This window comes from Kitasatospora sp. NPDC048545 (assembly GCF_040651155.1).
Classification (GTDB): Bacteria; Actinomycetota; Actinomycetes; order Streptomycetales; family Streptomycetaceae; genus Kitasatospora.
This window is the reverse complement of record NZ_JBEZIQ010000013.1, coordinates 112,950-170,620: the sequence shown is the minus strand read 5'-3', so window position 1 is coordinate 170,620 and position 57,671 is coordinate 112,950. Positions and strand designations below refer to the sequence as shown.

Sequence of the window (57,671 nt, the reverse complement as noted above, 5' to 3'; positions counted from 1 at the left end):
CGCGAGTGGCCGCTTACCACGACAGTGACGGAGCCGAGCATGTGCCGGCGCAGGACGCGCCACCACCGCCCGCCGAACTGGTGACATTGGCGCAGGCGTACGGGGTGGATGCCCGGTATCCGGGGCCCGGTGGGCAGGGGGTGGGGGCGCGGACGCTGGTGGCGGTGCTGGCCGCGCTGGGGGTGGCGGCCGGTACGCCGGGGGAGGCCCGTGAGGCGTTGGAGCGTCACCGGGCGGAGCAGCGGGCCCGGTTGCTGCCGCCGTGCGTGGTGGTGCGGCAGGGGCGGCGTACGGCGCTGGACGTGCCGGCGGACGCCCGGTTGTGGGTGGAGCTGGAGGGCGGCGGGAGTTGGGAGCTGCCGCGTGGGCACTCGCACTGGCTGCCCGCGGATCTGCCGCTCGGGCGGCACACCCTCAGGGCGGAGACCGGCGACGGAAGGGCCCAGGCGCCGCTGATCGTGGCCCCCGAGCGGTTGCCCCAACTCCCGGGCCGTAGCTGGGGGTTCCTCGCCCAGCTGTACTCGGTCCTGTCGGACCGTTCCTGGGGCATGGGTGATCTCGGGGATCTCGCGGAGCTGGCCCAGTGGGCGGGTTCGGACCTGGGCGCGGGCTTCGTGCAGATCAATCCGCTGCACCAGGGCCTGCCCGGCGCCCCCTCCGACCCGTCCCCTTACCGCCCGTCCTCCCGCCGGTTCGCGGACCCGGTGCACCTGCGGGTCGAGGCGGTTCCCGAGTACGCCTACCTGACCGCGGAGCAACGACGCAGGGCCGACGACCTGACCGTCCGGGCCGCCCGCCTCCGTGGCGAGGTCCTGGGCCATGACGGTCTGATCGACCGGGACGCCGTCTGGGCGCTGAAGCGCGAGGCCTTGGAGCTGCTGCACGAGGTGCCGCGCGGGCCGGGCCGGCAGGCCGCGTACGAGGGGTTCCTGCGCCGAGACGGCGAGTGGCTGGGCCGGCACGCGTTGTGGAGCGCCCTGGCCGAGGTGCACGGCGCCGACTGGCACCACTGGCCGAAGGGACTGCGTCACCCGGACGGCCCACAGGTCGAGCAGGCCGCCAAGGAACTGCAGGAACGCGTCGAGTTCCACCGCTGGCTGGCCTGGCAGGTCGACCAGCAGCTCGCCGACGCCCAGCGCGCCGCCCGCGAGGCCGGGATGGCGGTCGGCCTGATCCACGACCTCGCGGTCGGTGTCCACCCGGACGGCGCCGACGCCTGGGCGCTGCAGGACGTGCTGGCGGGGGGCATCTCGGTGGGTGCCCCGCCGGACGCCTTCAACGCGCACGGCCAGGACTGGGGCCTGCCGCCCTGGCGCCCGGACGCGCTCGCCGAGGCCGGTTACGCCCCGTTCGCGGAGCTGCTGCGTGCGACGACGCGGCACGCGGGCGCCCTGCGCATCGACCACGTGATGGGCCTGTTCCGCCTCTGGTGGGTGCCGCAGGGCCATTCACCGACCGAGGGCGCGTACGTCCGCTACGACGCGGAGGCGATGCTGGGCGTGCTGGCCCTGGAGGCGCACCGGGCCGGGACGGCGGTGATCGGCGAGGACCTGGGCACGGTGGAGCCGGGCGTGCGGGAGGAGCTGGCGGCACGCGGCGTGCTCGGCACCTCCGTCCTCTGGTTCGAGCGGGACTGGCCGGCCGGCGGGGGCATCCTGGCCCCGGACCGCTGGCGCCCGGGCTGTCTGGCCACCCTCACCACCCACGACCTGCCGAGTACGGCGGCCCGCCTCTCCGGCGAGCACGTCGAGCTGCGTCACCGGCTGGGCCTGCTGGCCCGGCCGCTGGGGGAGGAGCAGGAGGAGGCGGTCGAGGAGCTGGCGGACTGGCGGGCGGAGCTGGCCGCGCGGGGGCTGCTCACGCCGGGTGAGCCGCTGTCGATGCCGGTGCTGTACCGCTTCCTGCGGGCGACGCCGGCGGAGCTGGTCGGCGTCTGGCTGCCGGACCTGGTCGGGGATCCGCGCCCGCAGAACCTGCCGGGCACCTGGGACCAGTACCCGAACTGGCGCCTCCCGGTCGCCGACGGCGCGGGCGACCCGGTCACTCTCGACCGCCTCGCCACCGCCCCCACGGCCCGTCTGCTCGCGCACCTCCTGGCCCCGCCGTCCGGGCCCGGCACCGCGTCCCGCTGAACCGGGGGAGGCGCTCCCGATCCTCGGGGAGGCCCTCCCGCCCCACCAGGCGGACCCCGACGAGCGCCCTCCCATAAGCGGCGGGTAAGTTGGAAACGTGGACAAGAGGAACGCTTTGCGAGCCGGCGCGGTCTCCGCAACGGTCACGCTGATGATGCTGCTGTCGTCGCCCGCCATGGCCTACACCAGGGACGACGGCGATGACCCCGGTACCGGCCTGAGCATCGGCCAGACCCTCGGCCTGTACGTGTTTCTCCCGCTCGTCCTCTTCCTGGTGATCGCCGGCCTGGCCGGTATGCCGTGGGGCAAGGGTAAGAAGAAGAACTGACCATCGCGCGCCCGGTCCGCCCGGACGCGTACGGGGTCCGTCAGGACCCGATCCCGCACGAACCCCGAAGGGGCGCCGGACGATCCCGTCCGGCGCCCCTTCGCGGTTTCAGCGCCTCGTCAGCGGCTGCCCGTCAGTGCCCGCCCGCCGCGCGGTCGACGGCCTGGGCCTTGAGCGCGCGCTCGATGCCGGCCCGCGACTCGATGACCTGCCGCCGCAGTGCCGGCGCCGGGTCGGCGGAGGCCAGCCAGGCGTCCGTCGCGTCGAGCGTCTCCTGCGTCACCTGCAGCCCGGGGTACAGCCCGATGATGATCTGCTGCGAGATCTCGTGGCTGCGGGTCTCCCAGATGCCCTTGACCGCCGCGAAGTACTTCTCGGCGTACGGCGCGAGCAGGTCGCGCTGGTCGGACTGCTGGAAGCCGGCGATGACGGCTTCCTGGACGTAGTTGGTGAGCTGGTCGGACTCCACGACCGACGCCCAGGCCGCGGCCTTGGCCTCGGCGGTGGGCCGGGCGGCGCGGCAGGTGGCCGCGTGCTCCTGGCCGGCCGCGGTGTTGTCGCGCTCCAGCTCGGCGGCGATCCGGGCCTCGTCCGCGCGGCCGGTGGCGGCGAGGCGGGTGAGCAGCGTCCAGCGCAGCTCGGTGTCCACGGCAAGGCCCTTGACCTCGACGGAGCCGTCCAGCAGTCCGGCGAGCAGCGCGAGCTGACCGTCGGTGCGGGCGACCGAGGCGAGGGTGCGGGCCCAGGCGAGCTGGTGGTCGCTGCCGGGTTCGGCGGTGCGCAGGTGTTCCTCGGCGGCGGCGGCCCAGCGGCCGAGGCCTTCCTCGCGCCGGTCCGGGTCGGCGTACGCGTCGAGGGCGAGCTTGACCTGGCGCTGCACGGACTGCACCACGCCGATGTCGGACTCGCGGCCGATGCCGGACAGCGCGAGCGACAGGTAGTCGCGGGCGGCGAGTTCGCCGTCGCGGGTCATGTCCCAGGCGGAGGCCCAGCAGAGCGCGCGGGGGAGCGAGTCGGTGAAGCCGCCGAGGTTCTCGGTGACGACGGCCAGCGAGTCCTCGTCGAGCCGGATCTTGGCGTACGAGAGGTCGTCGTCGTTGAGCAGGACGACGGCCGGGCGGTGACGCCCGACCAGCTCGGGCACCTCGGTGCGCGGGCCGTCGACGTCCAGCTCGATACGGTCGGTGCGCACCAGGGTGTCGCCGGCGAGCTCGTACAGGCCGATCGCGATGCGGTGCGGCCGCAGCACGGCCTCGCCCTTGGCGCCGACGGGCAGCGCCGGGGCCTCCTGCAGGACGGCGAAGGACTCGATCTCGCCGTCGGTGTTCAGCACCAGCGAGGGCCGCAGCACGTTGATGCCGGCGGTCTCCAGCCAGGACTTGGACCAGGCCTTGAGGTCGCGGCCGCTGGCCTCCTCCAGGGCGCCGAGCAGGTCGCTGAGCCGGGTGTTGCCCCAGGCGTGGCGCTTGAAGTAGGCCTGCACGCCCTGGAAGAAGGCGTCCTGGCCGACGTAGGCCACCAGCTGCTTGAGCACCGAGGCGCCCTTGGCGTAGGTGATGCCGTCGAAGTTGACCTGGACGTCTTCCAGGTCGTTGATGTCGGCCATGATCGGGTGGGTGGACGGCAGCTGGTCCTGCCGGTAGGCCCAGGTCTTCATCTGGTTGGCGAAGGTGGTCCAGGAGTGGGGCCACTTGGAGCCGGGGGCCTCGGCCTGGCAGACGGCCTCGGCGAAGGTGGCGAAGGACTCGTTCAGCCAGAGGTCGTTCCACCACTCCATGGTGACGAGGTCGCCGAACCACATGTGGGCGAGCTCGTGGAGGATCGTCGCGGCGCGGGCCTCGTAGGCGGCGTCGGTGACCTTGGAGCGGAAGACGTACTGGTCGCGCAGGGTGACGGCGCCCGCGTTCTCCATCGCGCCGGCGTTGAACTCCGGGACGAACAGCTGGTCGTACTTCGCGAACGGGTACGGGAAGTCGAACTTCTCCTGGAAGTAGTCGAAGCCCTGCTTGGTGACCGCGAAGATGGCCTCCGGGTCCAGGAACTCGCGCAGCGAGGGCCGGCAGTAGACGCCGAGCGGCACCGTCTGCTCGCCGTTCTCGTAGCTGTCGAAGACGCCGACGTACGGGCCGGCGATCAGCGCGGTGATGTAGCTGGAGATCCGGCCGGTGGGCTCGAACTTCCAGACCTGGGTGGAGCCGTCGCCGGCGGGGGCCGGCTCCGGGGTCGGCGAGTTGGAGACCACGACCCAGCCCGTGGGGGCGGTCACGGTGAACGTGAACGCGGCCTTCAGGTCGGGCTGTTCGAAGGTGGCGAAGACGCGGCGGGCGTCCGGCACCTCGAACTGGGTGTACAGGTAGGTCTCGCCGTCGACCGGGTCGACGAACCGGTGCAGGCCCTCACCGGTGTTGGTGTACGCGCAGTCGGCGACGATCCGCAGCTCGTTCTCGGCGGCCAGGCCCGGCAGCGGGATGCGGCTGTCGGAGAAGCTCGCCGGGTCGAGCGACGCGCCGTTGAGGGTGATCTCCTCGACGCTCGGCGCGACGAGGTCGATGAAGGTGTCCGCGCCGGGCGTGGTGGCGGTGAACCGGACGACGGTGGTGGACCGGAAGGTGCCGCCCTCACGGGCCGAGCCGAGGTCGAGCTCGATGTCGTACGCGTCCACACGGAGAAGATCGGCCCGGGTGCGGGCCTCCTCGCGGGTCAGGTTTGTGCCGGGCACTCGCTGCACTCCTTTGTCAGGCTGGTGGTCCGAATCCTCGCACGTCCGGTGAACGGACCCGCCGGAAATTCACGGGCGGGGCGGGAACCGGCTGTTCGCCCGTTCCCGCCCCGCCCGTGTGTGCCGTCGTGACCTGTTCGTGTGCTGTCGTGGCTCCGCCCGTGTGCCGTCGTGGCCCGGTCGGCCGCGACGAGGGGTCACGCCCCCGGCATCACCTCGACGTCACTCCCGACGTCACCCCCGTCATCGCTCCTGTCGTCACTTCTTCCACTTGGTCAGCGGACCGTCGGTGGAGCTGTAGCGGCGGAACGCGTACACCGCGAGGCCGTCGTCCGAGATGACGTACTCGGAGGTGCTGCTGCCGATGTCCAGGCCGTTCGACATCGCGATGGTGCCGATGTCGGCCATCGAGCCGTCGGTCGGCGAGAGCGTCACCAGGCGGGCCGGCTTGTCGTAGCCCTGCTCGACGACGGCGCGGACCTTTCCGTCCTTGTCGGTGCCGGAGACCAGGCGCATGTCGTTGGTGGCCGAGGAGGTGGTGGCCGCCCACAGGCGCTTGCCGGTGTTCAGGTCGTAGGCGTTGATGCCCGGCTTGGTGCCGCTGACCTGGACGTACAGCGTGGAGCCGCTGACCACGTTGCGGCTGAGGGCCTCGTCCTGGCCGGACAGGCGCAGGCTGTCCGAACCGGCTTCCTTGACGGACATCTGGTTGCCCGGCTTGTTGTCCTTGTCGAACGGCAGGATGTAGTCGCCCTGCGGGCCGCTGGACATCAGCAGGACGAGCGGCTTGTCCTGGACGACCTGGTCGACCTGCTCGATGCTGCCGGTCAGGGTGATCGGCGTGCTGGTCGCCTTGCCCGTCTCGGCGTTGACGATGACCAGCTGGGACTTCGGGCCGCTTCCGCCGTAGCAGCGGTCGCTGACGGCGATCTGGGCGCCGGCGGCGCGGCCGCGCACGCTGCAGTCCTTGTCGCGCGGCTGGTACTGCCAGGCGGGCTGTCCGGTGGTGACGTTGAGGGCACCGACCATGTTGCCGCCGATGGCGACGACGTTGTCGGTGACGCTCAGGGTCGGCGAGGACATCCGGTCGGCCGAGACCTTGACGCTCCAGAGCAGCTTGCCCTGGGTCAGGTCGACGGCGCCGACGGTGGAGCAGTCACTGTCACCGGTGTTGAAGGAGACGGCGGCGATGCTCTTGGAGTTGGCCGCGTACGAGGCGGTGCACAGCTCCTTGCTGCCGGCCGGGACGGGGATCGTCCAGGCCTCCTTGCCGTCCGTCAGGTTGTAGGCCTTGATGCCGGTGCTGTCGGCACGGACGGCGAGCTTGTCGGTGCCCCAGACGCCGAGCATCTGGTTCGCGCCGTCCGTGTTGGCGCCCTTGGGGGCGGTCCAGGCGACGTTGAAGGTGGCGCCCTTGGCGGCGGGGCCGGGGGCGGGGTCGTTCGTCGGGCCGTCGCTGGTGCCGTCGGTGCTGACGGGGCCCGGGCCCGGGTTCGGCGCGGGGGAGGGGTCCTTGAGCAGGACGACCAGGGCGATCACGATCGCGATCGCCAGCACGCCGCCGATGATGCCGCCCCACAGCATGACGGGGTTGCGCTTGGGCGGGGTGGGGGCGCCGGGGTAGCTGTACCCGGGCTGCTGCGGGAAGTTGTAGCCGCCGGTGTTGTAGCCCTGCCCGCCGTCCGTGGCGTACGGGGCGCCGGGCGCCGGGTCGTACGGGCCGACGGGTGCGGCGCCGGGGGGCGGCGGGGCCTGGGTGGGGAAGCCGGTCGCGGTCGGCGCGTACGCGGCGTAGTCGGCGCCGGCGGGGGGCTGCGCGGGCGGTGCCGGCGGCTGTGCGGGCGGCGGCCCGGCGGGGGCGGCCGGTCCCGGGACGGCCGATCCGTCGAGCTGCGTCATCTGGTCCGCGACCGCGGCCGGATCCACACCGCCCGCTGGCGGACGTCCGAACGAGACGCCCCGGTTGTCCTGCGGACCGTTGCCGGGCGCTTCGCCTGCCCCCGGCGTAGGGTGATCCCCTGCCATCTGATTCCCCGTCATGTCTGGAAGCGCCCCCTGCCGGTACCGTCCTCGGTTCCGGTGGGACGAGTGAGAATTGGGCACCATGCTAGTGGTGCGCGCATTTCGGCCGCCGCCAGGACCGCCGAACCCCGTCCCCGCAGGTCCAGGCCGTGCAACACCTTCACTGCCCGATCACCCGGCCCCCACCGCCGACACCGCCGCGTGACCGGGGCGCGGCCCGGGTGGCCAGGCCTCCGTCTCCCGGGCGGGCATCACCCGTCCGGAGCAACCCCCGGGGCCCGTCCCGCACCCGCCCCGGGGCCTGTCCCGCACCTGTCCCGCATCCACCCCGAGCGCCGGTGCGCCCGCCCCGAGCGCCGGTGCCCCCGCACCCGGCAGCCCCCGGCCGGCGCCCCGCCCCCGCCTCCGCCGCGCCGGCGGGCCGCCCGCACCGCCCGGCTCCTCCCGCACCCGACCGTCCCCGTCGACACCCCCGCCCGGGGCCCCGGGCCGTACCCTTCAGGAATTGAAGGGGACGCCCGGCGGAGGGTTCCCCGCCCTGGGAGGGTGGATCATGTCGACGGACACACCGGGCTCGCAGTCGTCCCTGCACCGGGCGAACCTGGAGCGGGTGCTGCGCGCGGTGCGGATGGCCGGCTCGTTGACCCAGGCCGAGATCGCCCGCGGCACCGGTCTCTCCGCGGCCACCGTGTCCAACATCGTGCGGGAGCTGAAGGAGAGCGGCACCGTCGTGGTCGCCGACACCTCCTCCGGCGGCCGCCGCGCCCGCAGCGTCTCGCTCAGCGGTGACGCGGGCATCGTCGTCGGCATCGACTTCGGCCACACCCACCTGCGTGTCGCGGTCGGCAACCTGGCGCACCGGGTGCTGGCCGAGGAGAGTGCCCCGATCGACGTGGACGTCTCCGCCCAGCAGGGCTTCGACCGCGCCGAGGCGATGGTCGAGAGGTTGTTGACGCAGGCCGGTTTCCGGCCGGACAAGGTGATCGGCGTCGGCCTCGGCGTGCCCGGCCCGATCGACGTGGAGACCGGCGCGCTCGGGTCCACCGCGATCCTGCCCGGCTGGACGGGCATCGCCCCTGGCCGGGAGCTGGGGGAGCGGCTCGGCATGCCGGTGCACGTGGACAACGACGCCAACCTGGGCGCGCTCGGCGAGCTGGTCTGGGGCGCCGGCCGCGGACTGAGCGACCTCGCGTACATCAAGATCGCCAGCGGTGTGGGCGCCGGCCTGGTGATCAACGGCCAGATCTACCGCGGCCCGGGCGGTACGGCGGGTGAGATAGGGCACATCACGCTGGACGAGGCCGGGCCGGTCTGCCGCTGCGGCAACCGAGGCTGCCTGGAGACCTTCGTCGGCTCCCGCTACCTGCTCTCCCTGCTCAGCTCCACCCTCGGCCCGGACCTCACGCTGCCCCGGGTGGTCGAGTTGGCCCACCAGGGCGACCTCGGCTGCCGCCGGGTGATCGCCGACGCCGGCCGGCAGATCGGCACCGGCGTCGCGACCCTGTGCAACCTGCTCAACCCGCGCCGGGTGATCCTCGGCGGGGACCTCGCCGAGGCCGGTGAGCTGGTGCTCGCCCCGATCCGCGACTCGGTGGCCCGCTACGCGATCCCCAGTGCCGCCCGGCAGCTCTCGGTGGTCCCCGGCACCCTCGGTGGCCGGGCCGAGGTGCTCGGCGCCCTGGCGCTGGTGATGAGCGAGATGGGTGAGTCCGGGGCATTGGGCCGCGCCTGACGCCGCCGGGGGCGGGGCCGGCGCCGCGGTCGCCGGGATAAAGGCGATCGAACGCACGTGCGTCAACCCGGCGTGACCCGTCCACCCCGGCCGACCTCCCGGAATGGCCGCAACCGAACGGTGGCACCGGGCGCGCCGCTCGGTGTCCGGCAAGCGGACATTAGACTCGACCGGTCGGTACCGGCCGCGACCGCCGGCCTGCCGCCGGACCGGGCAGCGACGCCCGTCGGACCGCCCGCGGTCCGCGAACACTGAACGAGGAGGAACGGGTGGCCCTGCTGACCCGCATTCGGGGACCGCGCGATCTCGACCGGCTCACGCCCGGACAGCTGGCCGCACTGGCCCAGGAGATCCGGACCTTCCTGGTGACCGAGGTCTCCAAGACGGGCGGCCACCTCGGCCCCAACCTCGGCGTGGTCGAGCTCACCATGGCGCTGCACCGGGTCTTCGACTCGCCGCGTGACCGCATCCTCTTCGACACCGGTCACCAGAGCTACGTCCACAAGCTGCTCACCGGGCGCCAGGACTTCTCGCAGCTGCGGATGAAGGGCGGCCTGTCCGGCTACCCGTCCCGCGCCGAGTCCGAGCACGACGTGATCGAGAACTCGCACGCCTCCACCGTGCTCTCGTACGCGGACGGCCTGGCCAAGGCCAACCAGCTCAAGGGCAAGAACGACCCGGTGGTCGCCGTCATCGGCGACGGCGCGCTCACCGGCGGCATGGCCTGGGAGGCGCTCAACAACATCGCCGACGCGAAGGACCGCCCGGTCGTCATCGTCGTCAACGACAACGAGCGCTCGTACTCGCCGACCATCGGCGGCCTGGCCAACCACCTCGCCACGCTGCGCACCACCCAGGGCTACGAGCGCTTCCTGTCCTGGGGCAAGGACGCGCTGCAGCGCACCCCGGTGGTCGGCCAGCAGCTGTTCGAGACGCTGCACGGCGCCAAGAAGGGCCTCAAGGACTTCATCGCCCCGCAGGGCATGTTCGAGGACCTCGGCCTCAAGTACATCGGCCCGATCGACGGCCACGACATGACCGCCCTGGAGTCCGCGCTGACCAAGGCGCGCGGCTTCGGCGGCCCGGTGATCGTGCACTGCCTCACCGAGAAGGGTCGCGGCTACCACGCCGCCGAGAACAACGACGAGGACCGCTTCCACGCGGTCGGCAAGATCCACCCGGAGACGGGCCTGCCGATCCAGAGCGGTGGCGGGCGGAGCTGGACCTCGGTCTTCGCGGAGGAGATGGTGGCGCTCGGCCACGAGCGCGAGGACATCGTCGGCATCACCGCCGCGATGCTGCACCCGGTCGGCCTGGCCCCGTTCGCCGAGGCCTTCCCGAAGCGCATCTTCGACGTCGGCATCGCCGAGCAGCACGCCGTCACCAGCGCGGCCGGCCTGGCCACCAACGGTCTGCACCCGGTGTTCGCGGTCTACGCGACCTTCCTGAACCGGGCCTTCGACCAGGTCCTGATGGACGTCGCCCTGCACAAGCTGGGCGTCACCTTCGTGCTGGACCGGGCCGGTGTCACCGGTGACGACGGCGCCTCGCACAACGGCATGTGGGACATGTCGATGCTGCAGATCATCCCGACCCTGCGGCTGGCCGCCCCGCGCGACGCCGACCAGCTGCGCGCCCAGCTTCGCGAGGCCGTCGAGGTCGAGGACGCCCCGACCGTCGTCCGCTACTCCAAGGGCACGGTCGGCCCGGCCGTTCCCGCGGTCGGCCGGGTCGGCGGCATGGACGTGCTGCGCGCCGCCGAGGAGCCCTCCGGCGCCCACCGCGCCGACGTGCTGATCGTCTCGGTCGGCGCGATGGCCCCCACCAGCCTGGAGGTCGCCGACCTGCTGGCCGCCCAGGGCATCACCGCCACCGTGGTGGACCCGCGCTGGGTCAAGCCGGTGGACCGGGCCCTGCCGGGCCTGGCCGCCGAGCACCGGGTGGTCGTCACCATCGAGGACAACGGCCGGGTGGGCGGTGTCGGCGCCGCCGTGGCGCAGGCGCTGCGGGACGCGGACGTGGATCTGCCGGTGCGCGACTTCGGCATCCCGCAGGAGTTCCTGGATCACGCCAGCCGGGCCGAGATCCTGGCCGAGATCGGCCTGAACGCCCCGGACATCGCCCGGAAGGTGACCGCGCTGGTCGCCAAGCTGGACGCGGCGCCGGTCAAGGCCTGACCGGAGGCCGTCGGCGGGGCCGGTCCCCTGTTCCGGCGACGACCATTTGTCGTAACTCCGTAACAGTTCGTCACGGAACAAGCTGATGATCCTACGGAAAGGCGGGACCGGCGCCACCCGCGCCGATCCCGCCCGGTAGGTTGTCAACCGTGCCGACCCCCACCCGCCTCCGCCCCGCCGGACTGGCCGAGCGCCTGCCCGAGAGCGTCCTGACCCGAGTCCGCGTCGGGTACTGGACCAGGCTGGTGCCGGTGCTGGCGCTGGTCGCGCTGATCACCCACATCCCCTCCTTCGCCCGGCCCGTCTGGAGCCCGGACGAAGGCTTCCTGGCCACCCAGGCCCGGATGCTGGCCGACGGCGGAGTGCTGTACGACACCGTGGTGGACCGCAAGCCGCCGCTGCTGCCCTGGCTCTACCAGGCCTGCTTCGCGGTGTTCGGCTCCGCCTCGCTCTGGCCGCTGCGCACCCTGGCGGTCGTGGCCCACCTGGTCACCGCGATCCTGCTGGCCTCGATCGCCCGCGGCCGGTGGGGCAACCGGGCCGGCGCCGGCGCCGGACTGCTCTATCTGCTGGTCTCCATCGGGCTCTCCCCGGAGGACACCCAGGCGGCGACCTTCGAGGTCTTCATGCTGCCCGCGATGGTGGCGGCCTTCCGCTACGCCGAACGCCGCCGCTGGCTGGCCGCCGGGATCGCCGTGGCGCTCTGCTCGCTGACCAAGCAGACCGGCGGCGCCGTGCTGCTGCCGGTGCTCTGGATGCTGTTCCAGGACACCCGCCGGCGCGGGGTGCGCTGGCCGCCCGCGCTCTTCAAGATCGCCTTCGGCTTCACCCTGCCGATAGCGCTGGTCGCGGTGATCCTCACCAAGCCCAAGGGCTTCCTCTTCTGGGTGGTCACCGGCAGCGGCGACTACGCCTCCTTCGGCGGCGCCTGGCTGCAGATGGTCGGCCGCGCGCTCGGCAACTCCGCCATCCTGGCCGCGGCCGGCCTGGGCTTCCTGCTCCCGGTCGGACGCCGGCTCTGGCTCAAGCACCGCCACCGCCCGCTGCCGGTGGCCGGCGAGGAGCACGGCTCGACCACCGACCTGTGGGTCTGGCTGCTCTCCTCGGTCGTCGCGGTCAGCGTCGGCTTCCACTTCTTCGGCCACTACTACCTGCAGCTGATCCCGCCGCTGGTGCTGCTGGGCACCGGCGCGGTCGCCACCTCGGCGGTCCACTGGAAGCCGGTCCTGGTGTACACCACGGTCGCCGCCACGGTGTTCTGGGGCCTGGCACTGGCCTGGCCCGGGGAGAGGCTCAACCGCACCACCGAGGTCGCCACCGCCGTCGCCGCCCAGACCACCCCCAAGGACACCGTGCTGGTCTGGGGCATGCACCCGGAGCTGTACTGGCTGGCCGACCGCAAGCCCGCCTCCCGCTACCTGACCGCCGGCTTCCTCACCAACTACAGCGGCGGCAAGGACGGCAGCGCCAACGTCGGCGAGCAGTTCAGCGTCTCCAACGCCTGGCAGACCTTCGACAAGGAGCTGGCCAACGGCCTGCCCGAGGTCGTGGTCGACGACTCCGGCATCGCTCCGTACCAGCCGGTCATGGTCCCGCGGATCGAGAACCTGCTCGACACCCACTACGAGATGGTCGGCGTCTTCGCCGACACCGTGGTCTACCGCCTCAAGCACTGAGCGGCCCGCACCCACGGCCCGCGCGGGCCGCCGCACCCACGGCCCGCGCAGGAGCCCCGGAACACGCGGGACCCCCGGAACACGCAGGAGCCCCGGAACACGGAGGAGCCCCGGTGACCAGCAGGTCACCGGGGCTCCTCCGTACCGCTACGCCTTAGGCGGGCACCGAGGCCACGCCCGGGGCCAGGAACGGCTTGCCGTTCACGCGCTCCGAGACGCCCTCACGGTCCAGGTACGGGGTGATCCCGCCCAGGTGGAAGGGCCAGCCGGCGCCGGTGATCATGCAGAGGTCGATGTCCTGCGCCTCGGCGACGACACCCTCCTCCAGCATCAGGCCGATCTCCTGCGCCACGGCCTCCAGGGAGCGGGCGCGGACCTGCTCCGCGGTGAGCACCGTGTCGCCGAAGGTCAGCAGCTCCAGCACCTCGGGGTCGAGGACCTGCTGGCCGTCCACCCAGGTGTAGAAGCCGCGCTTGCCGGCCTTGACCACCTCGGCGAGGTTCTCGGAGACGGTGAACCGCTCCGGGAACGCTCCGCGCAGGGTCTCCGAGACGTGCAGGGCGATGGCCGGGCCGACCAGCTCCAGCAGCACGATCGGGGACATCGGCAGGCCGAGCGGCTCGACGGCCTTCTCGACGTCGGCGATCGGGGTGCCCTCGTCGATGATGCCCTGGATCTCGCCCATGAAGCGGGTCAGGATCCGGTTCACCACGAATGCTGGGGCGTCCTTGCACAGGACCGAGGTCTTCTTCAGCTTCTTCGACACGGCGAAGGCGGTGGCCAGCGACGCGTCGTCGGTCTTGTCGCCGCGGACGATCTCCAGCAGCGGCAGGATCGCGACCGGGTTGAAGAAGTGGAAGCCGACGACCCGCTCGGGGTGCTTCAGCTTCGAGGCCATCTCGGTGACCGACAGCGAGGAGGTGTTGGTCGCCAGCACGCAGGTCGGCGAGACCACGTTCTCCAGGTCGGCGAAGACGGTCTGCTTGACGCCCATCTCCTCGAACACGGCCTCGATGACGAAGTCCGCGTCGCCGAAGGCGGCGGCCTTGTCGAGCGAGCCGGAGACCAGGCCCTTGAGGCGGTTGGCCTTGTCCTTGCCGATGCGGCCCTTGGAGAGCAGCTTGTCGATCTCGGCGTGGACGTAGCCGACGCCCTTGTCGACGCGCGCCTGGTCGATGTCGGTGAGGACCACCGGCACCTCCAGACGGCGCGCGAACAGCAGCGCGAGCTGCGAGGCCATCAGGCCGGCGCCGACGACGCCGACCTTGGAGACCGGGCGGGCCAGCGACTTGTCCGGCGCGCCGACCGGGCGCTTGGCCCGGCGCTGCACCAGGTTGAAGGCGTAGATGCCGCTGCGCAGCTCGCCGCTCATGATGAGGTCGGCCAGGGCCGCGTCCTCGGCGTCGAAGCCGGCCTGCAGGTCGGCGTCCTTGACCCGGGCGATGATGTCCAGCGCCTTGTAGGCGGCCGGGGCGGCGCCGTGGACCTTGGCGTCGGCGACCAGGCGGCCCCAGGCGACGGCGTCGTCCCAGGCCTTGCCGCGGTCGATCTCCTCGCGCTCGACGACGACGTCGCCCTTGAGGACCTTGGCGGCCCACAGCAGCGACTGCTCCAGGAAGTCGGCCGGCTCGAAGATCGCGTCGGCGATCCCCAGCTCGAACACGTCCTTGCCCTTGAGCTGCTTGTTCTGGTTCATCGAGTTCTCGATGATGACCTTGATCGCCTTCGAGGGGCCGATCAGGTTCGGCAGGATGCTGCAGCCGCCCCAGCCCGGGACGAGGCCCAGGAAGACCTCCGGCAGCGAGAACGCCGGGACGCCCGAGCTGACCGTGCGGTAGGTGGCGTGCAGACCGACCTCGACGCCGCCGCCCATGGCTGCGCCGTTGTAGAAGGCGAAGGTCGGGACGGGCAGCGCGGCGATCCGCTTGAAGACCTCGTGGCCGCCCTTGCCGATGGCCAGCGCGTCCGCGTGCTCCTTGAGGAGCTCGACGCCCTTGAGGTCGGCGCCGACCGCGAAGATGAACGGCTTGCCGGTGATCGCGGCACCGACGATCCTGCCCTCGGCGGCCTCGGCCTCGACCTGGTCCAGCGCGGCGGACAGCTTGAGCAGCGAGCCCGGGCCGAAGGTGGTCGGCTTGGTGTGGTCGAAGCCGTTGTCCAGGGTGATCAGGGCCAGCTTGCCGGCCTGCAGCGGCAGGTCCAGGTGGCGCACGTGGGCGGTCGTGACGACCTCGCCCGGGAACAGCTCGGCGCCGTGCTGGAGCAGCTCAGTCGTGGTGCTCATGGTCACTTACCACCCTCGAAGTGCGGGTTCTCCCAGATGATGGTGCCGCCCATGCCGAAGCCGATGCACATCGTGGTGAGGCCGTAGCGGACGTCCGGGCGCTGCTCGAAGCGGCGGGCCAGCTGGTTCATCAGGCGCACGCCGGAGGAGGCCAGCGGGTGGCCGAAGGCGATCGCGCCGCCGAACGGGTTGACCCGCTCGTCGTCGTCCGCGATGCCGTAGTGGTCGAGGAACGCCAGCACCTGGACGGCGAAGGCCTCGTTGACCTCGAACGCGTCGATGTCGTCGATGGTCAGACCGGCCTTGGCCAGCGCCTTCTCGGTGGCCGGGACCGGGCCGATGCCCATGACCTCGGGCTCGACGCCGGCGAAGGCGTAGGAGACCAGGCGCATCTTGACCGGGAGACCGAGCTCCTCGGCGACGTCCTCGGCGGCCAGCAGCGAGGCGGTGGCACCGTCGTTCAGACCGGCCGAGTTGCCCGCGGTGATGTTGCCGTGCGGGCGGAACGGGGTCTTGAGGCCGGCCAGCGACTCCATCGTGGTGCCCGGGCGCAGCGGCTCGTCCACGGTGGCCAGGCCCCAGCCGGTCTCGCCGACCTCGGGGTTGGTGTTGCGGATCGAGATCGGCACCAGGTCGGGCTGGATGTCGCCGTTGGCGTACGCCTTGGCGGCCTTCTCCTGGGAGCGCACGGCGTAGGCGTCGCAGCGCTCCTTGGTGATGTGCGGGAAGCGGTCGTGCAGGTTCTCCGCGGTCATGCCCATGAACAGGGCGGACTCGTCGACCAGCTTCTCGGAGACGAAGCGCGGGTTCGGGTCGACGCCCTCGCCCATCGGGTGGCGGCCCATGTGCTCGACGCCGCCGGCCACGACCACGTCGTACGCGCCGAAGGCGATGCCGCCGGCGGTCGCAGTCACGGCGGTCAGCGCACCGGCGCACATGCGGTCGATCGAGTAGCCGGGCACGGACTTCGGCAGGCCCGCCAGCAGGGCGGCGGTGCGCCCGATGGTCAGACCCTGGTCGCCGATCTGCGTGGTGGCCGCCACGGCGACCTCGTCGATGCGCTCGACGGGCAGGTTCGGGTTACGGCGCACGAGCTCCCGGATGCACTTGACGACGAGGTCGTCGGCGCGGGTCTCGTGGTAGATGCCCTTCGGGCCGGCCTTGCCGAACGGGGTGCGGACGCCATCGACGAAGACGACGTCCCTCGCGGTACGAGGCACGGGGGCTCTCCTCCCAGGGACCAACATTTGAGGTGGGCAGGCTGCCGCCGGCGAAGACCCGAGCGGCGCCGCATCACGGCCATGCTACCGGTCGGTAACCACCCTGCCCAGGCCCCTCGGACGGATCCGACGGTGTGTCCCGCAACACGTCGGACCAGGAGAGCTGTTCCCGGGGACGACGAAGGGGATGCCGCCGGTACGGACGACATCCCCTTTCGGTCCTGCCGGGATCAGCCTTCGGTCACGGCCGAGGCGAACGCGGCGGCCATCGCGGGCGCCACCAGGTCCACCTGCCACTGCCGGGCACCGAGCCGGCGCAGCGCGGCGGCCACGCCCTCCGCGCCGCGGTCGGCCGGCGGCTCCCAGGAGACCCGCCGGACCAGGTCCGGGGTGATCAGGTTCTCGGCCGGCAGGTGGTGCCGCTCGGCCAGCTCGCTGACCGCGCTGCGCGCGCCGGAGAGCCGGGCGGCGGCCACCGGGTCCTTCTCGGCCCAGGCCCGCGGTGGCGGCGGACCGTCGTGCGGGGCGGCGGCCGGCGGCAGCTGGCCCTCCGGGATCTCCCGGCCGCGCTGCACGGCGGCCAGCCACTGCTCCAGCTGGCGCCGGTGCACCCGCGGCCCGAAGCCCTGCACGGCCTGCAGCGCGGCGATGTTCAGCGGCATGGCCAGCGCGGCGTTGACGATCGCGGCGTCCGAGAGCACCCGGCCCGGGGACACGTCGCGCTCCTGCGCCATCCGGTCGCGGGCCTGCCACAGCTCGCGCACCACGGCCAGCTGGCGGCGTCGGCGGACCTTGTGCAGCTGCGAGGTGCGTCGCCACGGGTCGGTGCGCGGGGCCGGGCGGGGCGCGGCGGCGATCGCGGCGAACTCCTCCAGGGCCCATTCGAGCTTGCCCTGGGCATCCAGCTCCTGTTCGAGTGCGTTGCGCAGCTCGACCAGCACCTCGACGTCCAGAGCGGCGTAGCGCAGCCACGGCTCGGGCAGGGGGCGGGTGGACCAGTCGACCGCCGAGTGCTCCTTGGCCAGGCTCAGACCGAGCACGTTCTCGGTCATCGGCCCGAGGCCGACCCGGGCGAAGCCCGCGATCCGGCCGGCCAGCTCGGTGTCGAACAGAAGCCGGGGTCTCATGCCGACCTCGGCCAGGCAGGGCAGGTCCTGGGCGGCCGCGTGCACCACCCATTCGGCGTCCCCGATGGCGGCGTCGAGCGCGCTCAGGTCGGGGCAGGCGATCGGGTCGATCAGGGCGGAGCCGGAGCCCGCGCGGCGCAGCTGGATGAGGTAGGCCCGCTGCCCGTAGCGGTAGCCGGACGCGCGCTCGGCGTCGACGGCGACCGGTCCGGAGCCCGCGGCGAAGGCGGCGATCGTGGCGGCCAGCGCCTGCTCGTCCGCCACGACGGGCGGGATCCCCTCCTTCGGCTCAAGGAGCGGGACCGGGGCTGCTTCTTCTGGGATGGCTGCTACGGCGTCGGTCACCCCCCAAGGGTACGACGGTCCTCGCGGCCGGGAGTGTTGTCGGACTGGTCAGACAGTCACTCGCCCGCTCCCCCGCGGGACGCTCCGGGTCCGACGCTTCGGCTCGGCGTGCGCTCGACATCCCGGGCGCGGACAGCGCCACAGCGGCCGAGGAGGAAACGTTCCTCCTCGGCCGCCGCGGCGGTCCGGAGCGCTCGGCTCAGTGGATGATTCCGGTGCGCAGTGCGACGGCGACCATCCCTGCGCGGTCGCCGGTGCCCAGCTTGCGGGCGATCCGGGCGAGGTGGCTCTTCACGGTGAGGGCCGACAGCCCCATCGCCACGCCGATCGCCTTGTTCGACTGGCCCTCGGCGACCAGGCGCAGCACCTCGACCTCGCGGCCGGACAGCTCGCGGTAGGCGGCCTGCTGCGGGCCCGGCTGACCGGGGGCACCAGGGGCGCCCGGAGCGCCGGCGGCGCCCGGCATGCCAGGCATCCCGGGGCGGCGCATCCGGCCGGCCAGCCCGGCGGCGCCGATCGGCAGGCCCGGGCGGCCCGGCATCGCGACGTTCGTCCGGGTGCCGGTGACCACGTAGCCCTTGACGCCGCCGGCCAGTGCGCTGCGGACCGCGCCGATGTCGTCGGCGGCGGACAGTGCCAGGCCGTTGGGCCAGCCCGCGGCGCGGGTCTCGGCGAGGATGGTCAGTCCGGAACCGTCCGGCAGATGCACGTCGGCGACGCAGATGTCGCGGGGGGTGGAGACCCGGGGACGGGCCTCGGCGATCGAGGACACCTCGATCACGTCCCGGACGCCGAGCGCCCACAGGTGACGGGTGACGGTGTTTCGGACGCGGGGATCGGCGATGACCACCATGGCGGTGGGCTTGGTCGGCCGGTAGGCGACCACGTTTGCGGGGTGCTCAAGAAGGACCGACACCAGGCCTCCTGCGGGGAGTGGCGGACGGAACCCCGATGGGGGCGGTCGGAGTGTTCCGCGTTCGGAAAGGGTCACAGTCTGCTTCGGCAGCTACCGTGCCCGGCTTTAGCGAAAGATCACGATCTAGTGAGTAACAATACGGACAAATCGCGCAAATGATTGATGCGACATGCCTGGTATTCGCACAAAATCGATCAGATTCGATGCCGATCGGTCGGTGTCGACCGCCTAATTGACGCAGAGCGGATCCGAAGTCACACTCCGTCAGTCCTGGGGGTGGCGTCCGGCCGTCCGGTGCCGTCGGGCCCGGACACCACTCGTCAGTGCGACCGGGGGCGTCGCCGGGCGGGCATCGGGACCACTCCACCGAGTGACGGGACCTCGGCGGGGCCCTGCGGCGCCGGCGCGGCCGGCGGCAGGCCGGCGCTGATGCAGAGCAGGTCCGCCCAGGCCGCCAGATGCCGCTCGAAGCGGCCGTCGGCGGGCGTCCAGGAGGCCCGGATCTCGATCTCGGTCGACGACGGGCGCTCCGCCAGACCGCCGAAGTACTGGGACGCGCACCTGGTCACCGTGCCGGACGGCTCCGCGTACCCGGCGCCGTGCGCCTGGAGGGAGTCCAGCAGCCAGGCCCAGCCGACCTCGCAGAGCATCGGGTCGCCGGCCATCTCCGGCTCCAGCTCGGCCCGGGTCATCGTGACCACGCGGAACTCGCCGTTCCAGGCCTCCTGCCCGGCCGGGTCGTAGAGCAGCACCAGCCGGCCGTCGGCCAGCTCCTCGCCGTCCACCTCGACCGCGGCGGTCACCGCGAAGGAGTGCGGGGCGAGCCGGCGCGGGGCCGGCGCGGGGGAGAGCTGCACCTCGGGCCGCAGCCTGGCCCCGTCCAGGGCCGCCACGGCAGCCCGGAACTCGCTCGGCGCCCCCTCGCGACCCGTTCCGCCACCTGCTCCGCCACCCTGCGCGGGGTGCCCTCCGACCGCTGCCATGTCTCGAAGACTAGGTCGAAGACCCGGGTTATCGCCGCAACTTCTCTCCCAGCGGCGTGCCGGAACGGCAAACCCGGGCAGATCTTGGAGGAACCGACGAGACCGGCCGGGGAGAGGCCCCCGGGACGCGTGCGAAGATTTGACGCGTGAGCGAGACTAGGGCAGACACGACGGCGGGCACCCACGGCGGCCCGTCCACCCCCGCGCGCCGCGGCGCCGCGTACGACTCCGCGTTCCTGCGCGCCTGCCGGAACGAGCCGGTGCCGCACACGCCCGTGTGGTTCATGCGCCAGGCCGGCCGCTCGCTGCCCGAGTACCTGAAGGTCCGCGAGGGCATCCCCATGCTGGAGTCCTGCATGCGGCCCGAGCTGGTCAAGGAGATCACCCTGCAGCCGGTGCGCCGGCACAAGGTCGACGCGGCGATCTTCTTCAGCGACATCGTGGTGCCACTCAAGGCCGTCGGCATCGACGTCGACATCAAGGCCGGTGTCGGCCCGGTCATCGCCGACCCGATCCGCACCTTCGAGGACCTCCAGCGGCTGCGGCCGCTCGAACCGGGCGACGTCCCCTACATCACCGAGGCCGTGGGCCTCCTGGTCGACGAACTCGGCGGGACCCCGCTGATCGGCTTCGCCGGCGCGCCGTACACGCTGGCCAGCTACCTGGTCGAGGGCGGGCCGTCCAAGAACCACGAGAACACCAAGGCCATGATGTACGGGCAGCCCGAGCTGTGGGCCGCCCTGGTGGACCGGCTCGCGGACATCACCTCGGCCTTCCTGAAGGTGCAGATCGAGGCCGGCGCCTCGGCGGTCCAGCTGTTCGACTCCTGGGTCGGTTCGCTCGCTCCGGCCGACTACCGCCGCTCGGTGATGCCGGCCAGCACCAAGGTCTTCGACGCGGTCGCCGGGTACGGCGTGCCGCGGATCCACTTCGGCGTCGGCACCGGCGAACTGCTCGGGCTGATGGGCGAGGCCGGCGCGGACGTCGTCGGCGTCGACTGGCGGGTGCCGCTGGACGTCGCCGCCGAGCGGGTCGGCCCGGGCAAGGGCCTGCAGGGCAACCTCGACCCCGCCGTGCTGTTCGCCCCGACCGGGGTCGTGGAGGCCAAGGCCCGCGAGGTGCTGGACGCCGCCCGTGCCGTCGGCAGCAGCGGCCACATCTTCAACCTCGGCCACGGCGTCATGCCGTCCATGGACCCGGACGCGCTCAGCCGCCTGGTCGCCTTCGTCCACGAGGCCAGCGCGCGCTGAGGCGCCGACGTACGGCGGTGCCGGGCGACTCCGATCGCGGAGGGCCCGGCACCGCCGTCGTCAGCCCTCCGCGCCGGGGTCCTTCGCCGCCCACGGGTCCGGCTCCCCGGCGTCGGGTGCGGCAGCCGCCGGGCGGCGGCGCGCCCGGTAGCGGTAGGCCAGGGCGGCCGGGACGCCCAGCACCAGCAGGAACGGCGCCACCGCGGCCAAGGCCACGGACAGGCCGCGGGCGATGACCGCCAGGGCGTGCAGGCCGCCGCCGAGCGCCGAGCCGACCGCGTCACCGAAGCCCTCGGCCTCGGCCTTCGGCACCGGGGTGGGCGTCGGGGAGGCGGCCTCGCGGCGGACCTCCAGGGTGACGGTGGAGTACGAGGTCCGGGCGGACAGCTCCTTCTGCTGCTTCTGCAGGGACTCCAGGTCGGCCTCGCGGCGGCTCAGCTCCGTCTCCAGCGAGGTGACCTCGCTCAGCGACTTCGCCTGCGCCATCAGCGCCCGCACCCGGTCCACGCTCGCCTGCTGGGTCTGCACCCGGCTCGCCACGTCGGCGACCTGCTGGGTCAGGTCGTCCGCCTGGCTCTTGCGGGAGGACACCTTGCCGAGGGCGGCGAGCTGGTCCAGGGTCTGCTGGTAGACGGCCGAGGGGATCTTGAGCGTCAGCTGGCCCGCCTGGTTCGCGCCATTGCCGGCGACCGACTCGGCGCTCACGTAGCCGCCGGCCGTCGTGGTCAACTCCCGCGCCCTGGCCAGCGCCTGGCCGACGTCCTCGGCGCTCAGGCTGAGCTGCGCGGTGTACGCGATCAGCCGACTGCTGTCGGCGGCCGGGGTCACCCCGGCCGCCGCGGGGGCGCCGGAGGGCTGGGCGCCGGTCGCGGCCGCCGCCGCGTCCGCACCGCCCTGCCTGGCGGGGGCCACCGCCGGGTCGGCCTTGGCCGATTCCCCCGCGCCGCCCGCGCTGCACCCCCCGACCAGCAGCGCCACCGCGGCCACCACCGTCCCCAGTGCCCCGGCTCTCGTCCGTCTCCGCATTCCCGGCTCCTCCCCAACTCCGTTGACGGGTCTCCCCCTTGGACGGAAGAGCCTGCCGTACGGACCCGCCCGGGAGATCGCGACTCCATCACGGCTCGGGAGCAGGGCGGGCACGACCTACCCGGCGGTCACCTCGAGCCCCGCCCGGCGCAGCAGCGCCGCCGTCACGCCGTCCCCGGGCCGCAACTCCCCGGTGAACGTGCCGTCGTAGACCCGCCCGCAGCCGCAGGACGGGCTGCGCGCCATCAGCAGGGCCCGCCGTGCGCCCGCCGCCTCGGCCGCCGCGAGCGTCGCCCGGGCACCCGCCAGGAACTCCCCGGTGCAGTCCGCCCCGGTCGCGTCCACCACCCGCGCCCGCCCGTCCAGCACATCCGTGCCGTCCCCGCCGACGATCTCCGCCGGCGGCCGAGGCGTCGGCAGCCCGCCCGCACTCTCCGGGCACACCACGACGGCCCGCCCCTCCTCGACCAGGCGCACGGCGTCCGCCGAGGTCCTCGCCCGTCCGTCGTACCGGCAGGGGATCCCGGCCAGGCACGCGCTCACCACGATCGGCTCCATGGCACACAGCCTGGGCGGCGGTCCGTCGTGCCCTCGAAATCGCTATCTTGGGGTCATGAGCGAGCTGCCGGACTGGATGTACGCGCCCAGAGCCGAGGGTTGGTTCGCCGACGACCTCGACCATCTGCCGCAGGCACCGCGGCACACCGAACTGATCGACGGGGCGCTGGTCTTCATGATGTCCCCCCAGCGGTCGTGGCACACCCGGGTCGTGCGACGGCTGACCGACGCGCTGGAGCGGTCGGTTCCGGACGGAGCGCTGGCCGAGGGTGAGATGACGATCAAGCTCGACCGGCGCAACCGGCCGGAACCGGACGTGGTGGTCGCCACGGCGGAGTACGACCCCGACCGCACCTGGTACGCCCCGGCCGACGTACTGCTCGCCGTCGAGGTCGTATCGCCGGAGTCGGCCGACCGCGATCGCACGGTCAAGGTCCGCAAGTACGCCGAGGCCGGCATCCCGCACTACTGGATCGTCGAGGACGAGGACGGCCTGCCGGTCGTGCACGTCTACGAGCTGGATGGGGCGACGGGCACCTACGCCCCGGTCGGGATCTTCCGGGGCACGCTCGAACGCCCGGTGCCGTTCCCGGTCACGATCGACCTGGACGGCCTGGTGCCGAGCAGCGGGCGTGCAGGGGATTGAGGCTCCGGTGTAAGGACCTGCGAGACTTCGGACCATGTCGGATGCACACGTCGTCGTCGTCGGTGGTGGGATCGCGGGGCTGGCTGCGGCCGCTTTTCTGAGCGGAGCGGCCGGAGGCGCCGCCCGGGCCCGGGTGACGGTGCTGGAGGCGTCGGGACGGTTCGGCGGGAAGCTGTGGGGCGGTGAGGTCGGCGGGGTCCGGGTGGACCTCGGGGCCGAGTCGGTGCTGGCCCGGCGGCCGGAGGCGGTGGAGCTGGCGCGGGCCGTCGGGCTGGGCGGGGAACTGGAGCCGCCGACCACCGCGAAGGCGGCGATCTGGACACGCGGGGCGCTGCGGCCGCTGCCGGGCGGGCAGGTGATGGGCGTGCCGGGTGACCTGGAGGCGCTGGCGGCGTCCGGGGTGCTCACCGCCGAGGGCCTGGAACGGGCCCGGCACGAGCGGAGCACCGAGGTGGGGGAGGACGTCGCGATCGGCCGCTACGTCGCCGACCGGCTGGGCCGGGAGGTGGTGGACCGGCTGGTCGAACCGCTGCTGGGCGGCGTCTACGCCGGGCGCGCCGACGAGATCTCGCTGCGGGCCGCCGTGCCGCAGCTGCTGGCGATCGCCCGGGGCGGAGGTTCGCTGGTCGAGGGGGTGCACGAGCTGGCGTCCCGGCCGAAGACGGTCGGCACCCCGGTGTTCAACGGCCTGCGCGGCGGTCTCGGCACCCTGCCGCAGGCGGTCGCCGCGGCCTGCGTCGAGGCGGGTGCGGACCTGCGGACGGACGCCCCGGTGGACGAGCTGCGCCGTACCCCCGACGGCTGGCGGGTGGTGACCGGCGGTGAGGTGCTGCGCGCCGACGCCGTGGTGCTGGCCGTCCCGGCCCCGGCCGCGGCCCGGCTGCTGCGCGCGGACGCCCCGGCGGCCGCCGCCGAGCTGGACACCGTCGAGTACGCGGGCATGGCGCTGGTGACGCTGGCGTTCCGGCGCTCCGACCTGGCCGAACTCCCCAGCGGCAGCGGGTTCCTGGTGCCGCCGGTGGACGGGCGGCGGATCAAGGCGTCGACCTTCTCCTCCAACAAGTGGGGCTGGCTGGAGCGTTCCGCGCCGGACGCGTTCCTGCTGCGCACCTCGCTGGGCCGGCACCGCGAGGAGGAGGCGCTGGGCCTGCCGGACGAGGAGCTGGTGGCCCGCTCGCTGGCGGACCTGGGGGAGGCGATCGGGCTGACCGCCCGGCCGTACGACACCTTCGTCTCACGGTTCGCGGCAGGCCTGCCGCAGTACCCGGTCGGTCACCCGGACAAGGTGGCCCGGGCCCGGGCGGCGGCCGAGCGGGTGGGCGGGCTGGCGCTGTGCGGCGCCGCGTACGACGGGGTGGGCATTCCGGCGTGCATCGGTTCGGCGGCGGCCGCGGCCGCCGCCGTCGACAGACTGTTGACCCCGGCGACCGGGGAAGGTTCCACGGAGAGGACAATGGGCGCATGACTGAGAGCGTTGAGCGGGAGCCGGAGCAGCGGCCCGAGAAGAAGAAGGCGCGCGACCTGAACCAGGTCATCCGCTACACCATGTGGTCGGTGTTCAAGCTCAAGGACGCCCTGCCCGAGGACCGCGCCGCCCTGGCCGCCGAGGTGGACGGGCTGTTCGAGCAGCTGGCCGCCAAGGACGTGATCGTGCGCGGCACGTACGACGTCTCCGGTCTGCGCGCGGACGCCGACATCCTGGTCTGGTGGCACGCCGAGGACTCGGACGACCTGCAGGAGGCGTACAACCGCTTCCGCCGCACCGGCCTGGGCCGCCGGCTGGAGCCGGTCTGGTCGAACATGGCGCTGCACCGCCCGGCCGAGTTCAACAAGTCGCACATCCCGGCCTTCCTCGCCGACGAGCGCGCCCGCGACTACGTCTGCGTGTACCCGTTCGTCCGCTCCTACGAGTGGTACCTGCTGCCGGACGAGGAGCGGCGCGCGATGCTCGCCGAGCACGGCAAGATGGCGCGCGGCTACCCGGACGTGCGGGCCAACACGGTGGCCTCGTTCGCGCTCGGCGACTACGAGTGGCTGCTCGCTTTCGAGGCGGACGAGCTGCACCGGATCGTGGACCTGATGCGCGACCTGCGCCCGTCCCGGGCCCGGCTGCACGTCCGCGAGGAGGTGCCGTTCTTCACCGGTCGCCGCAAGCCGCTCATCGAGCTGCTCAACGGTCTGGTCTGAGCGACCGCGGTTCCCCTGGAGGCCGGCCCCGTACGCACGGGGACCGGCCTCCCGGCGTTCCCGCGGGCGTCGCTACCGGAGCGGCCCGGCGAATTCGCGCAGCACGGCGGCGGTGCCGGTGCCGACTCGGCAGCCCGGGTCGCGGTGCTCGGCGGGGCCGCGTTCGTCCGTGGGCGGGAGCGTGCCCCGCTCGTCGGGGCGGGCGCAGCCGGTCTTCCGTCCCGGGGCGGGCTCAGGTGCGGTGCGGGCGCAGCCGGTCTTCCGTCCCGGGGCGGGCTCAGGTGCGGTGCGGGCGCAGGGCGGCGCGCAGCCGGGCGTCGGGGAGGACGGCGGGGCCGTTCATGGCGACGGCGGTGAGCAGTTCGCGCTCCTCGTCGTCGGCGAGGCCGCGCTGGCGGGCGGGGCGGACCTCGCGCAGCACTTCCTGGCCGATCGGGGAGGCCCAGCGGGTGTAGGGGTAGACATCGACCCGGGCCATCAGCAGGGTGCCCGAGGTGAGCACCAGCGGCAGCGAGAACCAGGCGAGCGGGGCGAGGGCGTTTCCGCCGGTGAAGCCGCTGACGGCCAGCGAGGCGGCCAGCAGGAGCAGGGAGAGCAGCAGCGCGTGGCGGACCTGCCGGACCACCACGACGGTGCTGCGCTGCACCAGTGCCGGGGTGGCGAGGCCGGCCAGTGAGAGCCGGGCGCCGATCTCCAGCACGGTGGGGTGCTCGGCCATCGCGCGGCGCAGTTCGTCCGTGCGGCACTGGCCCTCGGGGCCGACGGTGGCGATGACCGCCCGTTCCAGCCGGCTGCGGCCCCTGGGGTCGACGACGGTGGTCCAGCCGGTGTGCGCCAGGTGCAGGCGGCCCCGGCCGGCCATCAGGACGAGGGCCAGTTCGACCACCCGGTCCGGGCCGCCGGCCAGGTAGGCGGTCTCGTACAGGCCGATGCCGACGGCTTCCGGCGGGCGCAGCCCGTCCTGTTCGGCGAGGGCGTCGGCGGTGGCGGTCATCCGGACCAGCCGGAGGCAGGAGAGCACCGCCGCGACACAGGCCGGTATGAGGAACAGCAACCACATGGCCTTGTTGTATGCCTGGCCCGCTGGTGCGGGGAACGACTTCCCGGTCCGCGATACCGAACTGTGACGTCGGCCCGGGGACGGGCCGCGGCCGCGGGGGCCGCCCCGCACCCGTGCGGGGCGGCTGTCAGGAGCCGCAACCGCCGCCGCCGCAGCTCGACCCGCAGCTGGAGGACGAGCCGCAGCTGGACGAGGACCCGCAGCTGGAGGAGGACGAGCCGCAGCTGGAGGACGAGGATCCGCAGCTGCTGGACGAGGACCCGCAGCTCGACGAGCCGCAGCTGCTGCCGGAGGACCCGGAGTCGGAGGAGCCGCACCAGGAGGCGGAGCCGCCGCAGGAACTCGACGCGCAGGAGGAGGACGACGAGGACGAGGACGACGACGAGGAGGACATGAACGAGGACGAGTTCGCGGCGGCCTGCCGCATCGCCTCCTCCTCGGCCGTGGCCGCCAGCATCGCGGCTTCCAGCTCCTGGTCGTCCAGCCCGGCGGCGGCCAGTCCGCCGAGGGCGAGCGCGCCCAGCAGCGCGCCGCCCGCCAGCCTGGGCGACACGCCGGAGTGCGGCGTCCACGGCGAGCCGTCCATCAGGGTCAGCTGACGCGTCCCGGCCGGCGTGATCCGGCCCTTGACCAGCGGCGTGGCGAGCAGCGCGAAGGCGCCGGCGAACAGCAGGAGGCCGGGGATCCACAGGTTGGGGCGGTCGTGGCCGGGGGCACCGTCGTCGACCAGTTCGGAGGCCACAGCGAAGGCCACGACGACGAGCATCGCCTGCCAGAGCAGCCGGCGGGCGGTCCGGGCCCGCCGCATCCGCTCGGGGCGGCGCAGCAGGCCGCGGTCGGCGAGCCGGTCGCCGACCTCCTGGACGGCGGCGGAGCGCATCACCATCCGGCGCAGCGGGGCGATCTCGCGGCTGCCGGTGGGCCCGGCGGCCTCCTGGATCGCCTGGTCGACGGCGTCGTACGGCTTGGCGCCGACGAGCGTGACGAGGCCGGAGCGGCTGATCACGACCTGCTCGCTCATGTGCATCCGGACCAGCGCGGTGTCGAACACCCGGCCCGGTCCGCCGGCCAGGAACGCGGCGTCGAGCAGCGGCAGACCGCGGCCGGGCAGGCCCTTGGCGTGCGGGACGTGGCCGATGCGCTGCCGGGCCCGGACGGCGTACAGGGTGGCGGCCGCCAGCAGGACGGCCGGGACGATGAAGTAGCTGTTGTGCCACATGGGCGGTTCCCCCGGGGTGACGATGGGTCGCTAGCCGCGCAGGGCCCGGCGCAGACGCGCCAGCGGGCCGGTCGGCCGTACGGGTGCCGGGTGGAGCCACTGCTCCAGGGCCCGGCGGTGGTCGGCGGCGAGCGGGCCGCCGTCGGTGAGCACCCACTGGGCGAAGGCCCGGGCGTCGGCGCGGTAGCCGCCGGTCTGCGGGTGGGTGCGGGCGTAGCCGAGGAAGAGCGGACCGTACCGCTCGCCGATGAGGCGGGGGAGGTCCGGGGCCACCTTGGCGGTGGTGTCCCGCCGCTTGGCGGCGAGGCCGGTGGACTGGGCGCGGACCCGGGCCGGGTCGAAGCCGGGCGGGACGGGCCCGCCGGCGACCAGGGCGGCCAGCAGCTCCGCCTGGCGGCGGGCCAGGCGTTCCCGGGCGGCGGCGGTGTCCCGGTCGCCGGGGTGCTCCCGGTCCGTGGTGGGGTCGCTCATCGCCGGGTGCTCCCCTCCAGCACCCGGCGGATGGCGTCCAGTTCACCGGCCAACTCGCTGGGCGGCGGGAAGTTCGCGTCCCGTTCCAGCAGGACGCCGGGGGGCGCCACCCGAGCGCAGAGCTCGGCCAGCACCTCCAGCACCGGTTCGGTGACGGGGTGGGCGTGCGTGTCGTGCCAGGTCCCGTCGACCAGGGTGCCGCCCGCGACGTGGACGTAGGCGAGCGCTTCCAGCGGCAGGCGGTCGAGTTCGGCGGCCGGGTCGACGCCGAGGTTGACCCGGTTGGTGTGCAGGTTGGCGACGTCGATCAGCAGCCGGACACCGGTGCGCCCGACCAGCTCGGCGAGGAACTCCCCCTCGGTGAACTCGTCGTCCGGCCAGGCGAGCTGGGCGGCGACGTTCTCCAGGGCGATCGGCACCGGGAGCTGATCCTGGGCGATCCGGACGTTCTCGGCGATCACCCGCAGCGAGTCCCGGGTCCGGGGGACGGGCAGCAGGTGGCCGGCCTCCAGGCCGCCGGCCCGGACGAAGGCCAGGTGCTCGGTGACCAGCGGGGAGCCGAGCGCCAGCGCGGTGTCGGCGAGCCGGGCGAGACGGCCGGGGTCGGGCAGGTCGGCGCCGCCGAGGCCGAGGCCGACGCCGTGCGGGACGACGGTGACGCCGCGTTCGCGCAGCACCGCCAGTGAGTCGGGCAGGTGGCCGGCGCAGACGTTCTCGGCGACCACCTCGACCCAGTCCAGGCCGGGCTGGCGTTCGACGACGGTGTCGATCTCGGGGCGCCAGCCGAGGCCGACGCCCAGGCGGGTGGGGGCGGTGTCGCCGGAGGTGGCCCGTGCGGGCAGGTCCAGGGCAGGGGAAGTCATCGGTTCGCCCCCTTCGGAGGGCTGGGGTGGGAAGGGCCGTCGGGTGGTGCGGGCGTCGTCGCCAGGACCACGCGGCCGTGTTGCTGAGGATGTCCCCGGGCGGGGTGGCTGCCAAGCCTCAACCGGTCTTCTCAGAGCATTATTTGAGCTTGCCGTCACGGTGCTGTGGGACCCCGGCCCCGGGCGGCGGACGTCCCCGCCGGAAGGACGCCCCACCGGGGCGGAATTCGGAGGCGGCGGAGGGGGCGGCAACGGCCGGCGTCGGAATCGATGACCTCTTTGACGATCCGTCGACCGCGATCGACGCGTGGCTGGGGTACGAGCGCTGTGCGGGGGAGCGCAAGGGGATCAAGCGCCCGAAGTGACCCTCGGAACAGTGATTCTGAGTGATCCGTGACCACGGCTTCGTCTTCGTGACCCGCACCCCGCGGCACGCGCCCTGTGTCGTGCTCTGCGGGGTGTTCGCCTTCGGCTCCGCGATGGCGGTGGAGGCGCTGACCACGGCGAACCGGAACTCGCCGCTGGCAGCGCTCTTCCGCTCGGGGGAGAAAGGATTCGTCGCGGTCGAGGGCCGGGTGATCGGGCTGGACACCGTGGACGTCACGGTCGAGGTCTGCCGCGCCCTGCCCGCGCCCCGGGCCGACGTCCCGTCGGGCTTCCGGGGCGAGGTGTCCGCCAGTCGTCCCGAGCAGTGAGACAATTGGTCTCGACCACGTGGTGCGAATCAGGACAGCACGGGAGAGACCGGGTCACGAACTCCTGTCGGTCGTACAGGTTTTGCCCCGCTCTTGACACATCATGGGCATAATCGCGCACATGACGATCAACCGCGCGAACGTGAGCGCGATTGCCGAGGACCTGTACGTGTGGCTCCCCCCGAAGCGGGGCTGGGGCCTGGCCAACTGCGGCCTGCTGGTCTCCGAGACGACCGCGCTCTGGATCGACACCCCCTACGACCCCTCGATGGCCGGGGAGTTCCTCGCCGCGAGCCGCCGGCTGCTGCCCGCCGGGGTCGAGGTCGACCGGGTGGTCGTCACCCACGCCAACGGCGACCACCTGTGGGGCGCCGGGGTGGTGCCGGACGCCGAGGTGATCGCCACCCGCGAGGCACTGGAGCACATCCACTGGGAGCCCACCCCGCAGCAGCAGCACGCGCTGGTCGCCGACAGCGACCCCGACTCCCCGCTCGGCGGCTACCTCAAGGAGCACTTCGGGCGCTTCGACTGGTCCGCCACCGACCCGGTCCACCCGGACACCGTCTTCACCGGCGAGCTGGAGCTGCGGATCGGCCGCTACCCCGTGCAGATCACCAGCCTGCCCGCCGCCCACACCGGCGGCGACCTGATGGTCCACCTCCCGCACCAGCGCGCGGTGTTCACCGGCGACGTGATCTTCTCCTCGACGCCCGAGCAGCCCGGCGACCACCCCTCGCACTGGGCCGGCCCGCTGGAGAACATCATCGGCGCCTGCGAGCAGGCCCTGGCCACCGGCGCGGAGATCTTCGTCCCCGGCCACGGCCCGGTGCTCGACCGCGCGGGCGTCCGCGAGCACATCGGCTACCTGACGTACGTCCGCGACCGCGCCCACTCCCTGCACGCCGCCGGGATACCCGCCCTGGACGCCGCCCGGCGGGTGATCGCCGAGCAGCGCCACCCCGAACTCGGCCTGCCCGAGCGGCTGGTGCTCACCGTCGCGGCCGAGTACCGGCACCTGGACGGCTCGGCGACGCCGGGCGTGCTGGACGCCATGGGACAGGTCGCCCTGGTCGCCCGGGAGCTGGCCGAGGACGCCGCCGCCCGGATCCCGCGCCCGCGCACCGCCCGGAACTGACCCCGGGCCCGGAACCGGCCGCCGGAATCGACCCCGGAACCGGCCCGGGCCCCGGCCCGGAACCACCCCTGCCCGGCCCGACCCGCCCGCACCCCGAGGACTCCGATGACGCAGATCGCGCTGACCGCCCTGGCGCTGGTCGCCGCCGTGGCCACGGTCCTGCTCGCCCGCGGCCGGGCCGGGGCCATCGCCCGGGCCGCGGCCGCCGAGACCGCGCTCACCCGGGGCGAGGAGCGCGCCCGGGTCGCCGAGGGCCGCCTCGCCCGCGCCGAGCAGCAGCTGCGCGAGGCGCAGGAGACCGCCCGGCGCTCCACCGACGAGGCCCGGCGGGCCGAGGGCCGCACCCGCGTTGCCGAGGACGCCGTCCGCGAAGCGCAGGAGGCGGCCCTGGAGGCGCAGGACGCCGTCCGGGACGCCGGCCGGCAGGGCGCCGCCGCGGCCGCCCGCGCCGAGGAGGCCGACCACCGCCTCGCCGCCGCCGAGGCGCGCGCCGCCGCGCTGCTCGCCGAGATCGGCCACCTCGCCCAGGAACGGGTCGCCGCCACCGCCGTACGGCTCACCCACACCAACGCCCCGCTGGTCGGCCCGCTGGCCCCGCAGACCGTCGGCCCGGAGGCCGTCCGGGCGCTGCAGTCCGTCCTCGACGCCACCGCCGCCGCCCTCGCCGACGAGCGCGAACGGGTCGACGCCGCCGCCCGCGCCGCCATGCGCGGCGCCACCTCCCGGATCCAGACCCTGCTCTACCAGATCCAGAGCCTGGTCCAGCAGCTCCAGCACGACAACGACGACCCCCGGCTGCTGGAGGTCGACTTCCGCAACGAGGTCGCGCTGCGCCGGATCCAGACCGTCGCGGTGCTCTGCGAGGCCTGGCCGGGCCTGGCCCGCACCGACTCGCCGCTCGCCGAGGTCGTCGTCGGCGCGCTGTCCCGGGTGCCCGGCTACGCCCGGATCAAGGTCGCCAACCACCTGCGCGAGCAGCGGCTCGCCGTGGTCGCCCGGGCCGCGGAGCCGATCGCCGTCACCATCGCCGAACTGCTCGCCAACGCCACGGCCTACTCCCACCCGGAGACCGACGTCCCGGTGACCGTCCAGCAGGGCGGCCGCGGCGCGCTGGTGATCGTCGACGACAGCGGCATCGGCATGGACGAGGACCAGCTGCGCCGGGCCCGCCGACTGCTCGCCGGCCCGCCGGACCTCCTGCTCACCGAGCTCGGCAACCCGCCCAAGACCGGCTTCGCGGTGATCGGCAAGCTCGCCCGCCAGTACGGCTTCGCCTGCCACATCGAGCCCTCGCCGTACGGCGGCATGCGGACCATCCTGCGCATCCCGGCCGGGCTGGTGACCGTCGTCGACGACGAGCAGCCGCTGTCGGTGCTCACCCCGCTGCCGCTGCGGGCCGGTTCCGGGCCCGTCCTCGCGCCCACCGTCGCCGCGGTACCGCCGATGCGCGACGCCGACGAGCAGGACGGCCCGCAGCTCGCCGACCGCCACAACCAGCCCGGACCGCACCCGGCACCCGCCATCCACGTGGTGCCCGACCCGGGCGCGGGCGGTGCGGACGCCGCGAACGCCGTCGGCCCGGCAGGCGTCCCGGGCTCACCGGGCTTCCCGCCCCTCCCGGGCCGTCCGGCCTCTTCGGGCGGCCCCGACGCCTCGGGTGCCCCGGACTCCCCGGACTCCCCGGACTCCCCGGGGGACGACGGCACCGGCCTGCCCACCCGGCGGCGCCGCCGCCCGCTGGCCGCCGAGGAGGCCGGTGCGCCCACCGCCACCGCCTCCGCCACCACCCCGGTACCCGGCCGCACCCCCGAACGGGCCGCCGCCCACTGGCAGGCGCTGCAGCGGGGCACCGACTCCGGCCGCGCCGCCGTCGCCGAGGCCGCCCGCGGGAGCGCCGCGACCGGGACCGGCACGAGCCCCGCCCGCAGCACCGGAACCGGAACCAGCACGCCCACCATCCCCGGCGACACCACCGCCGACCGCCCCACCGGTGACCACGCCACCGGCCCGACGACCTTAGAAGGAGCCGAGCAGTGAGCAGCTCGCCCAGCCCGACCGCCACCGACGAGATCTCGTGGGTGCTGACCCCGCTGCTGGAGCTGCCGGGGGTGCTGCACGCGGTCATCGCCACCGGGGACGGCCTGGTCGAAGGCGCCTCGGCGGGCCTGGGCCGGGCCTCCGCCGAGCGGGTCGCCGCGATGACCGCCACCGTGCACGCCTCCGCCCGCGCGTTCACCACCGCGTTCACCGACTCCGAGCGGCCCCGGCTGGCCCAGACCGTGGTGGAGTCCGACCTCGGCTACGCCATCGTGGTCCCGGCCGGGGAGAACACCTCGCTCGCCGTGTTCACCACCCCCGACGCCCAACTCGGCAACGTGTCCTACCAGATGCAGGTGCAGGTCGCCGCGCTGGGCCGCGCGCTCGCGAGCCCGTCCCGGCGACAGGACGACACAGCCCGGTCATGACCGCCGTCCCCCGCAGGCGGATGGTGCCCGCCTACCTGGCCACCGGCGGCCGCAGCCGCCCCGGCACCGAGGGCTTCGAGCGGCTGACCGTCCTGTTCGCCGACCGCGCCGAACCGCCGACCGGGCTCGAACCCGAACACCGCCGGCTCTGGGAACTGCTGCGCCCCGGCGCGCTGACCGTGGTGGAGGCCGCCGCGCACCTGCGCCTGCCGGTCAGCGCCACCGTCTTCCTCGCGGCCGATCTGGTCGAGGCGGGCTGCCTGCACGCCCGCGCGCCGATCCCGCCCGCCCAGCAGACCGACCGTTCCATCGTCGAGAGGCTCCTCGTTGGACTCCGTGCGCTCCGGTGACCGGGCCGGCGATCCGGTCGACCAGCCCGTCGGACGGCCCGCCGACCGCTCGGCCGACCAGCCGGACCGGGTGGGCTACCTGCCCGACCGGGACCAGACCCTGATGAAGCTGGTGGTCGCCGGCCCGTTCGGCGTCGGCAAGACCACGCTCATCCGCACCCTCTCGGAGATCGCCACCCTGCACACCGAGGAGGCGATGACGGAGACCGGCCGGCCGGTGGACGACCTCGCCGGCCTGCCCGAGAAGACCCACACCACCGTCGCGGTGGACTTCGGCCGCCTCACCCTGCCCGGCAACGTCGTGCTCTACATGTTCGGCACCCCCGGCCAGCGCCGGTTCTTCCCGCTCTGGCAGGACATCGCCCGGGGCGCCCTCGGCGCCCTGGTGCTCGCCGACACCCGCCGGCTGGCCGACTCCTTCGAGATCATGGACATGGTCGAGGAGCAGGGCCTGCCGTACGCCGTCGCCGTCAACTGCTTCCCGGACGCGCCGGTCCACTCGGTCGAGGTGCTCCGCGCGCACCTGGACCTGCACCCCGCCACCCCGTTGCTGCTCTGCGACGCCCGCGAGCGCGAGGCCAGCCTGGACGCGCTGATCGCGCTGGCCGAGCACGTCCTCGACGCCCTGCCCGCCGCCGCCTCCACCGCCACCCAGGAGCGCCCGTGACCGTCGAGACCCGCCCGACCCCGATCCACGGCCCGGTCTTCGCCGCCGACCCCCAACTGGTCTACGAGCGGCTGCGCCGGCACGGCCCGGTCGCCCCGGTGGAGGTCGCGCCCGGCGTCGAGGCCCTGCTGGTCACCGACTACCAGGCCGCCTTGGACCTGCTGCGCGACAGCGACACCTTCTCCAAGGACTCCCGCGCCTGGCAGCGGACCGTGCCGCCGGACTCCCCGCTGCTGCCGGTCCTCGGCTACCGTCCGACGGCCCTGTTCAGCGACGGCGAGACGCACGCGCGCTACCGCGCGGTGATCACCGACGCCCTCGCGCTGTTCGAACCGCACCGGCTGCAGCGCCAGGTCGCCGAGACCGCCCACCGGCTGATCGACCGCTTCGCCGCGGTCGGCCGCGCCGACCTGATCGCCGAGTACGCCCGCCAGCTGCCCGCCTCCGTGCTCACCACCTGGTTCGGGGTGCCCGAGGCGCAGCACGCCGAGGTGGTCGCCGCGATCACCGGGCTGATCGAGTCCACCGCGCAGGCCGGCGCCGCGTACGGGAAGCTGCTCGCAGTCGTCACCGCCATGGTCGCCGAGCGCCGCGCGCGCCCCCGGCACGACCTCGCCTCCTGGTTCGTCACCCACCCGCTCGGACTGGACGACGACGAGGCGATCCGCCAGATCACCCTGACCATGATCGCCGGGCACGAGCCGACCACCAACCTGATCGGCAACGCCCTGCTGCGCCTGCTCACCGACGCCCGCTACGCCGGTTCGCTGTTCGGTGGCGCGATGACCGCCCACCAGGCGATCGACGAGGTGCTCTGGCACGAGCCGCCGCTGGCGAACCTCTCCGCCCACTACCCGCGCTACGACATCGTCTTCCACGGCCGCGAGATCAAGGCCGGGACCCTCCTGCTGGTCTCCTACGCGGCCGCCAACTCCCAGGCGGCGCCGCCCACCGACGACGCCGGCGCGCTGCGCAGCGGCGAGAGCGCCCACCTGGCCTGGGCGGCCGGCCCGCACGCCTGCCCGGCCCGCGACCCGGCCCTGCTGATCTCGATCACCGCGATCGAGCAGCTGGGCAGTCGGCTCAGCGACCTCGAACTGGCCGCCCCGGCCGAGGAACTGCTCTGGCGCCCGGGCCCGTTCCACCGCGCCCTGGTACACCTCCCGGTCCGCTTCGAGCCGGTCGCCGGGTAGCGTCCGGACGGCCCGAGGGCCCGGACACCGCGGGTGGTGTCCGGGCCCTCGGCGCGGCCGCCGCTACTCGGCCGGCTTGAGCGTCAGCGAGATGCTGTTGATGCAGTAGCGCTGGTCGGTCGGCGTGCCGTAGCCCTCGCCCTCGAAGACGTGCCCCAGGTGCCCGCCGCAGCGCGCGCAGCGCACCTCGACCCGGCGCATGCCGAGCGAGGTGTCCTCGATGTACTGGACCCGGTCCTCGGCCAGCGGTGCGAAGTACGACGGCCAGCCGCAGTGGCTGTCGAACTTGGTCGCGGAGCTGAACAGCTCCGCGCCGCAGGCACGGCAGCCGTAGACGCCGACCGTCTTGGTGTCGGTGTACTCGCCGGTGAACGGGCGCTCGGTGCCCGCCTCGCGGAGCACGTGGTACTCCTCGGGGCTGAGCTGGGCGCGCCACTCGGCGTCGGACTTCTCGATCTCGTAGCTCATCACGGCTCCCGGTCGCGGTGGACGTACGTCAGACGTTGGAGGCAACGTTCGCGAGGTGTTCGAGAATTTCGGGCCCGAGGTTGGTGACGTCGCCCGCGCCCATGGTGAGCAGCAGGTCGCCCGGGCGGGCGAGGCCTGCCAACAGGGCGGGGGCGGCGGCGAAGGAGTGCTCGGCGGTGACCTCGGCGCCGGCCCGGCGGGCGGCGTCGATGATCAGCTCGCTGGTGACGCCCGGGATCGGGTCCTCGCGGGCCGGGTAGATGTCCAGCACCACCGAGGCGTCGGCCAGCGCCAGGGCCCGGCCCATCTCCTCGGCGAGCTGCTGGGTGCGGCTGAACAGGTGCGGCTGGAAGACCACCAGCACCCGGCCCTCGCCCTCCAGGCCCTCGCGGATCGCCTCCAGGTCGGCGGTCATCTCGGTCGGGTGGTGGGCGTAGGAGTCGATCACCTGGACGCCGGCGGCCTCGCCCTTGAGCTGCAGGCGGCGGCGCACGCCGGTGTAGGCGCCGAGCGCCTTGGCCAGGTCGGCGGCCGGGACGTCCAGCGCCACGCCGGCGGCCAGCGCGGCGACCGCGTTGTGGGCGTAGTGGCGGCCGGGCACCGAGACGGTGAAGGTCAGCTCGGTGCCGTCCAGGACGACGGTGACCTCGCTGGTCATGCCACGGGCGACCACCGAGAGCACCCGCACGTCGGCGTCCTCGGCGGATCCGACGGTGACCACGTTCAGGCCCTCGCGGCCGGCCACCCGGGAGGTCAGCTCACGGGCGCCGTCGTGGTCGGCCGAGACCACCAGGGTGCCGCCGGGGACGATCCGGCCGACGAAGGTCTCGAAGGACTCGTAGATCTCGTCGATCGAGGCGTAGTTGGCGTGGTGGTCCAGCTCCACGTTGAGCACGATCGCCACCTCGGGCGCGTACTTGTGGAAGCTGCGGTCGCTCTCGTCGGCCTCGGCGACGAAGACCTCGCCGGTGCCGTGGTGGGCGTTGGAGCCGGGGGCGTCGAGGTCGCCGCCGATCGCGTAGGACGGGTCCAGGCCCAGCTCGCCGAGGGCGACGGCGAGCATGCTGGTGGTGGTGGTCTTGCCGTGGGTGCCGGCGACCGCGAGCGCGCGGCGGCCGCCCATCAGCGCGGCCAGCGCGTCGGAGCGGTGCACCACCGGGATGCCGCGCTCGTGGGCGGCGGCCAGCTCCGGGTTGTCGGCGCGGATCGCGCTGGAGACGACCACGCTGCTGGTGCCGTCCGGCACGTGCTCGGCGGCGTGGCCGACGTGCACGGTGGCGCCGAGGGCGCGCAGCGCGAGGACGGTCTCGGACTCCTTGGAGTCGCTGCCGGAGACGCTGGCACCGCGCACTGCGAGGATCTTCGCCAGGCCGGACATCCCGGCGCCGCCGATGCCGATGAAGTGCGGGGCGTGCAGGTCGTGCGCGGCGTCGTTCAAGGCGTGGCTCCGTACGGGCGGGGGCAGACAGGTCGGGCGGACGGGTCGGTGCGCGTCGACGGCACGGACGTCAGGGACGTCACACACGTCACGCACGTCAGAACCGTCCTCGCGGGCGGACCGCAAGGACGATTCTGCACCACCGACGCGCGGAGCCGGGGTCCGTCGCCGGACCTCCCGCCCCGGGCGGCGGTCCCTAGGAGTCGCTGGCGAACAGCCTCAGCACCGGGACCCCCACCTTGTGCCGGGCCTGGGAGGCCCAGTCGCGGTGGAAGAACTCCTCCACGAAGTGCGGTGAGGTGAGCACCACCACCTCGTCCGCCCGGTGCTCCTCGACGACCGCGCGCAGCCGTTCCAGGGGCTTGTCCTCGACGAGCTCGCCCACCGCCTCGGCCCCGGCCGAGCGCAGGTGGCGCAGGCTGTGCTCCAGCGACTCGGTGGCCACGGTCGGCCCGGTCTCGGACTCGTCGTGCTCGTGCCTCACCTTGTCGAGGTGGCCGAGGGCGACGTCGTCCAGTGCCCGCAGCAGCTCGTCCTGCCTGCCGCGCGGCTGCATGAGGACGACGAAGGAGACCTCCTCGTCGCTGTGGAGCGTGGTGACGAGCTCCACGTCCGCGTCGGAGAGAGCCTTTTCGATCATCAGTACCGTCTTGAACACGTGAGTCCCTTCCAGTGGCCGGCCCCCGGGCCCCGGCATCGCATAACGGCATCACGACCGGGGGGTCACGGGGTCATTCCGAACCCGGGTGACGCAGGTAGCGGGTGAAGAGGAATCCTTTCTGCTCGATCAATGAGACCAGTCGCATCCGCTGCACGTCAGGCATTTGCGCATCGTGGAGGATGCGCGGCGCGTCGCCGCCGGTGAGCAGCGGGGCCAGCGTCAGGCACAGCTCGTCCAGCAGGTCCGCCGCCGCGAGCTGCCCCAGCAGCCGCGGGCCGCCCTCGGTCAGCTGCCGCGTCCAGCCCCGTTCGGCCAGTGCCGCCAGGCCCGCCCGCAGGTCCACCGAACCGGTGCCGGCGAGCACCAGGTCGGCCACCTCGGCGACCTCCCGGCGGCGCTCCGCGGGGGCGTCCTCGGTGGTGATCACCACCGTCCTGACCAGCGGTTCCGTGAACAGCGGCGCGGTCAGGTCCAGCTGCAGCGAGCGGGTCACGACCGCGATCACCGGGGCCGGTGCCTGGCCCGCCGCCGTCCGGGCCGCCGCGAACTCCTTGCGGGCCCGGGCCGGTCGGTAGCCCTCCGCGCGGACCGTCTCCGCACCCACCAGCACCACGTCGGACAGGGCGCGCAGCACCCCGAAGATCCGCTTGTCGGCGTCGCCGGAGAGCCCTTCGGACAGGCCGTCGAGCCGCGCCCCGCCGTCCAGGCCCGACACCATGTTGGCGCGCAGCCACGGACGGCCCCGATTCACCTGTTCGGGGTACGCGTACACGGCGGCGAGCGACTCCAGCGCGGCCGGATCGGAGACCGGCGCACCCAGCGGGCTGATCAACTGTTGCATGCCCTCAGTGTTCCACCGGGCGTCACCCGGAGGCGGTTCGGAGGCGGCCGGGACCAGGCGTACCCTCTACTGATGTGCCCGCAGCCTCCCGCCCCGACACCGCGACCGAGTCCATAGCCACCGCCGGCGCGGCCGGCTCCCCGATCGCGCTCACCGACCGTCGCCCCGTGGTGCCCGCCGCGCGGCTGGTCGCCGAGATGGTCCCGCCGCCCCGGTTCGCGGGCGTGAGCTTCGGGTCGTACATCCCGGACCAGACCCAGCCGAGCCAGTACGAGGCCGTCCAGGTCCTGGAGCAGTTCGCGGCCACCCTCGCCGGAGGAAACGGTTCGGCACCCAAGCGCAGCTGGTTCCGCCGCTCCGCCCCCGCGCCCACCGGCCCGGCCGGGGTCTACCTCGACGGCGGCTACGGCGTCGGCAAGACCCACCTGCTCGCCTCGCTGTGGCACACGGCCCCCGGCCCCAAGGCCTTCGGCACCTTCGTCGAGCTGACCAACCTGGTCGGCGCGCTCGGCTTCCAGCAGGCGGTGCAGACCCTCTCCGGGCACACGCTGCTCTGCATCGACGAGTTCGAGCTGGACGACCCGGGCGACACCGTGCTGGTCTCGACCCTGCTCGGCCGCCTGGTCGACAACGGCGTCAAGCTGTGCGCCACCTCGAACACCCTGCCGGAGAAGCTCGGCGAGGGCCGCTTCGCCGCCGCCGACTTCCTGCGCGAGATCCAGGGCCTGTCCGCGCACTTCCGGCCGATGCGGATCGACGGCCAGGACTACCGCCACCGCGGCCTGCCCGACGCCCCGCCGCCGTACTCCGACGAGGCCGTCGAGGCCGCCGCCGCCGGCACTCCCGGCGCCTCCCTGGACGACTTCGACGCCCTGCTCGCCCACCTCTCCGCCGTCCACCCCAGCCGCTACGGCGCGCTGCTGGACGACGTCACCGCCGTCTGCCTGCGCGGCGTGCACCAGGTCGACGACCAGTCCACCGCTCTGCGCCTGGTGGTGCTCGCCGACCGCATGTACGACCGCGAACTCCCCATCACCGCCTCCGGCCTGCCCTTCGACCGGGTCTTCCCGGAGGAGATGCTCCGCGGCGGCTACCGCAAGAAGTACCTGCGCGCGATCTCCCGCCTCGTCGCCCTCGCCCGGGACAGCGCCAAGGCCTGAGCCGTGACCTCCCGCTGATCGAGCGGCTGGCCGCCGCCTTCGACTCCGTCGTGCGGATCGATCCGGCCCGAGAGCCGGCCATGAGCTTCGAGGCACACGCGGCCTGAGCGAACCGGCACCTCCTGTCAGTGGTGGGTCGTACGGTGGAGTCGTGCGTCCCATCACGAGTATTGAGCGGTCCGTGGCGCCCTTCGAGGTCGTCAGTCCCTTCCAGCCGAACGGCGACCAGCCGGCGGCGATCGCCGAGCTGGAGCGGCGGATCAGGGGAGGGGAGAAGGACGTCGTGCTGCTCGGTGCCACCGGCACCGGGAAGTCGGCCACCACGGCCTGGATGATCGAGAAGCTGCAGCGGCCCACCCTGGTGATGGCGCCGAACAAGACGCTGGCCGCCCAGCTGGCCAACGAGTTCCGCGAACTGCTGCCGAACAACGCGGTCGAGTACTTCGTCTCGTACTACGACTACTACCAGCCCGAGGCGTACGTCCCGCAGACGGACACCTACATCGAGAAGGACTCCTCGATCAACGAGGAGGTCGAGCGGCTGCGGCACTCGGCGACCAACTCGCTGCTCACCCGCCGGGACGTGATCGTGGTCGCGTCCGTCTCCTGCATCTACGGCCTCGGTACGCCGCAGGAGTACGTGGACCGGATGGTGCCGCTCAGGATCGGCCAGGAGATCGACCGGGACGACCTGCTGCGCCGCTTCGTGGACATCCAGTACGCCCGCAACGACGTCGCCTTCACCCGCGGCACCTTCCGGGTGCGCGGCGACACCATCGAGATCTTCCCGGTCTACGAGGAGCTCGCCGTCCGGATCGAGATGTTCGGCGACGAGATCGAGGCCCTGTACACCCTGCACCCACTCACCGGCGAGATCATCAGCCAGGACGAGTCGGTGTACGTCTTCCCCGCCTCGCACTACGTGGCCGGCCCCGAACGCATGGAGCGCGCGGTCACCGGCATCGAGAAGGAGCTGGAGGAGACGCTCGCCAGGCTGGAGAAGCAGGGCAAGCTGCTGGAGGCCCAGCGGCTGCGGATGCGCACCACGTACGACATCGAGATGCTGCGCCAGATCGGCACCTGCTCGGGCGTCGAGAACTACTCGATGCACTTCGACGGCCGCGAGCCCGGCTCCCCGCCGAACACCCTGCTCGACTACTTCCCGGAGGACTTCCTCCTGGTCATCGACGAGTCGCACGTCACCGTCCCGCAGATCGGCGCGATGTACGAGGGCGACGCCTCGCGCAAGCGCACCCTGGTCGAGCACGGCTTCCGGCTGCCGTCCGCGATGGACAACCGCCCGCTGAAGTGGGAGGAGTTCCTGGGGCGGATCGGCCAGACGGTGTACCTGTCGGCGACGCCCGGCCCGTACGAGCTGTCGCGCGGCGACGGCCAGGTCGAGCAGATCATCCGCCCGACCGGCCTGATCGACCCCGAGGTGATCGTCAAGCCGACCGAGGGCCAGATCGACGACCTGGTGCACGAGGTCCGCCGGCGGGTCGAGCGGGACGAGCGCGTGCTGGTCACCACGCTGACCAAGAAGATGGCCGAGGACCTCACCGACTACATGCTCGGCCTGGACATCCGGGTCCGGTACCTGCACAGCGACGTGGACACCCTGCGCCGGGTGGAGCTGCTGCGCGAACTGCGGGCGGGCCGGTACGACGTGCTGGTCGGCATCAACCTGCTGCGCGAGGGCCTGGACCTGCCCGAGGTGTCGCTGGTGGCGATCCTGGACGCGGACAAGGAGGGCTTCCTGCGCTCCGGCACCTCGCTGATCCAGACGATCGGCCGCGCGGCCCGCAACGTCTCCGGCCAGGTCCACATGTACGCGGACCGGATCACGCCCTCGATGGAGAAGGCGATCGACGAGACCAACCGCCGGCGGGCCGTGCAGCAGGCCTACAACAAGGAGCACGGGATCGACCCGCAGCCGCTGCGGAAGAAGATCGGCGACATCCTGGACACCCTCGCCCGCGAGGACGTGGACACCGACGAGCTGCTCTCCACCGGCTACCGCGGCCAGGGCAAGGGCAAGGCCCCGGTGCCGTCGCTGGGCTCGGAGCGCAAGCCCGCCAAGTCCCTGCCGGCCGCCGAGCTGGCGGACCTGATCCAGGAGATGACCGACCGGATGCACACGGCCGCCGCCGATCTGCAGTTCGAGGTCGCGGCCCGGCTCCGCGACGAGGTCAAGGAGCTGAAGAAGGAACTGCGACAGATGCGCGAGGCGGGTGTGGCGTAGCCGACCGGAGGGCGGGGCCCGGGCCTGGCCGGAATGGCACCGGTCAAGCCCGGCGGTGTCTCAGCCTTGCCACAAACGGGGAAACCCTGGGGAGGTCGGGGTGTCGCAGGGCCTAGGCTGGCCTGCGGCATCGCGCCCACGGGACGGGCGCGGGCCGTAGCAGAGGGGGCCTCAGCCGGGGGACGGCGACGGGGTGTTCCACCGGGGAGCCGGGCGGCAGCGACCGCGTGGCCGGCAGAGAGGACAACGTCGTGTCGGTGAACCTTGCCAAGGGGCAGCGGGTCAGCCTCCAGAAGGGGGCGGGCGCTGCCCTGATCGTGGTCCGGATGGGCCTCGGCTGGCAGGCCGCCCCCAAGCGGGGCCTGTTCGGCAGCCGCACCAGGACGATCGACCTGGACGCCTCGGCGCTGCTGTACGCCGAGCGGACCCCGTCCGACGTGGTGTTCTTCCAGCACCTGGAGAGCAACGACGGCTCCGTCCGGCACACCGGGGACAACCTGGAGGGCGGCTCGGGGCAGGAGGACGACGAGGCGATCCTGGTCGACCTGATGCACGTGCCGCCGCACATCACCCAGGTGGTGTTCACGGTGAGCTCCTACACCGGGCAGACCTTCGCCGAGGTGCAGCGGGCGCACTGCCGCCTGGTGGACGAGGCCACCGGGCTGGAACTGGCCCGCTACGAGCTGGCGGGCGGCGGGCCGCACACCGGCCAGATCATGGCCAAGGTGGTGCGGGACGGCGACGGCGGCTGGGAGATGCAGGCGATCGGCGCCCCGGCGAAGGGGCGCACCTTCCAGGACCTGCTGCCGGCGATCGAGCCCTACCTCTGACGGTCCTTTACCTTCTTTACCTTTCTTTGCCTTCCCTGTTACTGTTGACGGCAGCGGAGGGGAGTATTCCTCGACAGCCGACCCCGTCATCACGGGTGCCCGTCGTGGCACCCCGGGGCGCTGGCCCGATGGGCGGAAGAGACCTCCGGCAAGTGACGATGACTGTCTCGCCTACCTGCCGGAGGAGCAGTAGTGGACGTTTCCGTAACCATGTGGGTCACCACGATCGGTGTGCTGATCGCGCTGATCGTGGCCGACTTCTTCATCGGTGGCCGCAAGCCGCACGAGGTCTCGATCAAGGAGGCCGGGATCTGGACGGCCGTCTGGGTCGTGCTGGCACTGATCTTCGGCGGGTTCCTCTGGTGGCACTCCGGCGCCCAGCCGGCCGGTGAGTTCTTCGCCGGCTACATCACCGAGAAGTCGCTCAGCGTCGACAACCTCTTCGTGTTCATCCTGATCATGGGCAAGTTCGCGGTGCCGAGGATCTACCAGCAGCGCGTGCTGATGTTCGGCGTGATCATCGCGCTGGTGCTCCGGGCGGTGTTCATCGCCGGCGGTGCGGCGCTGGTCTCCCAGTTCTCGTGGGTGTTCTTCATCTTCGGCGCCTTCCTGATCTGGACGGCCTGGAAGCTGATCAAGGAGGCCCGGGCAGAGGAAGAGGAGGAGGAGTTCGAGGAGAACCGCCTGCTCAAGTCCATCACGCAGCGCTTCCCGTCGACCGACAAGTACCACGGCACCAAGCTGTTCATCCGGGAGAACGGCCGCCGGCTGATCACCCCGATGCTGATCGTGATGCTGGCGATCGGCACCACGGACGTGCTGTTCGCCCTGGACTCGATCCCGGCCATCTTCGGCCTCACCCAGGACCCGTACGTCGTCTTCACGGCCAACGCCTTCGCCCTGATGGGACTGCGCCAGCTGTACTTCCTGATCGGCGGCCTGCTGAAGAAGCTGGTCCACCTGTCGTACGGCCTGTCGGTGATCCTCGGCTTCATCGGCGTGAAGCTGGTGCTGCACGCCGCGCACGAGGCCGGGGCGAACGTTCCGGAGATCGGCATCCCGTTCTCGCTGGGCTTCATCGTGGTGGTGCTGGCCGTCACCACGTTCACCAGCCTGCGGGCCTCGAAGAAGGCCACCGAGGCCGAGCGCGAGCCCGAGAAGCTCGACGCCTGAGGCGCGGGCCCGGGGCGCCCGGGCCCGCGGCCGGACACCGGGGCCCCCGCGACCGTCGTCGGTCGCGGGGGCCCCTTCCGTGCGCCCGGGGGCGCGGACTACCAGCCGCGCTCGCGCCACTCGTCGAGGTGCGGGCGCTCGGTGCCGAGGGTGGTGTCGTTGCCGTGGCCGGGGTAGACCCAGGCCTCGTCCGGGAGGGCGTCGAAGATCTTCTCGTTGACGTCCCGGAAGAGGCTCGTGAAGGCTTTCGGGTCGCCCCAGGTGTTGCCGACTCCGCCGGGGAACAGGCAGTCGCCGGTGAAGACGTGCGGGTGGCCCTGCGGGTCGTCGTAGATCAGCACGATCGCGCCCGGGGTGTGCCCGACCAGGTGGCGGACGGTGAGCTCGACGTCGCCGACGCGCAGCGTGGCGCCGTCGGCGAGCAGCAGCTCGGTGGGGACGTCGATGCCCTCGGCGTCGTGCTCGCCGGCGGCGGTGCGGGCGCCGGTGGTGGCGACCACCTCGGCCAGTGCGCCCCAGTGGTCGTGGTGCCGGTGGGTGGTGACCACGGTTTCGAGGTCGTCCCCGACGGTCTCCAGCAGCACCGGGGCGTCGGCGGCCGCGTCGATCAGCAGCTGCTCGTCGGTGGCCCGGCAGCGCAGCAGGTAGGTGTTGTTGTCGTACGGGCCGACGGCCACCTTGGTGATGATCAGGTGGGCCAGCTCGCGCACGTCCGGCGGCCCGCCGACCTTGACCGCTCCGTGGTACGTCATCCGTCCGCTCCTCGTCCTAGTCCGGACCCGCCAACAGGGTTCAGGGCCATCCTCGCGCCGTCAGCCCATCGGGGGAAGCCGGGGGAGGGCGGTGTCGGGGGTGCGGCGCAGGCCGGCGCCGTCGGAGCGGCCGGAGAGCCAGGCGGTGAGCTCGCGCTGGGGGCCCTCGACGGTCAGCGAAGGGGTGCCGGTGCCGATCAGGCCGAACCGTCCGGTGTCCTCCGCGTGCACCTCGACGAGGGGCAGTCCGGGGCCGTGGAGCTTCCGCACGAGCTTGTGGAACTCCTCGACGGCGAACTCCTCCGGCCACTCGCCGGGACCGTAGCCGGCGTCCAGGTCGACGTGGTGGTACTCGACCTCCAGCAGGCGCTTGTGCGGGATGTCGGAGGCCGGGAAGACGTAGCCGGTGCGGTGCCTGACCGACGCCTCCCAGGCCTCGGGCGTCATCAGCGCGGCGGCCTCGGCGAAGCGGGCGTGCGAGGCGCGCAGGTCGGCGAGGTGGACGTCGAGCGGGCGGGGCGCGTCGCGCTCGATGTCGGCGTCGCGGACCTCGTTGCTCGCGTACTGCGGGATGTCGGTGCCGGTGCGGGCCCCGTCGAGCAGGTTGACCAGGGAGTCGGCGTTGCGGGCGAGGTGGGCCAGCACGTGGCCGCGGGTCCAGCCGGGGAGCGCGGAGGGCTCGCCGACTGCGTCCGGCTTCAGCGCGGCGGCGGTCTGCAGCAGGCGCTGGGTGCTCTCCTCGACCTGGCCGAGCCAGGCGGCGGCGGAGGCGGCGGACTGCGGGTCGGTCATCGAATCTGCCTTCTGTCGGGAGACGGCGCGTTGCCCGCGCGGGGCTTCGCTCGTTGACCAGGCCGACGCTACCGCCGGATCCGGGCCCTGAGCAGCGGGTTTTTCGGTACCCGCACGGTGCGGGTGCGGACCGTCCCGCTCCGGTCCTCACTCGTTCGGGTGGTCTCCACTGGACAGAGTCGAGATTCGAACGTCTGAGCTATAGGCTGGCTGCCGCATCCTGGAAGAAGTACCGAATCTCACCGCAAGCCCTCTCGCCCCGGAGAAAGGCGCCAGAAGCAGTGGCCGACCGCCTCATCGTCCGCGGTGCTCGCGAGCACAACCTCAAGAACGTCTCGCTCGACCTGCCCCGCGACTCCCTCATCGTCTTCACGGGCCTCTCCGGCTCCGGCAAGTCCTCGCTCGCCTTCGACACGATCTTCGCCGAGGGCCAGCGCCGCTACGTCGAGTCGCTGTCCTCCTACGCCCGTCAGTTCCTCGGGCAGATGGACAAGCCCGACGTGGACTTCATCGAGGGCCTCTCTCCGGCCGTCTCGATCGATCAGAAGTCCACCAACCGCAACCCCCGTTCGACCGTCGGCACCATCACCGAGGTCTACGACTACCTGCGCCTGCTGTTCGCCCGGATCGGCAAGCCCCACTGTCCGCACTGCGGCCGCCCGATCGCCAAGCAGTCGCCGCAGGCGGTCGTGGACAAGGTGCTCGCACTCGCCGAGGGCACCCGGTTCCAGGTGCTCAGCCCGGTGGTGCGCGAGCGCAAGGGCGAGTTCGTCGACCTCTTCGCCGACCTGCAGTCCAAGGGCTACTCCCGGGCCCGGGTGGACGGCGAGACGATCCAGCTCGCCGAGCCGCCGAAGCTCAAGAAGCAGGAGAAGCACACCGTCGAGGTGGTCATCGACCGCCTGACCGTCAAGGAGAGCGCCAAGCGGCGCCTCACCGATTCGGTGGAGACGGCCCTGCGGCTGTCCGGCGGCATGGTCGTGCTCGACTTCGTGGACCTCCCCGAGGGGGACGCGGAGCGCGAGCGGATGTACTCCGAGCACCTCTACTGCCCGTACGACGACGTGTCGTTCGAGGAGCTGGAGCCGCGCTCGTTCTCCTTCAACTCACCGTTCGGCGCCTGCCCGGACTGTTCGGGCCTGGGCAACCGGATGGAGGTCGACCCGGAGCTGGTCGTGCCGGACGTCGAGCGCTCGCTGGACGAGGGCGCGATCCACCCGTGGTCGGCCGGGCACGCCAAGGAGTACTTCCAGCGCCTGATCGACGCGCTCGCCGGGGAGCTGGGCTTCCGCACCGACATCCCCTGGGCCGGGCTGCCCGCCCGCGCCAAGAAGGCGCTGATGTACGGGCACAAGCACCAGGTGGAGGTCCGCTACCGCAACCGCTTCGGTCGCGAGCGCTCCTACAGCACGGGCTTCGAGGGCGCCGTCCCGTTCATCCAGCGCCGGCACACCGAGGCGGAGAGCGACAGCAGCCGCGAGCGCTTCGAGGGCTACATGCGCGAGGTGCCCTGCCCGACGTGCAAGGGCACCCGGCTCAAGCCGGTGGTGCTCGCGGTCACCGTCCAGGACAAGTCGATCGCCGACGTCTCCTCGATGTCGATCAGCGACTGCTCCGAGTTCCTCGGCGCGATGAAGCTCAACGCCCGGGACAAGCAGATCGCCGAGCGGGTCCTCAAGGAGGTCAACGAGCGGCTGCGCTTCCTGGTCGACGTCGGCCTGGACTACCTCTCGCTCGACCGCGCGGCCGGCACCCTGTCCGGCGGCGAGGCCCAGCGCATCCGGCTGGCCACCCAGATCGGCTCCGGCCTGGTCGGCGTGCTCTACGTGCTGGACGAGCCGTCCATCGGCCTGCACCAGCGGGACAACCACCGGCTGATCGAGACGCTGGTGCGGCTGCGCGACATCGGCAACACCCTGATCGTGGTCGAGCACGACGAGGACACCATCAAGACCGCGGACTGGGTGGTCGACATCGGCCCGGGCGCCGGCGAGCACGGCGGCAAGGTGGTGCACTCCGGTTCGCTGAAGCAGCTGCTCGCCAACAAGGAGTCGCTGACCGGCCAGTACCTCTCCGGCAAGCGGTCCATCCCGATCCCGGCCACCCGCCGCGAGCGGGACAAGAAGCGCCAGCTGACGGTCCACGGCGCCCGCGAGCACAACCTCAAGGACGTCACGGTCGGCTTCCCGCTCGGCACCTTCACCGCGATCACCGGCGTCTCCGGCTCCGGCAAGTCGACGCTGGTCAACGACATCCTCTACACCCACCTCGCGCGGGAGCTGAACGGCGCCCGCAGCGTGCCCGGCCGGCACACCCGGATCACCGGCACCGACCAGGTGGACAAGGTGGTGCACGTCGACCAGTCGCCGATCGGCCGCACGCCGCGTTCCAACCCGGCCACCTACACCGGGGTGTTCGACCACGTCCGCCGGCTCTTCGCCGAGACGCAGGAGGCCAAGGTCCGCGGCTACCTGCCCGGCCGGTTCTCGTTCAACGTCAAGGGCGGCCGCTGCGAGAACTGCTCCGGCGACGGCACCATCAAGATCGAGATGAACTTCCTGCCGGACGTCTACGTGCCGTGCGAGGTCTGCCACGGCGCCCGGTACAACCGGGAGACGCTGGAGGTGCACTACAAGGGCAAGTCCATCGCCGAGGTGCTGGACATGCCGATCGAGGAGGCGCTGGACTTCTTCGAGGCCGTCCCGGCGATCGCCCGGCACCTCAGGACGCTCAATGACGTCGGCCTCGGCTACGTCCGGCTCGGCCAGTCCGCGCCGACGCTCTCCGGCGGCGAGGCGCAGCGCGTCAAGCTCGCCTCGGAGCTGCAGAAGCGCTCCACCGGGCGGACGGTCTACGTCCTGGACGAGCCGACCACCGGCCTCCACTTCGAGGACATCAGCAAGCTGATCAAGGTGCTCAGCGGGCTGGTGGACAAGGGCAACACGGTGATCGTCATCGAGCACAACCTCGATGTGATCAAGACCGCCGACTGGGTCGTCGACATGGGCCCCGAGGGCGGCTCCGGCGGCGGCACGGTGGTCGCCGAGGGCACCCCCGAGCAGATCGCCGCCGTCCCGGAGAGCCACACCGGCAAGTTCCTGCGGGACATCCTGCCGGACGGCTTCGCGGACGCCCCGGTGGCCGCGGTGGCGAAGAAGGCGGCACCGCGCAAGCGCGCCGCCGCCAAGAAGTGACCGGCCGCCCCGCCGCCCCCGCAGCTCCCGCCGTCCGGGAGCCCAGGGGGCGGCGGGGCGCGCGCGGCATAGACTTCCGTGGTCCCTCGCAGCAGCAGCAACCGTAGGAGCGCACCGATGTCCGAGGCCCCCGAGAGCAGCCCCACCGCCTCCCGCCGCACGCTGCTCTGCGGAGCGGCGGCCGTCCTGGCGGTCGGCGGCACCGTGGCGGTCTCCGGCTGCGGCTCCTCCTCCTCGGGCGCCGGCAGCACCCCCAAGGGCCCGGTGGACCTCGGCCCGGCCTCGGCCGTGCCCGAGGGCGGCGGCACGGTGTTCCGCGAGCAGAAGATCGTGGTGACCCAGCCGGCCGCGGGCCAGTACAAGGCGTTCAGCGCCAAGTGCACCCACGCCGGCTGCATCGTGGACCAGGTGAAGAACCAGCAGATCCAGTGCCCCTGCCACGGCAGCCGGTTCGGCATCGCCGACGGCGCCGTGCAGGACGGCCCGGCCCCCTCCCCGCTGCCCGCCTACACCGTCACGGTCGAGGGCGGGAACCTCAAGGTGACCCCGAGCTGAAGCAGTTGACCTCCCAGTCGATCATCCTCCCGCAGCCCCGTCCCCACTCGGTACGGTGGACCCATGGCTGACCCGAGCACCTACCGCCCGGCGCCCGGCGCGATCCCGGCCTCCCCGGGCGTCTACAAGTTCCGCGACGCCCACGGCCGGGTCATCTACGTCGGCAAGGCCAAGAGCCTGCGGCCGCGCCTGTCGTCCTACTTCCAGGACCTGGCGGGCCTGCACCCGCGCACCGCGACCATGGTCACCACCGCCGCCTCGGTGGAGTGGACCGTGGTGGGTACCGAGGTCGAGGCGCTTCAGCTGGAGTACTCCTGGATCAAGGAGTTCGACCCGCGGTTCAACGTCAAGTACCGCGACGACAAGAGCTATCCGGAACTCGCCGTCACCCTCGACGAGGAGTTCCCGCGGGTCCAGGTGATGCGCGGGGCGCACAAGAAGGGCGTGCGCTACTTCGGCCCGTACGGGCACGCCTGGGCGATCCGCGAGACGGTCGACCTGATGCTGCGCGTCTTCCCCGTCCGCACCTGCTCCAACGGGGTGTTCAAGCGCGCCCGGCAGGTCGGCCGGCCCTGCCTGCTCGGCTACATCGGCAAGTGCGCCGCGCCCTGCGTCGGCAAGGTGTCGGCGGTCGAACACCGGGCACTGGCCGAGGACTTCTGCGACTTCATGGCCGGGCGCACCGGCAACTACCTGCGCCGGCTGGAAGAGCAGATGCAGGAGGCCGCGGCCGACCTGGAGTACGAGAAGGCGGCCCGGCTGCGCGACGACATCGGCGCCCTCAAGCGCGCGATGGAGAAGAACGCGATCGTGCTCGCCGACGCCACCGACGCCGACCTGCTGGCCGTTGCCGAGGACGAACTCGAAGCCGCCGTGCAGATCTTCCACGTCCGCGGCGGCCGGGTGCGCGGCCAGCGCGGCTGGGTCACCGACAAGGTCGAGGACGTCGACACCGCCGGCCTGGTCGAGCACGCCCTGCAGCAGCTCTACGGCGGCGGCGAGTCCGTCCCGCGCGAGGTGCTGGTCCCGGCGCTACCCGAACCGGTCGAGCCGGTGCGGGAGTGGCTGGCCGGCCTGCGCGGCAGCCAGGTCGACCTGCGGATCCCGCAGCGCGGCGACAAGAAGGACCTGATGGCCACGGTGCAGCGCAACGCCCAGCAGGCGCTCGCACTGCACAAGACCAAGCGCGCCTCCGACCTCACCACCCGCAGCCGCGCCCTGCAGGAGATCGCCGACGCGCTGGAGCTGGACTCCGTCCCGCTGCGCATCGAGTGCTACGACATCTCCCACCTGCAGGGCGAGGACGTGGTCGCCTCCATGGTCGTCTTCGAGGACGGCCTGGCCCGCAAGAGCGAGTACCGGCGCTTCCAGATCAAGGGTTTCGAGGGCCAGGACGACGTCCGCTCGATGCACGAGGTGATCGGCCGCCGCTTCCGCCGCTACCTCCGGGAGCGCGAGCAGACCGGCGAGTGGGCCGTCCCGGAGGCGGAGGACCCGGACACGGCCGGGCCTGGCGGCGCGGCGCGGGACGAGGAGGGCCGCCCCAAGCGGTTCGCCTACCCGCCACAGCTCCTGGTGGTCGACGGCGGCCAGCCACAGGTCGCCGCCGCCAAGCGCGCCCTGGACGAACTCGGCATCGACGACGTCGCGCTGTGCGGCCTGGCCAAGCGGCTGGAGGAGGTCTGGCTGCCCGGCGAGGACGACCCGGTGGTGCTGCCCCGCTCCAGCGAGGGCCTCTACCTGCTCCAGCGGGTGCGCGACGAGGCCCACCGCTTCGCGATCGGCTACCAGCGCAGCAAGCGTTCCAAGCGACTCACCGCCGGGGAACTGGACTCCGTCCCGGGCCTCGGCGAGACTCGCCGCCAGGCGCTGCTCAAGCACTTCGGCTCGCTGAAGAAGCTCCGGGCCGCCACCGTGGACGAGCTCTGCGCGGTACCCGGCATCGGACGCCGCACCGCGGAGACTGTTGCGGCGGCGTTGTCGTCCCGTACACCCGCCGCACCCGCGGTCAACACCGCGACCGGCGAGATCATCGAGGACGGGGCCGAACAGGCCGCCGAGCCGGTGGCAGCAGCACCCCAGACCGCACCATCCCAGGAGACGCCATGACGGCCGACGCCGCCCGTCAGCCGGTGTGCCCCGGCCCCGCCCGCCTGCCCGGGCCGGGGAAGGGCGGCCGCGCCGTGCGCGTTCTCCCCAGTAGGAAGACCGAGAGCGGGGAACCGAAGTGACCGTGTCAGACGTGGCCGAGAACGCGCCGGAGCTGGTGATCATCTCCGGCATGTCCGGAGCCGGCCGCTCCACCGCCGCCAAGTGCCTGGAGGACCTCGGCTGGTTCGTGGTGGACAACCTGCCGCCGGCCCTGATCCCGACCATGGTCGACCTGGGCGCCCGGTCCCAGGGCAACGTCGCCCGGATCGGCGTGGTCGTCGACGTCCGGGGCCGCCAGTTCTTCGACGACCTGCTCACCTCGCTGGACGAGCTGGAGAAGCGCGGAGTCCGGCTCCGGGTCGTCTTCCTGGACTCCTCCGACGAGGCGCTGGTGCGCCGCTTCGAGAGCGTCCGCCGCCCGCACCCGCTGCAGGCCGACGGCCGGATCGTGGACGGCATCGCCCAGGAGCGCGACCTGCTGCGCGACCTGCGCGGCGAGGCCGACCTGGTGATCGACACCTCCAACCTCAACGTGCACCAGCTGCGCGCCAAGCTGGACGCCCAGTTCGCCGACCACGACGAACCCGAGCTGCGCGCCACGGTGATGTCCTTCGGCTTCAAGTACGGCCTGCCGGTCGACGCCGACCTCGTGGTGGACTGCCGCTTCCTGCCGAACCCGCACTGGGTGCCCGAGCTGCGCGCCCGCACCGGCACCGACGCGGACGTCGCCGACTACGTGTTCCAGCAGCCCGGGGCCAACGAGTTCCTGGACGGTTACACCGAGCTGCTGCGCATCGTGACCGAGGGGTACCGGCGCGAGGGGAAGCGCTACATGACGCTTGCCGTAGGCTGCACCGGTGGCAAGCACCGAAGCGTCGCCATGTCCGAGCGTCTGACCAAGCGTCTCATCGCCGACGGAGTCGAGACGGTGCTCGTCCACCGTGACATGGGACGGGAGTAACCGCCGCCTTCCCTGCCGGGCCCGCCGGCGGAGCCGGTGGCGGGGCCGAGGAACGCGAGGTGATGTGTGGCGGGATATGTGCCCGGGCGACAGCCGCAGAGCAGGACCGGTGACCGGGTGGGAAGCCCGGCCCGGCCCCCGGCGCCGAGCCGTCCGCGCAGCAGTCCCGCCCGGACGAACCCGGCCCCCCGGATCACCGCGCTGGGGGGCGGGCAGGGGCTGTCCGCCTCGCTGTCCGCGCTGCGCCGCCTCACCAGCGACCTGACCGCCGTGGTCACCGTCGCCGACGACGGCGGCTCCAGCGGGCGGCTGCGGACCGAGCTGGGTGTGCTGCCGCCGGGCGACCTGCGCAAGGCGCTGGCCGCGCTGTGCGGGGACGACGACTGGGGCCGCACCTGGTCCGAGGTGATCCAGCAGCGCTTCACCGGCAACGGGGAGCTCGGCGGCCACGCCGTCGGCAACCTGCTGATCGTCGCGCTCTGGGAGAAGCTGGGCGACCCGGTGGAGGCACTGGACTGGGTCGGCCGGCTGCTCAACGTCCAGGGCCGGGTACTGCCGATGTCGGCGGTGCCGCTGGACATCGAGGCGACCGTCCGCGGTCACGACCCGGAGCTGCCCGGCGAGGTGTCGGCGGTCCGCGGCCAGGCGAACGTCGCGGTCACCCCCGGCACCGTGCAGTCGATCCGGCTGCTGCCGGACGGGCCGCCGGCCGTCCCGGAGGCGGTGACCGCCGTCCGGGAGGCGGACTGGGTGGTGCTCGGCCCCGGCTCCTGGTTCACCAGCGTGCTGCCGCACCTGCTGGTGCCCGAGCTGGCCAAGGCGCTCACCGAGACCCGCGCCCGCCGTCTGCTCACCCTGAACCTGGCTCCCCAGCCCGGCGAGACCGAGGGCTTCACCCCGCAGCGTCACCTGGAGGTCATCGCCGACCACGCCCCGGAGCTCGCGGTGGATGCGATCCTGGTGGACGAGCGCGCCGTCACCGGCGGCGCCTTCGGCCAGGCGGACCTCGCCGGTCTGGAGAAGGCCGCCGAGCGGATGGGCGCCGCCCTGGTGCTCGGCTCGGTGGCCCGCACCGACGGCACGCCGCGACACGACCCCGAGCTGTTGGCAGCAGCGTACGACCGGATTTTCCGGACACATGGAAGGATCGGGCCATGGCGATGACTCCAGCGGTGAAGGACGAGATCAGCCGGCTCCCGGTCACCCGGGCCTGCTGCCGCAAGGCGGAGGTGTCGGCGATCCTGCGGTTCGCGGGCGGACTGCACATCGTGAGCGGCCGCATCGTGATCGAGGCGGAGCTGGACACCGGGGCGGCGGCACGGCGGCTGCGCAAGGACCTCCTGGAGATCTTCGGGCACTCCTCCGACCTCGTGGTGATGGCCCCCGGCGGGCTGCGCCGCGGCAGCCGCTTCGTGGTCCGCGTGGTCAAGGACGGCGAGCTGCTCGCGCGCCAGACCGGTCTGGTCGACGGCCGCGGGCGCCCGATCCGCGGCCTGCCCCCGGCGGTGGTCTCCGGCGCCACCTGCGACGCCGAGGCGGCCTGGCGTGGTGCGTTCCTCGCGCACGGCTCGCTGACCGAGCCGGGCCGCTCCTCCTCGCTGGAGATCACCTGCCCCGGTTCCGAGGCGGCGCTGGCGCTGGTCGGCGCGGCCCGCCGGCTCGGCATCCCGGCCAAGGCCCGCGAGGTGCGCGGCGTGGACCGGGTGGTCATCCGCGACGGTGACGCCATCGGCGCGCTGCTGACCCGCCTCGGCGCCCACGAGTCGGTGCTCGCCTGGGAGGAGCGCCGGATGCGGCGCGAGGTGCGGGCCACCGCGAACCGGCTCGCCAACTTCGACGACGCCAACCTGCGCCGCTCGGCCCGCGCCGCGGTGGCGGCCGGCGCCCGGGTGCAGCGCGCGCTGGAGATCCTCGGCGAGGAGGTGCCCGAGCACCTGGCCGCGGCCGGCCAGCTGCGGATGCAGCACAAGCAGGCCTCGCTGGAGGAGTTGGGCGCGCTCGCCGACCCGCCGCTGACCAAGGACGCGGTGGCCGGCCGGATCCGCCGCCTGCTGGCGATGGCCGACAAGCGCGCCTCCGAGCTCGGCCTGCCGAGCACCGAGGCCAGCCTGACCGACGAGATGGCGATGAACTGACGCTCACCGTCCGTGATCGAGACACGGCCGGCGCCCGGCTTCCCGGGCGCCGGCCGTCGCCGTTTCCGGACGTCCCCGGCGCACCCAAATTGGTAGAGACCACTGGCCCGTGACCAACTGCCCGGCGGACCAAGGGCGGACGGCCTGAAATCGGGTTTGGGGCACGCCACGCCCAGTCTCAGCAGGCGGCGCGATGTGCCCTCCCAGGCCCGGGAGGGGTAGGGTCATAGGCGGTCGGGGACTTCCCAAATCTCACCCCCGTCGGGCTCCGGCCCGGCGTACCTAACGAGGAGATCGGTTCGTGACGATCCGGGTAGGCATCAACGGCTTCGGCCGCATCGGCCGCAACTTCTTCCGCGCGGTCAAGGCCCAGGGCGCGGACATCGAGATCGTCGGTGTCAACGACCTCACCGACACGAAGACCCTGGCTCACCTGCTCAAGTACGACACCACCCTGGGTACCCTCCAGGCCGAGGTCTCGCACACCGAGGACAGCATCACCGTCGACGGCCACACCTTCAAGGTGACCGCCGAGCGTGACCCGGCCAACCTCCCGTGGGCCGCCCTGGGCGCCGACATCGTCGTCGAGTCCACCGGCATCTTCACCAAGGCGGAGGCTGCGAAGAAGCACCTCACCGCCGGTGCCAAGAAGGTCATCATCTCGGCCCCCGCCACCGACGAGGACGTCACCATCGTCCTGGGTGTCAACGACGAGAAGTACGACGCCGCCAACCACCACGTCATCTCCAACGCCTCCTGCACCACCAACTGCGTGGCGCCGATGGCGAAGGTGCTGAACGAGAGCTTCGGCATCGTCAAGGGTCTGATGACCACCGTCCACGCGTTCACCAACGACCAGGTGACCCTGGACTTCCCGCACAAGGACCTGCGCCGTGCTCGTGCGGCCTCGCAGAACATCATCCCGACCTCGACCGGTGCCGCCAAGGCGACCGCCCTGGTCCTGCCGGAGCTGAAGGGCAAGCTGGACGGCACCTCGCTGCGCGTCCCGGTCCCGACCGGTTCCATCACGGACCTGGTCGTCACGCTGGAGCGCGAGGTCACCAAGGACGAGGTCAACGCGGCCTTCCAGAAGGCCGCGCAGGAGGGTCCGCTCAAGGGCATCCTGGCCTACACCGAGGACCCGATCGTCTCCTCGGACATCGTCAACGACCCGGCCTCGTGCATCTTCGACAGCCAGCTCACCATGGTCCAGGGCAACCAGGTCAAGGTGCTCGGCTGGTACGACAACGAGTGGGGCTACTCGAACCGCGTCGTCGACCTGGTCACCCTCGTCGGTGGGCAGCTCTGACGCGGTGGGAGCTGACGTGATGTAGGGGCGAGGGCCCGGACGGCGCACCATGCCGACCGGGCCCTCGCTCCGCGCTCAAGGACTTCTCAGGCGGCCCCTGCGCCGTGCCGCCTCTGCGCATCGACCATCTCCCCAGGAGTAACCGAATCCCCGTGAAGACCATCGAAGAGCTCATCGAAGCCGGTGTCGCAGGCAAGCGCGTGTTCGTGCGCGCCGACCTGAACGTGCCGCTGGACGGCGAGACGATCACCGACGACGGCCGGATCCGCGCCGTCGCCCCGACCATCGCAAAGCTGGCGGAGGCCGGCGCGAAGGTCGTCGTCGCCTCGCACCTCGGCCGCCCCAAGGGCGCGCCGGACCCGCAGTTCTCCCTCGCGCCGGCGGCCAAGCGGCTCGGCGAGATCCTCGGCAAGGACGTCGCCTTCGCCGCCGACACCGTCGGCGACAGCGCCGCGGCGACCGTCGCCGCGCTGGGCGACGGCGAGGTCGCGCTGCTGGAGAACCTGCGCTTCAACGCCGGTGAGACCAGCAAGGACGACGCCGAGCGCCGCGCCTTCGCCGAGCAGCTCGCCGCGCTGGCCGACCTGTACGTCGGTGACGGCTTCGGCGCCGTGCACCGCAAGCACGCCTCGGTGTTCGACCTGCCGGGGCTCCTGCCGCACGCCGCGGGCGACCTGATCGCCACCGAGGTCGGCGTGCTGAAGAAGCTGACCGACGAGGTGCGGCGCCCGTACGTCGTGGTGCTCGGCGGCGCCAAGGTGTCCGACAAGCTCGGCGTGATCGACAACCTGCTGAAGAAGGCCGACCGGATCCTGATCGGCGGCGGCATGGCGTACACCTTCCTCAAGGCCAAGGGCCACGAGGTCGGCATCTCGCTGCTGCAGGCCGACCAGATCCCGGTCTGCCTGGAGTACCTGGCCGAGGCCGAGAAGCGGGGCGTCGAGTTCGTCCTGCCGGTCGACGTCCTGGTCTCCGCCGAGTTCCCGGACCTCAAGGGGAAGACCCCGGCGAACCCGGACCTCGTCGCCGCGGACGCGATCCCGGCCGACAAGGAGGGCCTGGACATCGGCCCGAAGACCCGCGAGCTGTACGCGGCCAAGCTGGCCGACGCCGGCACGGTGTTCTGGAACGGCCCGATGGGCGTCTTCGAGCACCCGGACTACGCGAACGGCACCAAGGCCGTCGCGCAGGGCCTGCTGGACAGCGACGCGTTCACCGTGGTCGGCGGCGGCGACTCCGCCGCGGCCGTCCGCATCCTGGGCTTCGACGAGAACGCCTTCGGACACATCTCGACCGGCGGCGGCGCGAGCCTCGAGTACCTGGAGGGCAAGACCCTTCCCGGTCTCGCCGCTCTGGAGGACTGACGAACATGACCGACCGTCTCCCGCTCATGGCGGGCAACTGGAAGATGAACCTCAACCACCTTGAGGCCATCCAGCACACCCAGAAGCTGGCGTTCGCGCTGGCCGACAAGGACTACGAGGCCGTCGAGGTCGCCGTCCTGGTGCCGTTCACCGACCTGCGTTCGGTGCAGACCCTGGTCTTCGGCGACAAGCTGAAGAT

46 protein-coding genes and 1 pseudogene (1 of these 47 only partly in view) are annotated in these 57,671 nt (G+C 72.8%); 29 read left to right on the top strand and 18 right to left on the bottom strand.

The window, feature by feature from the left end; translation table 11 throughout:
• Window positions 1-104 precede the first annotated feature (104 nt).
• Window positions 105-2,132 (top strand): 4-alpha-glucanotransferase, encoded by a 2,028-nt coding sequence (gene malQ / locus AB0D10_RS15540; protein ID WP_360256033.1) that lies wholly within the window; start codon window positions 105-107, stop codon window positions 2,130-2,132.
• Between the two features lie 97 nt (window positions 2,133-2,229).
• Window positions 2,230-2,460: a hypothetical protein gene (locus tag AB0D10_RS15535; protein ID WP_360255970.1), complete on the top strand. Its 231-nt coding sequence runs from the start codon at window positions 2,230-2,232 to the stop codon at window positions 2,458-2,460.
• 133 nt (window positions 2,461-2,593) lie between these two features.
• Here the strand turns inward: AB0D10_RS15535 and pepN are convergent, their stop codons facing one another.
• Window positions 2,594-5,179: an aminopeptidase N gene (gene pepN, locus AB0D10_RS15530; protein ID WP_360255968.1), complete on the bottom strand. Its 2,586-nt coding sequence runs from the start codon at window positions 5,177-5,179 to the stop codon at window positions 2,594-2,596.
• Between the two features lie 258 nt (window positions 5,180-5,437).
• The gene (locus tag AB0D10_RS15525; protein WP_360255966.1) at window positions 5,438-7,078 is read right to left on the bottom strand and encodes a PQQ-binding-like beta-propeller repeat protein; all 1,641 of its coding nucleotides are present in this window, start codon (window positions 7,076-7,078) and stop codon (window positions 5,438-5,440) included.
• 676 nt (window positions 7,079-7,754) lie between these two features.
• Between AB0D10_RS15525 and AB0D10_RS15520 the strand changes: the two genes are divergently transcribed.
• From AB0D10_RS15520 to AB0D10_RS15510, 3 genes are all read left to right on the top strand, one after another.
• The gene (locus tag AB0D10_RS15520) at window positions 7,755-8,933 is read left to right on the top strand and encodes an ROK family transcriptional regulator (RefSeq protein WP_360255964.1); all 1,179 of its coding nucleotides are present in this window, start codon (window positions 7,755-7,757) and stop codon (window positions 8,931-8,933) included.
• A gap of 269 nt (window positions 8,934-9,202) precedes the next feature.
• Window positions 9,203-11,110 carry a 1-deoxy-D-xylulose-5-phosphate synthase gene (gene dxs / locus AB0D10_RS15515; RefSeq protein WP_360255962.1) on the top strand — a complete coding sequence of 636 codons (1,908 nt, stop codon included), beginning with the start codon at window positions 9,203-9,205 and terminating at the stop codon, window positions 11,108-11,110.
• A 149-nt stretch (window positions 11,111-11,259) separates the two neighbouring features.
• The gene (locus AB0D10_RS15510) at window positions 11,260-12,786 is read left to right on the top strand and encodes a glycosyltransferase family 39 protein (RefSeq protein ID WP_360255959.1); all 1,527 of its coding nucleotides are present in this window, start codon (window positions 11,260-11,262) and stop codon (window positions 12,784-12,786) included.
• Window positions 12,787-12,940: 154 nt separating this feature from the next.
• On the opposite strand, the gene AB0D10_RS15505 is transcribed toward AB0D10_RS15510, so the two are convergent.
• The 5 genes from AB0D10_RS15505 to AB0D10_RS15485 form a co-directional block, all read right to left on the bottom strand.
• Window positions 12,941-15,070 (bottom strand): 3-hydroxyacyl-CoA dehydrogenase NAD-binding domain-containing protein, encoded by a 2,130-nt coding sequence (locus AB0D10_RS15505; protein ID WP_360255957.1) that lies wholly within the window; start codon window positions 15,068-15,070, stop codon window positions 12,941-12,943.
• A gap of 2 nt (window positions 15,071-15,072) precedes the next feature.
• Complete coding sequence (locus AB0D10_RS15500) at window positions 15,073-16,290, bottom strand: acetyl-CoA C-acyltransferase (RefSeq protein ID WP_360255955.1); 1,218 nt, start codon at window positions 16,288-16,290, stop codon at window positions 15,073-15,075.
• A 230-nt stretch (window positions 16,291-16,520) separates the two neighbouring features.
• The gene (locus tag AB0D10_RS15495) at window positions 16,521-17,762 is read right to left on the bottom strand and encodes a ribonuclease D (protein ID WP_360255953.1); all 1,242 of its coding nucleotides are present in this window, start codon (window positions 17,760-17,762) and stop codon (window positions 16,521-16,523) included.
• Window positions 17,763-17,961: 199 nt separating this feature from the next.
• Window positions 17,962-18,678: a response regulator transcription factor gene (locus tag AB0D10_RS15490; protein WP_360255951.1), complete on the bottom strand. Its 717-nt coding sequence runs from the start codon at window positions 18,676-18,678 to the stop codon at window positions 17,962-17,964.
• A 320-nt stretch (window positions 18,679-18,998) separates the two neighbouring features.
• Entirely contained in the window at window positions 18,999-19,661 is a 663-nt protein-coding gene (locus AB0D10_RS15485) for a DUF3000 domain-containing protein (RefSeq protein ID WP_360255949.1), read from the bottom strand.
• A gap of 236 nt (window positions 19,662-19,897) precedes the next feature.
• Here AB0D10_RS15485 and hemE point away from each other — a divergent pair, with 236 nt between their 5' ends.
• A complete protein-coding gene (gene hemE, locus AB0D10_RS15480) occupies window positions 19,898-20,911 on the top strand; it encodes a uroporphyrinogen decarboxylase (RefSeq protein WP_360256030.1) in 1,014 nt (337 codons plus the stop codon).
• Between the two features lie 60 nt (window positions 20,912-20,971).
• On the opposite strand, the gene AB0D10_RS15475 is transcribed toward hemE, so the two are convergent.
• A complete protein-coding gene (locus AB0D10_RS15475) occupies window positions 20,972-21,937 on the bottom strand; it encodes a DUF4349 domain-containing protein (protein ID WP_360255947.1) in 966 nt (321 codons plus the stop codon).
• A 117-nt stretch (window positions 21,938-22,054) separates the two neighbouring features.
• On the bottom strand, window positions 22,055-22,495 hold the full coding sequence (locus AB0D10_RS15470; RefSeq protein ID WP_360255944.1) for a DUF523 domain-containing protein: 441 nt from the start codon (window positions 22,493-22,495) through the stop codon (window positions 22,055-22,057).
• A gap of 55 nt (window positions 22,496-22,550) precedes the next feature.
• Between AB0D10_RS15470 and AB0D10_RS15465 the strand changes: the two genes are divergently transcribed.
• From AB0D10_RS15465 to hemQ, 3 genes are read left to right on the top strand one after another with little or no spacing between them, the layout of a single operon-like run.
• The gene (locus tag AB0D10_RS15465) at window positions 22,551-23,141 is read left to right on the top strand and encodes a Uma2 family endonuclease (RefSeq protein WP_360255942.1); all 591 of its coding nucleotides are present in this window, start codon (window positions 22,551-22,553) and stop codon (window positions 23,139-23,141) included.
• Between the two features lie 34 nt (window positions 23,142-23,175).
• The gene (gene hemG / locus AB0D10_RS15460) at window positions 23,176-24,606 is read left to right on the top strand and encodes a protoporphyrinogen oxidase (protein WP_360255940.1); all 1,431 of its coding nucleotides are present in this window, start codon (window positions 23,176-23,178) and stop codon (window positions 24,604-24,606) included.
• Window positions 24,603-25,328, top strand: coding sequence for a hydrogen peroxide-dependent heme synthase (gene hemQ / locus AB0D10_RS15455; RefSeq protein WP_360255937.1), 726 nt, complete (start codon window positions 24,603-24,605; stop codon window positions 25,326-25,328). Before hemG ends, hemQ begins: the two co-directional genes overlap by 4 nt.
• 277 nt (window positions 25,329-25,605) lie before the next feature.
• Here hemQ and AB0D10_RS15450 read toward each other — a convergent pair whose 3' ends face one another.
• The 3 genes and pseudogenes from AB0D10_RS15450 to AB0D10_RS15440 all read right to left on the bottom strand — a co-directional run bounded on the left by AB0D10_RS15450 (window position 25,606) and on the right by AB0D10_RS15440 (window position 28,941).
• Entirely contained in the window at window positions 25,606-26,388 is a 783-nt protein-coding gene (locus AB0D10_RS15450; RefSeq protein WP_360255935.1) for a TIGR04222 domain-containing membrane protein, read from the bottom strand.
• A gap of 127 nt (window positions 26,389-26,515) precedes the next feature.
• Window positions 26,516-27,607, bottom strand: coding sequence for a TIGR04222 domain-containing membrane protein (locus AB0D10_RS15445; protein ID WP_360255932.1), 1,092 nt, complete (start codon window positions 27,605-27,607; stop codon window positions 26,516-26,518).
• Between the two features lie 30 nt (window positions 27,608-27,637).
• Window positions 27,638-28,941 (bottom strand): annotated as a pseudogene (locus AB0D10_RS15440) (DUF692 domain-containing protein).
• 386 nt (window positions 28,942-29,327) lie between these two features.
• Between AB0D10_RS15440 and AB0D10_RS15435 the strand changes: the two are divergent.
• From AB0D10_RS15435 to AB0D10_RS15405, 7 genes are all read left to right on the top strand, one after another.
• Window positions 29,328-29,636 carry a hypothetical protein gene (locus AB0D10_RS15435; RefSeq protein ID WP_360255930.1) on the top strand — a complete coding sequence of 103 codons (309 nt, stop codon included), beginning with the start codon at window positions 29,328-29,330 and terminating at the stop codon, window positions 29,634-29,636.
• Window positions 29,637-29,757: 121 nt separating this feature from the next.
• Window positions 29,758-30,771 carry an MBL fold metallo-hydrolase gene (locus AB0D10_RS15430; RefSeq protein WP_360255928.1) on the top strand — a complete coding sequence of 338 codons (1,014 nt, stop codon included), beginning with the start codon at window positions 29,758-29,760 and terminating at the stop codon, window positions 30,769-30,771.
• Between the two features lie 105 nt (window positions 30,772-30,876).
• A complete protein-coding gene (locus tag AB0D10_RS15425) occupies window positions 30,877-32,808 on the top strand; it encodes an ATP-binding protein (protein ID WP_360255925.1) in 1,932 nt (643 codons plus the stop codon).
• Entirely contained in the window at window positions 32,805-33,236 is a 432-nt protein-coding gene (locus tag AB0D10_RS15420) for a roadblock/LC7 domain-containing protein (protein WP_360255923.1), read from the top strand. The genes AB0D10_RS15425 and AB0D10_RS15420 overlap by 4 nt, the downstream gene beginning before the upstream one ends.
• Window positions 33,233-33,586 (top strand): DUF742 domain-containing protein, encoded by a 354-nt coding sequence (locus AB0D10_RS15415; protein ID WP_360255921.1) that lies wholly within the window; start codon window positions 33,233-33,235, stop codon window positions 33,584-33,586. Before AB0D10_RS15420 ends, AB0D10_RS15415 begins: the two co-directional genes overlap by 4 nt.
• Window positions 33,587-33,689: 103 nt before the next feature.
• On the top strand, window positions 33,690-34,253 hold the full coding sequence (locus tag AB0D10_RS15410; protein ID WP_360256028.1) for an ATP/GTP-binding protein: 564 nt from the start codon (window positions 33,690-33,692) through the stop codon (window positions 34,251-34,253).
• Window positions 34,250-35,446, top strand: a complete 1,197-nt coding sequence (locus tag AB0D10_RS15405) for a cytochrome P450 (protein WP_360255919.1) — start codon at window positions 34,250-34,252, stop codon at window positions 35,444-35,446. Before AB0D10_RS15410 ends, AB0D10_RS15405 begins: the two co-directional genes overlap by 4 nt.
• A gap of 63 nt (window positions 35,447-35,509) precedes the next feature.
• Here AB0D10_RS15405 and msrB read toward each other — a convergent pair whose 3' ends face one another.
• The 4 genes from msrB to AB0D10_RS15385 form a co-directional block, all read right to left on the bottom strand.
• A complete protein-coding gene (msrB, locus tag AB0D10_RS15400; RefSeq protein ID WP_360255917.1) occupies window positions 35,510-35,914 on the bottom strand; it encodes a peptide-methionine (R)-S-oxide reductase MsrB in 405 nt (134 codons plus the stop codon).
• Between the two features lie 28 nt (window positions 35,915-35,942).
• Window positions 35,943-37,352 carry a UDP-N-acetylmuramate--L-alanine ligase gene (murC, locus tag AB0D10_RS15395; protein ID WP_360255915.1) on the bottom strand — a complete coding sequence of 470 codons (1,410 nt, stop codon included), beginning with the start codon at window positions 37,350-37,352 and terminating at the stop codon, window positions 35,943-35,945.
• Between the two features lie 196 nt (window positions 37,353-37,548).
• Window positions 37,549-38,010 carry an indole-3-glycerol phosphate synthase gene (locus tag AB0D10_RS15390; RefSeq protein WP_360255912.1) on the bottom strand — a complete coding sequence of 154 codons (462 nt, stop codon included), beginning with the start codon at window positions 38,008-38,010 and terminating at the stop codon, window positions 37,549-37,551.
• Between the two features lie 73 nt (window positions 38,011-38,083).
• Window positions 38,084-38,854 (bottom strand): pyrimidine reductase family protein, encoded by a 771-nt coding sequence (locus AB0D10_RS15385; RefSeq protein ID WP_360255910.1) that lies wholly within the window; start codon window positions 38,852-38,854, stop codon window positions 38,084-38,086.
• A 113-nt stretch (window positions 38,855-38,967) separates the two neighbouring features.
• Between AB0D10_RS15385 and zapE the strand changes: the two genes are divergently transcribed.
• The 4 genes from zapE (at window position 38,968) to AB0D10_RS15365 (ending at window position 44,259) form a co-directional block, all read left to right on the top strand.
• Window positions 38,968-40,014, top strand: coding sequence for a cell division protein ZapE (zapE, locus tag AB0D10_RS15380; protein ID WP_360256025.1), 1,047 nt, complete (start codon window positions 38,968-38,970; stop codon window positions 40,012-40,014).
• A gap of 151 nt (window positions 40,015-40,165) precedes the next feature.
• Window positions 40,166-42,256, top strand: coding sequence for an excinuclease ABC subunit UvrB (gene uvrB / locus AB0D10_RS15375; protein ID WP_360255908.1), 2,091 nt, complete (start codon window positions 40,166-40,168; stop codon window positions 42,254-42,256).
• A 251-nt stretch (window positions 42,257-42,507) separates the two neighbouring features.
• Window positions 42,508-43,086 (top strand): TerD family protein, encoded by a 579-nt coding sequence (locus tag AB0D10_RS15370; RefSeq protein ID WP_360255905.1) that lies wholly within the window; start codon window positions 42,508-42,510, stop codon window positions 43,084-43,086.
• A gap of 192 nt (window positions 43,087-43,278) precedes the next feature.
• Window positions 43,279-44,259, top strand: coding sequence for a TerC family protein (locus AB0D10_RS15365; protein WP_360255903.1), 981 nt, complete (start codon window positions 43,279-43,281; stop codon window positions 44,257-44,259).
• Between the two features lie 98 nt (window positions 44,260-44,357).
• Here the strand turns inward: AB0D10_RS15365 and AB0D10_RS15360 are convergent, their stop codons facing one another.
• Window positions 44,358-45,011: an MBL fold metallo-hydrolase gene (locus tag AB0D10_RS15360; protein WP_360255901.1), complete on the bottom strand. Its 654-nt coding sequence runs from the start codon at window positions 45,009-45,011 to the stop codon at window positions 44,358-44,360.
• Between the two features lie 60 nt (window positions 45,012-45,071).
• The gene (locus AB0D10_RS15355) at window positions 45,072-45,803 is read right to left on the bottom strand and encodes a maleylpyruvate isomerase family mycothiol-dependent enzyme (RefSeq protein ID WP_360255899.1); all 732 of its coding nucleotides are present in this window, start codon (window positions 45,801-45,803) and stop codon (window positions 45,072-45,074) included.
• Between the two features lie 281 nt (window positions 45,804-46,084).
• Between AB0D10_RS15355 and uvrA the strand changes: the two genes are divergently transcribed.
• The 9 genes from uvrA to tpiA all read left to right on the top strand — a co-directional run.
• Window positions 46,085-48,997, top strand: coding sequence for an excinuclease ABC subunit UvrA (gene uvrA, locus AB0D10_RS15350; RefSeq protein ID WP_360255897.1), 2,913 nt, complete (start codon window positions 46,085-46,087; stop codon window positions 48,995-48,997).
• 117 nt (window positions 48,998-49,114) lie between these two features.
• Window positions 49,115-49,552 (top strand): Rieske (2Fe-2S) protein, encoded by a 438-nt coding sequence (locus tag AB0D10_RS15345; RefSeq protein WP_360255894.1) that lies wholly within the window; start codon window positions 49,115-49,117, stop codon window positions 49,550-49,552.
• 63 nt (window positions 49,553-49,615) lie between these two features.
• On the top strand, window positions 49,616-51,661 hold the full coding sequence (gene uvrC, locus AB0D10_RS15340) for an excinuclease ABC subunit UvrC (protein ID WP_360255891.1): 2,046 nt from the start codon (window positions 49,616-49,618) through the stop codon (window positions 51,659-51,661).
• A 124-nt stretch (window positions 51,662-51,785) separates the two neighbouring features.
• Window positions 51,786-52,664 carry an RNase adapter RapZ gene (gene rapZ, locus AB0D10_RS15335; protein ID WP_360256023.1) on the top strand — a complete coding sequence of 293 codons (879 nt, stop codon included), beginning with the start codon at window positions 51,786-51,788 and terminating at the stop codon, window positions 52,662-52,664.
• A gap of 66 nt (window positions 52,665-52,730) precedes the next feature.
• The gene (gene yvcK, locus AB0D10_RS15330) at window positions 52,731-53,828 is read left to right on the top strand and encodes a uridine diphosphate-N-acetylglucosamine-binding protein YvcK (protein ID WP_360255889.1); all 1,098 of its coding nucleotides are present in this window, start codon (window positions 52,731-52,733) and stop codon (window positions 53,826-53,828) included.
• Window positions 53,819-54,799 carry a DNA-binding protein WhiA gene (gene whiA, locus AB0D10_RS15325; RefSeq protein WP_030238424.1) on the top strand — a complete coding sequence of 327 codons (981 nt, stop codon included), beginning with the start codon at window positions 53,819-53,821 and terminating at the stop codon, window positions 54,797-54,799. The genes yvcK and whiA overlap by 10 nt, the downstream gene beginning before the upstream one ends.
• Before the next feature lie 301 nt (window positions 54,800-55,100).
• Window positions 55,101-56,108 (top strand): type I glyceraldehyde-3-phosphate dehydrogenase, encoded by a 1,008-nt coding sequence (gap, locus tag AB0D10_RS15320; protein ID WP_360255886.1) that lies wholly within the window; start codon window positions 55,101-55,103, stop codon window positions 56,106-56,108.
• 152 nt (window positions 56,109-56,260) lie between these two features.
• Complete coding sequence (locus AB0D10_RS15315) at window positions 56,261-57,472, top strand: phosphoglycerate kinase (protein ID WP_360255884.1); 1,212 nt, start codon at window positions 56,261-56,263, stop codon at window positions 57,470-57,472.
• Between the two features lie 5 nt (window positions 57,473-57,477).
• Window positions 57,478-57,671 carry the beginning of a triose-phosphate isomerase gene (gene tpiA, locus AB0D10_RS15310; protein ID WP_360255882.1) on the top strand. 592 nt of this gene lie beyond the right edge of the window, so the window shows 194 of its 786 coding nt (coding positions 1-194); the start codon lies at window positions 57,478-57,480; the stop codon falls past the right edge of the window.

Coding starts and splice junctions, on each gene's coding strand:
- uvrC (WP_360255891.1), top strand. CDS start 49,616: ATGGCTGACCCGAGCACCTACCGCCCGGCGCCCGGCGCGATCCCGGCC.
- AB0D10_RS15485 (WP_360255949.1), bottom strand. CDS start 19,661: ATGGCAGCGGTCGGAGGGCACCCCGCGCAGGGTGGCGGAGCAGGTGGC.
- AB0D10_RS15450 (WP_360255935.1), bottom strand. CDS start 26,388: ATGTGGTTGCTGTTCCTCATACCGGCCTGTGTCGCGGCGGTGCTCTCC.
- AB0D10_RS15360 (WP_360255901.1), bottom strand. CDS start 45,011: ATGACGTACCACGGAGCGGTCAAGGTCGGCGGGCCGCCGGACGTGCGC.
- hemG (WP_360255940.1), top strand. CDS start 23,176: ATGTCGGATGCACACGTCGTCGTCGTCGGTGGTGGGATCGCGGGGCTG.
- AB0D10_RS15425 (WP_360255925.1), top strand. CDS start 30,877: ATGACGCAGATCGCGCTGACCGCCCTGGCGCTGGTCGCCGCCGTGGCC.
- AB0D10_RS15475 (WP_360255947.1), bottom strand. CDS start 21,937: ATGCGGAGACGGACGAGAGCCGGGGCACTGGGGACGGTGGTGGCCGCG.
- AB0D10_RS15345 (WP_360255894.1), top strand. CDS start 49,115: ATGTCCGAGGCCCCCGAGAGCAGCCCCACCGCCTCCCGCCGCACGCTG.
- AB0D10_RS15410 (WP_360256028.1), top strand. CDS start 33,690: ATGAAGCTGGTGGTCGCCGGCCCGTTCGGCGTCGGCAAGACCACGCTC.
- msrB (WP_360255917.1), bottom strand. CDS start 35,914: ATGAGCTACGAGATCGAGAAGTCCGACGCCGAGTGGCGCGCCCAGCTC.
- AB0D10_RS15470 (WP_360255944.1), bottom strand. CDS start 22,495: ATGGAGCCGATCGTGGTGAGCGCGTGCCTGGCCGGGATCCCCTGCCGG.
- AB0D10_RS15525 (WP_360255966.1), bottom strand. CDS start 7,078: ATGACGCAGCTCGACGGATCGGCCGTCCCGGGACCGGCCGCCCCCGCC.
- whiA (WP_030238424.1), top strand. CDS start 53,819: ATGGCGATGACTCCAGCGGTGAAGGACGAGATCAGCCGGCTCCCGGTC.
- AB0D10_RS15505 (WP_360255957.1), bottom strand. CDS start 15,070: ATGAGCACCACGACTGAGCTGCTCCAGCACGGCGCCGAGCTGTTCCCG.
- hemQ (WP_360255937.1), top strand. CDS start 24,603: ATGACTGAGAGCGTTGAGCGGGAGCCGGAGCAGCGGCCCGAGAAGAAG.
- AB0D10_RS15445 (WP_360255932.1), bottom strand. CDS start 27,607: ATGTGGCACAACAGCTACTTCATCGTCCCGGCCGTCCTGCTGGCGGCC.
- AB0D10_RS15430 (WP_360255928.1), top strand. CDS start 29,758: ATGACGATCAACCGCGCGAACGTGAGCGCGATTGCCGAGGACCTGTAC.
- AB0D10_RS15520 (WP_360255964.1), top strand. CDS start 7,755: ATGTCGACGGACACACCGGGCTCGCAGTCGTCCCTGCACCGGGCGAAC.
- AB0D10_RS15465 (WP_360255942.1), top strand. CDS start 22,551: ATGAGCGAGCTGCCGGACTGGATGTACGCGCCCAGAGCCGAGGGTTGG.
- AB0D10_RS15415 (WP_360255921.1), top strand. CDS start 33,233: ATGACCGCCGTCCCCCGCAGGCGGATGGTGCCCGCCTACCTGGCCACC.
- AB0D10_RS15355 (WP_360255899.1), bottom strand. CDS start 45,803: ATGACCGACCCGCAGTCCGCCGCCTCCGCCGCCGCCTGGCTCGGCCAG.
- AB0D10_RS15385 (WP_360255910.1), bottom strand. CDS start 38,854: ATGCAACAGTTGATCAGCCCGCTGGGTGCGCCGGTCTCCGATCCGGCC.